At 30.0% G+C, this 57,671-nt stretch carries 40 protein-coding genes and 4 tRNA genes (1 of these 44 running past the window's edge); 35 read left to right on the forward strand and 9 right to left on the reverse strand.

What is annotated here, in order from left to right; translation table 11 throughout:
* The first annotated feature begins 46 nt into the window (after positions 1–46).
* The 10 genes from B3N22_RS06495 (at position 47) to addA (ending at position 13,801) form a co-directional block, all read left to right on the forward strand.
* A tRNA-Ser gene (locus B3N22_RS06495) sits at positions 47–137 on the forward strand.
* A 103-nt stretch (positions 138–240) separates the two neighbouring features.
* Entirely contained in the window at positions 241–1,179 is a 939-nt protein-coding gene (locus B3N22_RS06500; protein ID WP_286905613.1) for an alpha/beta fold hydrolase, read from the forward strand.
* A 37-nt stretch (positions 1,180–1,216) separates the two neighbouring features.
* Positions 1,217–1,307: transfer RNA gene (locus B3N22_RS06505), tRNA-Ser, on the forward strand.
* A 25-nt stretch (positions 1,308–1,332) separates the two neighbouring features.
* Positions 1,333–1,423, forward strand: a tRNA-Ser gene (locus tag B3N22_RS06510).
* Positions 1,424–1,666: 243 nt separating this feature from the next.
* Positions 1,667–2,185, forward strand: a complete 519-nt coding sequence (locus B3N22_RS06515; protein WP_286905614.1) for a GNAT family N-acetyltransferase — start codon at positions 1,667–1,669, stop codon at positions 2,183–2,185.
* Positions 2,186–2,383: 198 nt separating this feature from the next.
* On the forward strand, positions 2,384–3,799 hold the full coding sequence (treP, locus tag B3N22_RS06520; RefSeq protein ID WP_286905616.1) for a PTS system trehalose-specific EIIBC component: 1,416 nt from the start codon (positions 2,384–2,386) through the stop codon (positions 3,797–3,799).
* Between the two features lie 75 nt (positions 3,800–3,874).
* Entirely contained in the window at positions 3,875–5,527 is a 1,653-nt protein-coding gene (gene treC / locus B3N22_RS06525; RefSeq protein WP_286905617.1) for an alpha,alpha-phosphotrehalase, read from the forward strand.
* A gap of 64 nt (positions 5,528–5,591) precedes the next feature.
* Positions 5,592–6,305: a trehalose operon repressor gene (treR, locus tag B3N22_RS06530; protein ID WP_286905619.1), complete on the forward strand. Its 714-nt coding sequence runs from the start codon at positions 5,592–5,594 to the stop codon at positions 6,303–6,305.
* Positions 6,306–6,599: 294 nt separating this feature from the next.
* Entirely contained in the window at positions 6,600–10,064 is a 3,465-nt protein-coding gene (addB, locus tag B3N22_RS06535; protein WP_286905620.1) for a helicase-exonuclease AddAB subunit AddB, read from the forward strand.
* Positions 10,064–13,801, forward strand: coding sequence for a helicase-exonuclease AddAB subunit AddA (gene addA, locus B3N22_RS06540; RefSeq protein WP_286905622.1), 3,738 nt, complete (start codon positions 10,064–10,066; stop codon positions 13,799–13,801). The genes addB and addA overlap by 1 nt, the downstream gene beginning before the upstream one ends.
* 29 nt (positions 13,802–13,830) lie before the next feature.
* Here the strand turns inward: addA and B3N22_RS06545 are convergent, their stop codons facing one another.
* The 3 genes from B3N22_RS06545 to B3N22_RS06555 form a co-directional block, all read right to left on the reverse strand.
* Complete coding sequence (locus tag B3N22_RS06545; protein ID WP_286905623.1) at positions 13,831–15,180, reverse strand: CCA tRNA nucleotidyltransferase; 1,350 nt, start codon at positions 15,178–15,180, stop codon at positions 13,831–13,833.
* A gap of 81 nt (positions 15,181–15,261) precedes the next feature.
* Positions 15,262–16,476: an NAD(P)/FAD-dependent oxidoreductase gene (locus tag B3N22_RS06550; protein WP_073021801.1), complete on the reverse strand. Its 1,215-nt coding sequence runs from the start codon at positions 16,474–16,476 to the stop codon at positions 15,262–15,264.
* A 349-nt stretch (positions 16,477–16,825) separates the two neighbouring features.
* Positions 16,826–18,004, reverse strand: coding sequence for a L,D-transpeptidase (locus B3N22_RS06555; RefSeq protein ID WP_286905625.1), 1,179 nt, complete (start codon positions 18,002–18,004; stop codon positions 16,826–16,828).
* Positions 18,005–18,148: 144 nt separating this feature from the next.
* On the opposite strand from B3N22_RS06555, the gene B3N22_RS06560 reads away from it, so the two are divergent.
* The 11 genes from B3N22_RS06560 (at position 18,149) to B3N22_RS06610 (ending at position 33,891) form a co-directional block, all read left to right on the forward strand.
* Positions 18,149–18,922: a DUF1189 domain-containing protein gene (locus B3N22_RS06560; RefSeq protein ID WP_286905626.1), complete on the forward strand. Its 774-nt coding sequence runs from the start codon at positions 18,149–18,151 to the stop codon at positions 18,920–18,922.
* Positions 18,923–18,975: 53 nt separating this feature from the next.
* The gene (locus tag B3N22_RS06565) at positions 18,976–19,782 is read left to right on the forward strand and encodes a DUF1189 domain-containing protein (RefSeq protein ID WP_286905628.1); all 807 of its coding nucleotides are present in this window, start codon (positions 18,976–18,978) and stop codon (positions 19,780–19,782) included.
* Between the two features lie 15 nt (positions 19,783–19,797).
* A complete protein-coding gene (gene pepT / locus B3N22_RS06570) occupies positions 19,798–21,018 on the forward strand; it encodes a peptidase T (protein WP_286905630.1) in 1,221 nt (406 codons plus the stop codon).
* A 364-nt stretch (positions 21,019–21,382) separates the two neighbouring features.
* Complete coding sequence (locus B3N22_RS06575) at positions 21,383–22,402, forward strand: LacI family DNA-binding transcriptional regulator (RefSeq protein ID WP_238906349.1); 1,020 nt, start codon at positions 21,383–21,385, stop codon at positions 22,400–22,402.
* 71 nt (positions 22,403–22,473) lie between these two features.
* A complete protein-coding gene (locus tag B3N22_RS06580) occupies positions 22,474–23,790 on the forward strand; it encodes an ABC transporter substrate-binding protein (protein ID WP_238906347.1) in 1,317 nt (438 codons plus the stop codon).
* Positions 23,791–23,854: 64 nt separating this feature from the next.
* Positions 23,855–24,766: a carbohydrate ABC transporter permease gene (locus B3N22_RS06585; protein ID WP_414632225.1), complete on the forward strand. Its 912-nt coding sequence runs from the start codon at positions 23,855–23,857 to the stop codon at positions 24,764–24,766.
* Positions 24,766–25,590, forward strand: a complete 825-nt coding sequence (locus tag B3N22_RS06590; RefSeq protein WP_238906338.1) for a carbohydrate ABC transporter permease — start codon at positions 24,766–24,768, stop codon at positions 25,588–25,590. Before B3N22_RS06585 ends, B3N22_RS06590 begins: the two co-directional genes overlap by 1 nt.
* Before the next feature lie 12 nt (positions 25,591–25,602).
* On the forward strand, positions 25,603–27,081 hold the full coding sequence (gene malQ / locus B3N22_RS06595; protein ID WP_238906336.1) for a 4-alpha-glucanotransferase: 1,479 nt from the start codon (positions 25,603–25,605) through the stop codon (positions 27,079–27,081).
* Positions 27,082–27,085: 4 nt separating this feature from the next.
* Positions 27,086–29,449, forward strand: a complete 2,364-nt coding sequence (locus tag B3N22_RS06600) for a glycogen/starch/alpha-glucan phosphorylase (RefSeq protein ID WP_238906334.1) — start codon at positions 27,086–27,088, stop codon at positions 29,447–29,449.
* Between the two features lie 98 nt (positions 29,450–29,547).
* A complete protein-coding gene (locus B3N22_RS06605) occupies positions 29,548–30,753 on the forward strand; it encodes an exonuclease SbcCD subunit D (protein ID WP_238906332.1) in 1,206 nt (401 codons plus the stop codon).
* Positions 30,754–33,891 (forward strand): AAA family ATPase, encoded by a 3,138-nt coding sequence (locus B3N22_RS06610; protein ID WP_238906330.1) that lies wholly within the window; start codon positions 30,754–30,756, stop codon positions 33,889–33,891. It begins immediately after the preceding gene.
* 28 nt (positions 33,892–33,919) lie between these two features.
* On the opposite strand, the gene B3N22_RS06615 is transcribed toward B3N22_RS06610, so the two are convergent.
* Positions 33,920–34,855 carry a PucR family transcriptional regulator gene (locus B3N22_RS06615; protein ID WP_238906328.1) on the reverse strand — a complete coding sequence of 312 codons (936 nt, stop codon included), beginning with the start codon at positions 34,853–34,855 and terminating at the stop codon, positions 33,920–33,922.
* A gap of 323 nt (positions 34,856–35,178) precedes the next feature.
* Here B3N22_RS06615 and B3N22_RS06620 point away from each other — a divergent pair, with 323 nt between their 5' ends.
* Positions 35,179–36,285 carry an ABC transporter ATP-binding protein gene (locus B3N22_RS06620; protein ID WP_238906326.1) on the forward strand — a complete coding sequence of 369 codons (1,107 nt, stop codon included), beginning with the start codon at positions 35,179–35,181 and terminating at the stop codon, positions 36,283–36,285.
* Positions 36,286–36,384: 99 nt separating this feature from the next.
* Here B3N22_RS06620 and B3N22_RS06625 read toward each other — a convergent pair whose 3' ends face one another.
* The gene (locus B3N22_RS06625) at positions 36,385–37,260 is read right to left on the reverse strand and encodes a DegV family protein (protein ID WP_286905645.1); all 876 of its coding nucleotides are present in this window, start codon (positions 37,258–37,260) and stop codon (positions 36,385–36,387) included.
* Between the two features lie 217 nt (positions 37,261–37,477).
* On the opposite strand from B3N22_RS06625, the gene B3N22_RS06630 reads away from it, so the two are divergent.
* The 8 genes from B3N22_RS06630 to B3N22_RS06665 all read left to right on the forward strand — a co-directional run bounded on the left by B3N22_RS06630 (position 37,478) and on the right by B3N22_RS06665 (position 47,694).
* On the forward strand, positions 37,478–38,341 hold the full coding sequence (locus B3N22_RS06630; protein ID WP_286905647.1) for a sensor histidine kinase: 864 nt from the start codon (positions 37,478–37,480) through the stop codon (positions 38,339–38,341).
* 63 nt (positions 38,342–38,404) lie between these two features.
* A tRNA-Arg gene (locus B3N22_RS06635) sits at positions 38,405–38,481 on the forward strand.
* A 120-nt stretch (positions 38,482–38,601) separates the two neighbouring features.
* Positions 38,602–40,380 carry an aminopeptidase P family protein gene (locus B3N22_RS06640; protein WP_286905649.1) on the forward strand — a complete coding sequence of 593 codons (1,779 nt, stop codon included), beginning with the start codon at positions 38,602–38,604 and terminating at the stop codon, positions 40,378–40,380.
* A gap of 223 nt (positions 40,381–40,603) precedes the next feature.
* Positions 40,604–42,871, forward strand: a complete 2,268-nt coding sequence (locus B3N22_RS06645) for a glycosyltransferase (RefSeq protein WP_286905651.1) — start codon at positions 40,604–40,606, stop codon at positions 42,869–42,871.
* Entirely contained in the window at positions 42,843–43,943 is a 1,101-nt protein-coding gene (locus B3N22_RS06650; protein WP_286905653.1) for a hypothetical protein, read from the forward strand. The genes B3N22_RS06645 and B3N22_RS06650 overlap by 29 nt, the downstream gene beginning before the upstream one ends.
* A 27-nt stretch (positions 43,944–43,970) precedes the next feature.
* Positions 43,971–45,389 (forward strand): MBOAT family O-acyltransferase, encoded by a 1,419-nt coding sequence (locus tag B3N22_RS06655; protein ID WP_286905655.1) that lies wholly within the window; start codon positions 43,971–43,973, stop codon positions 45,387–45,389.
* A gap of 11 nt (positions 45,390–45,400) precedes the next feature.
* Complete coding sequence (locus tag B3N22_RS06660) at positions 45,401–46,606, forward strand: alginate O-acetyltransferase AlgX-related protein (RefSeq protein ID WP_286905657.1); 1,206 nt, start codon at positions 45,401–45,403, stop codon at positions 46,604–46,606.
* Between the two features lie 29 nt (positions 46,607–46,635).
* On the forward strand, positions 46,636–47,694 hold the full coding sequence (locus B3N22_RS06665; protein ID WP_286905659.1) for a family 8 glycosyl hydrolase: 1,059 nt from the start codon (positions 46,636–46,638) through the stop codon (positions 47,692–47,694).
* On the opposite strand, the gene B3N22_RS06670 is transcribed toward B3N22_RS06665, so the two are convergent.
* Positions 47,691–48,410 (reverse strand): GntR family transcriptional regulator, encoded by a 720-nt coding sequence (locus B3N22_RS06670; RefSeq protein WP_286905661.1) that lies wholly within the window; start codon positions 48,408–48,410, stop codon positions 47,691–47,693. The genes B3N22_RS06665 and B3N22_RS06670 overlap by 4 nt on opposite strands.
* A 201-nt stretch (positions 48,411–48,611) precedes the next feature.
* On the opposite strand from B3N22_RS06670, the gene B3N22_RS06675 reads away from it, so the two are divergent.
* Both B3N22_RS06675 and B3N22_RS06680 read left to right on the forward strand, forming a co-directional pair.
* Entirely contained in the window at positions 48,612–49,772 is a 1,161-nt protein-coding gene (locus B3N22_RS06675) for a Card1-like endonuclease domain-containing protein (RefSeq protein ID WP_286905663.1), read from the forward strand.
* Positions 49,773–49,802: 30 nt separating this feature from the next.
* Positions 49,803–50,168, forward strand: a complete 366-nt coding sequence (locus tag B3N22_RS06680) for a zinc ribbon domain-containing protein (RefSeq protein ID WP_286905665.1) — start codon at positions 49,803–49,805, stop codon at positions 50,166–50,168.
* A gap of 30 nt (positions 50,169–50,198) precedes the next feature.
* Here B3N22_RS06680 and B3N22_RS06685 read toward each other — a convergent pair whose 3' ends face one another.
* Positions 50,199–51,086 carry a phosphatidylserine decarboxylase gene (locus B3N22_RS06685; RefSeq protein ID WP_286905667.1) on the reverse strand — a complete coding sequence of 296 codons (888 nt, stop codon included), beginning with the start codon at positions 51,084–51,086 and terminating at the stop codon, positions 50,199–50,201.
* A gap of 304 nt (positions 51,087–51,390) precedes the next feature.
* On the opposite strand from B3N22_RS06685, the gene B3N22_RS06690 reads away from it, so the two are divergent.
* Together B3N22_RS06690 and B3N22_RS06695 are read left to right on the forward strand one after the other, a co-directional pair.
* Entirely contained in the window at positions 51,391–51,957 is a 567-nt protein-coding gene (locus B3N22_RS06690; RefSeq protein WP_286905669.1) for a TetR/AcrR family transcriptional regulator, read from the forward strand.
* Between the two features lie 236 nt (positions 51,958–52,193).
* On the forward strand, positions 52,194–55,094 hold the full coding sequence (locus B3N22_RS06695) for a YhgE/Pip domain-containing protein (RefSeq protein ID WP_286905671.1): 2,901 nt from the start codon (positions 52,194–52,196) through the stop codon (positions 55,092–55,094).
* Positions 55,095–55,180: 86 nt separating this feature from the next.
* Here the strand turns inward: B3N22_RS06695 and B3N22_RS06700 are convergent, their stop codons facing one another.
* Positions 55,181–56,851, reverse strand: a complete 1,671-nt coding sequence (locus B3N22_RS06700; protein ID WP_286905673.1) for a recombinase family protein — start codon at positions 56,849–56,851, stop codon at positions 55,181–55,183.
* Between the two features lie 76 nt (positions 56,852–56,927).
* Positions 56,928–57,089 (reverse strand): transposon-encoded TnpW family protein, encoded by a 162-nt coding sequence (locus tag B3N22_RS06705; RefSeq protein ID WP_286905675.1) that lies wholly within the window; start codon positions 57,087–57,089, stop codon positions 56,928–56,930.
* 172 nt (positions 57,090–57,261) lie between these two features.
* On the opposite strand from B3N22_RS06705, the gene B3N22_RS06710 reads away from it, so the two are divergent.
* Positions 57,262–57,671 (forward strand): IS3 family transposase gene (locus B3N22_RS06710; RefSeq protein WP_286905677.1). Its coding sequence is split into 2 segments (ribosomal slippage): positions 57,262–57,508 and positions 57,508–57,671, totalling 1,143 coding nucleotides; it runs 732 nt beyond the window's last position; the frame shifts between segments, so codons are not numbered across the junction.

The following is a 57,671-nucleotide window of genomic DNA, read 5'->3' on the forward strand; positions in this document are numbered from 1 at the left end:
GAATCCCACTTTCTCCGCCATTATAATTTAAAGATATTTTCAGCTTGGAGAAATACTCAAGTGGCTGAAGAGGCGCCCCTGCTAAGGGCGTAGGTTGGGCAACCGGCGCCCGGGTTCAAATCCCGGTTTCTCCGCCAAAAACACACTGATATTTATATCAGTGTGTTTTTTTGTTATAATATCTATAAGTACATTCCTGCTAATTTAAAAATATTTATATGATATATTAGGAGTAAAGATATGAGAGAACATATTATAAAGCATAAATCAAGAGACTCTAAAGAATTGTCATTATATAAATGGGAGCCAGAAAATAAAGAGAATATAAAAGGAATAGTTCAAATAGTTCATGGATCCTGTGAACATTCAGGGAGATATAGAGATTTTAGTAGTTTTTTAGTTCAAAATGGATATGTAGTTTATTCTAATGATCATAGAGGACATGGATTGACAGCAGAAAGTGAAGAGGAGTTAGGTTTTATTGCAGATAAAAATGGATGGGAAGTTTTAGTTGAAGATGTTCTAGAAATAAATAAACTAATAACGAATGATTATCCCAAGTTACCTATATTTATGATTGGTCATAGTATGGGTTCTTTTATAGCTAGGCATTACGCTATTTTATATGGAAACACTATAAAGGGAGTTGTGTTAAGTGGTACTGCTCATAATAATAGATTACTTTTAAAGTTTGCAATAACAATCTCTGATATATATATAAAAATACATGGCAACAGATATAGAAGTAAGTTCATAAATTATTTAACTTATGGAGCCTTTAATAGAAAAGTAAGCAGCCATAGAACAAAATATGATTGGATTTGTATAGATGAAAAAGTAGTAGATGAATATGAAAAAGATGTTTATTGTGGATATATATTCACCAGTAATGCGTTTAAAGAAATGTTTAGAGGGCTTTATTATATAACAAATTTTAAAAATATAAAAAAGACACCAAAAGATCTTCCTATATTATTACTATCAGGTAAAAAAGATGTAGTAGGAAATGAGGGTAAGATGGTTATTAAATGTTATGAAAAATATAAAGAAGCAGGAATAGAAGATTTAGATATAAAGTTGTATGAAAAAATGAGGCATGAGATATTAAATGAAGTAGGAAAAAATGAGGTATATGAAGATATACTAAGCTGGATCAGAAAACATTTAACTATTGACTAATACTATGTTGGTTGATATAATAAGTTTTGTGAAAAATGGAGAGATGGTCGAGTTGGTTTAAGGCACCGGTCTTGAAAACCGGCGTACGTGTGAGCGTACCGTGGGTTCGAATCCCACTTTCTCCGCCATATAATTTAAAAATATTTTCAGCTTGGAGAAATACTCAAGTGGCTGAAGAGGCGCCCCTGCTAAGGGCGTAGGTCGGGCAACCGGCGCCCGGGTTCAAATCCCGGTTTCTCCGCCAAAGAACAATTTTAGATTGTTCTTTTTTTATTTATAAAAGAAAATGTTATTTAATTTATCTTGTACTTAAGAACTTTCTTATAAAGAAAAATAAAAAAGTAAGAGAATAATAATATAATGACAGATAATTTAAATAGATTTAAAAACATTAATTAATATAGTCACAGAAGTACATTGAGATAAATATATAAGAAGAATATAATATTAATGTTCAGTTAAAATTTGCTAGTAAGAAGGTGGGATATTGCTAAAGGGTGACAAAGTTTATTTAAGGTTAGTAGAGAAAAAAGATGTAAGTAGAATTTATAATATATGTTCTGAGCCAGAGGTTAGAGAGTATGATGGTGGACAGTCTACATTACCACCTTTACAGTATATGCTTAAGCATTTTGATGATATGTTTAATATTGAAAGAAAAAGACTTTCTATAATAAATGAAAAAGATGTTTTGGTAGGATATATAACTTATAAGGAAATAAAAGATACTTTAGATGTATATTCTATAGGAATAACTATAGGAAGCAAATTCTGGGGACGAGGATATGGAAAAGACTCTATAAGGACATTATTGGATTATTTATTTGTGAATAATAATGCTCATAGAGTAGAATTAGAGGTTGTGGATTATAACCTAAGAGCAATAAGATGTTATCTTTCTTGTGGGTTTATAGAAGAGGGACGCAAAAGAAAAAGATATTTCTTTCAAGGAAAATATAGCGATACAGTTATGATGAGTATTTTGAGAGATGAATATTTAAAATAATATATAGAGAAAACCTAAGATTATAATTAATGTTATATATCTTAGGTTTTTCTATTTTTTAAAATAAATAATGAAAACGTATTGACTAACATATACGTACAAGCTATAATTAAAACATAGAGAACTTGTACGTATAAGTTTAAGTTACAAAAAAGTTTTCTGTTTCTGGAATTATAAATATTTTAGGGGGTTTTTTTAATGGGTAAATTTCAAAATGATGCTCAAGAGTTATTAACGCTTGTTGGTGGAAAAGAGAACATATCAGCAGTAACTCATTGCGCTACAAGAATGCGTTTTGTTCTAGTAGATCCTAAAAAGTCAGATGTAAAATCTATTGAAGCTTTAAAGAGTGTGAAAGGCACATTCACTCAAGCAGGACAGTTTCAAGTTATTATAGGTAATGAAGTTTCAATTTTTTACAACGACTTTGCAGCAATAGCGGGAATAGATGGTGTAAGCAAAGATCAAGTAAAATCAGTTGCTAAGGGCAATATGAATGTTTTCCAAAGATTATTAGCTGATTTAGCAGAAATATTTGCACCACTTATACCAGCTCTTGTAGTTGGAGGTTTGATATTAGGTTTCCGTAATGTAATAGGTGATATAAAACTTCTAGAGGGAGGTACTAAAAGTTTAGTTGAAGTATCTCAGTTCTGGGCAGGAACTCATGCATTCTTATGGCTTATTGGAGAAGCTATATTTCACTTCTTACCAGTAGGTATCACTTGGTCAATATCTAAAAAGATGGGCACAACTCAAATATTAGGAATTGTATTAGGTATTACTTTAGTTTCGCCTCAGCTTTTAAATGCTTATGGAGTGGCCGGAGCTACAGAAATTCCTTTCTGGGATTTTGGTTTTGCAAAAGTTCAGATGATAGGATATCAAGCACAAGTAATTCCAGCTATGCTTGCAGGATTTGTTTTAGTGTTCTTGGAAAAGAATATACGTAAAGTAGTTCCTGAATATATATCTATGATAGTAGTTCCATTTTTAGCATTAGTACCAACAGTTTTAATAGCTCACACTGTATTAGGTCCAATTGGCTGGAAGATAGGTTCAGCTATATCAACTGTAGTTTATGCAGGGTTAACTTCAGGATTAAACTGGTTATTTGCAGCTTTATTTGGTTTTGCATATGCACCACTTGTCATAACAGGATTACATCATATGACGAATGCTATAGACATGCAGTTAGTTGCTGAGTTTGGAGGAACTAACTTATGGCCTATGATAGCATTATCTAATATCGCTCAAGGTTCAGCTGTATTAGCTATAATATTCTTAAACAGACATGATGAAGATGAAAAACAGGTATCTATTCCAGCTGCTATTTCATGTTATTTAGGTGTAACTGAACCCGCTATGTTTGGTATTAATTTAAAATATGTATATCCTTTCTTCGCAGCAATGATAGGTTCAGCTACAGCGGCAGTAGTTTCAGTAGGAGCTGGTGTTATGGCTAACTCAATAGGGGTTGGAGGACTTCCAGGTATACTGTCAATTCAGCCTAAATATATGGGGATATTTGCAATAAGCATGCTTATTGCCATAGTAGTACCATTTATACTGACTGTAATATTTAATAAAAACAAAATACTAGCTAAGAAATAATTTGCATTTACAGGAAGGAACCTAATTAGTTCCTTCCTTTAGTACTATAAATTGAAGCATAAGGAGTAAATAAATATGAAGGACTTTAAAAAGAGTGTGTTTTATCAAATATATCCTAAATCTTTTAAGGATTCAAATGGAGATGGGTTTGGGGATATAAAAGGAGTTACTACTAGTTTAGGATATTTAAAAGATTTGGGCGTTGATTATATATGGCTGACACCTTTTTATATATCTCCTCAGAAGGACAATGGATATGATGTTGAGGATTATAAAAGTATAGATAAAAGATTTGGAACTATGGAAGACTTTGAAGAATTAGTAGAAGAATCTAAAAAACTTGATATAGATATAATGTTAGATATGGTTTTTAATCATACCTCAACAGAACATCAATGGTTTAAAAATGCATTAAATGGAGATAAAAAGTATAAAGATTACTATATATTTAAAGCTCCTGTGGATGGAAAAGAACCTACTAACTGGATATCAAAATTTGGAGGAAATACCTGGGAGTATGTAGAGAAGTTTGATGAGTATTATTTACATCTATTTGATAAGACTCAAGCTGATTTAAACTGGGAGAATGAAGCTGTTAGAGAGGAAATATATGATGTAGTTAACTATTGGGTAGAAAAAGGCGTAAAAGGCTTCAGATTAGATGTTATAAATTTAATATCTAAACCAGAAGAATTTATAAATGATTACGAAGGTGATGGTCGTAGATTCTATACAGATGGTCCTAAGATACATGAATATCTAAAGAAACTTAATAGTAATAGTTTTGGGAAAAACAAAGATTTAATCACAGTAGGTGAGATGTCTTCGACAAGTATAGAAAACTGCGTTAGATATTCAAATCCACAAGAACAGGAATTAGATATGGTATTTAACTTTCATCATTTAAAAGTAGATTATAAAAATGGTGAAAAGTGGACTTTAATGGATTTTGATTTTATGAAGTTAAAGAATCTATTAAATGAATGGCAAATAGGAATGGAAAAAGGGTGGAATGCTTTATTTTGGTGTAATCATGATCAACCTAGAATAGTGTCACGTTTTGGAGATGATAAAAACTATCCTAAGGAATCAGCAAAAATGTTAGCTACAACCCTTCATTTGTTAAGAGGCACTCCTTATATTTATCAAGGAGAAGAAATAGGCATGACTAATGCATATTTTGATAATATAGAGGAATATAGAGATATAGAATCAATTAATTATTATAATATTTTAAAGTCAGAAGGAAAAAGTGAAAAAGAGATAATAAAAATACTACAAGCTAAATCTAGGGATAATTCACGTACACCAATGCAATGGAGTAGTGAAAAAAACTCTGGATTTACAGAAGGGACTCCATGGATACCACTAAGTAAAAGTACAGACATAACTGTTGAAAGTTCTTTAAGAGATGAGGACTCAGTTTATTATCATTATAAGAAGCTAATATCTCTAAGAAAAGAGCATGATATTATAGCTTATGGAGACTATAGATATATATTAGAAGAAAACTTAAAGGTTTTTGGATATATAAGAAGTTATGAAAATAAGGAGCTTATAGTTTTAAATAATTTTTATGGAGAAACTATAGATGTAGATATAAAAGAATTTGTAGATAAGTATAAGACGTTAGATATATTAATATCTAATTATAAAGATTCTACTAAAGATTTAAAAAATATTAAACTTAGACCTTACGAATCCATTGCATATATTATTGAAAAATAAATATAAAAGAGTATATTGTTGAGAAGTAAATATAGTCATGTTAAAATATTTATGGTGATAATATATGAATAGTAAATATATAACTCTCTATAATAAAATTATAGAAAAAATAGAACAAGGAAGTTATCCTCCTAGTTCAAAACTTCCATCTGAAAATGAGTTGATGGAAAAATATAAATTCTCTAGAGATACAGTGAGAAAAGCACTAAATATGCTTGAACACAATGGATATATAAATAAAGTAAAAGGTAAAGGCTCCTTTGTCCTAGATATAAATAGGCATAAATTTCCAGTGTCTGGCTTAATAAGTTTTAAGGAAATGGCTGAAAGTATGGAAGGGGAGTCTAAAACCTTGGTTAAAAATTTAGAACTAACTAAAGGTGATAAATTTTTAAGAAATAAGTTAGTTTTAGAAGATGATGAAAAACTTTGGAAGGTTGTCAGAGTAAGAGAAATTGGTGGTAAGAAAATTATATTAGATAAAGACCACTTTAACAGTACATATATTCCAGAATTAACTGAAGAGATATGTAGAGATTCTATATATGACTACATAGAAAAAGAGCTGGGACTAAAGATAGGATTTGCAAAAAAAGAGATAACAGTTAGATCTAGCTCAGAAGAAGATATAGAATATTTAGACTTAGAAGGATATGATATGGTAGTTGTAGTAGATACCATGGTTTATTTACAAGATGGAACTCTATTTCAATACACAGAATCAAGACATAGGCCTGATAAATTTAAATTTGTAGACTTTGCTAGAAGAGCTTATTAATATTGTTCTAAAAGATTCCTAAAAAGGTAATAATCTTTGTTAGGAGTCTTTTTTTATTCTTTAGGAAATTATACACATTATTGCTGTAGAAGCTTTTTCAGCTTCATGAAATTCATTTATTAGATATGAACTAACCCTAAAGAATAAAAAATAAGAAAATTGAGCTCCTGCCATTTTTTCCTCACATGCGTTTGGAAAGGCAGATGAGCAAAAAAAGTCGACGGCTCATAATCGCCTTGACGACTTTTTTACTTTATAATAATATATAATGACAAATTTAAGGAGAAATTTTCTATGGGTATTAGGTTTATATATGGTAGATCTGGAGCTGGAAAGACTCATTTTTGTCTTCAAGCTATAAAAAAGAGAATAGATGAAAATAAAGAAGGAAAGTTTATACTAATAGTTCCTGAACAATTTACATTTAGAGCAGAAAATGCATTACTAAATCAAGTTGGAGAAAGAGCTTTACTTAAGACAGAGGTGTTAAGCTTTAAAAGGATGGCTCAAAGAGTTTTTTCAGAATGTGGTGGATTAACTATTAGGAAGATGCAGGATTCAGGAAAAGCTATGATAATATATAAGGTTCTTCAAGAAATAGAAAAAGAACTTAAGATATTTAATAAAGCATCTAAGCAAAATGGATTCATAGATATTATAGATAAGACAATAACTGAATTTAAAAAGTATAATATTACCCCGGAAATATTGGAGGAAATATCAAAGGACTTAAGTGATGAAAATTTAGAATTAAAATATAAGCTAATAGATTTAGAAAAGATATATTTACGCTTTAACGAAGTTTTACATGAAAATTATATAGATACCGATGATGAACTTACTATGTTATCTACTAAGTTAGAAGACTGTAAGTTATATGATAAAACAGAAATTTGGATAGATGAATTCACTACGTTTACTCCTCAGCAGTTAGACATAATAAAAACTATTTCTAAAAAAGCAAAGAGAGTAAATATAACCTTAGTAGGCGATGAATGGAATCCTAAAGAAGAGGTTGAATCTACAGATTTATTTAATGTAACTAAAAGTACAGAAAAGAGAATTCTTAAGATTATGGAGGAGAATAGAATTCCTTTTGATGGAGTTATAAATGTTAATGATGGAACTCCATATAAGTTAAGAGGTTCTAAGGAACTAGCCCATCTTGAAAAATACTTTTATTCATATCCCTTTAACGAGTTTAAAAATAAAATAGAAGGCTTAAGTATATATAAGGCTTCTAATAGTTATGAGGAGATTCAAACTATCGCTAAAAAGATTAAAGAATATGTTAGAGATAGAGGATATAGGTATAAAGATATATCCATAGTTTGTAGAAATATTGATGATTATGAAAAAATAAACTCAGTTGTATTTAACGAATACGAAATTCCTTATTACATTGATAAAAAAAGAGATATATTAAATAATCCTTTTGTGGTTTTAGTTACATCTCTGTTTGAAGTTTATAATAAGAATTGGAATTATGAAAGCTTATTTAAGTATCTAAAGACAGGGCTTACAGGGCTTGAAACTAAGTATATAGATATAATAGAAAATTATGTCCTTGCTTATGGTGTAAATAAAAAACATTGGCTATCAGAAGAGGACTGGGATTATTATCCCTTAGGATTCGCCAATGAGAATGAGCAAGATGAGAATATGAAAATACTTATAAATGAGATTAAAGATGAGGTAAAAAGGCCTCTTATAAGTTTTTATAATAAAACTAAGGGAGAAAAGAAAGTAAGAGAAATATGTGAAGCTATTTATGACTTTTTAACTGAGATAAATGCAGTAAACAGGGTATCAAGTTGGATAGACAAGTTTAATGAAGAAGGTATTCAAGATAAAGAAAAAGAATATTCTCAAATTCTTTCCATAGTAATGGAAGTTTTAGATCAAGCTGTAGATGTAATGGGAAATGAGAAAATGGATATAAAGAAATTCTCGAAAGTATTAACTGGAGGTTTTGAGAAATATGAGTTAGGACTTATACCATTATCCTTAGATGAGGTAACAGTAGGAGACATAACAAGAGTTAGAAGTAAAGAGGTAAGAATTTTATTCTTAATAGGAGTTAATGATGGGGTTATTCCAGCGACTACGAAAGATGAAGGAATACTGTCTGACAGAGATAGAGAGTTATTAAAAAATAAAGGGGTAACATTAGCATCTGATTCAAAAGCAAAAGCATTTGAAGAGCAGCTATTAGTTTATACAGCTCTAACAATATCAAGTGAAAGATTAATAATAACCTATCCTATGGCAGATTTTGAAGGAAAGTCCTTAAGGCCTTCAATAATAATACCTAGAATAAAAAAATTATTTCCTAAGTTAATTGAGGATAGTGATATAAATAAAAAGACTCATGATTTTGATAAGATAGTTGCGCCTATTCCAACCTTTAATGAACTTATAGGAGCAGTAAGAAGAGACTATGATGAAGAGGTTGTAGAGGAATATTGGGGAGAGGTTTATAGCTGGTACAAGAAAGAGGATAAGTGGAAGCAAAAAGCTAAAAATCTTGAAAGAGCTTTAAATTATACAAATCAAGATGAAGATTTACCTAAAGATAAAGCTAGAAAGATATACTCCTCCCAAAATGGAAAACTTCTATTTTCAGTTTCTAGGCTTGAAAAATATGCTCAGTGCCCATTTTCTTATTATGTTCAATATGGATTAAAAGCAAAAGATAGAAAGATATATGAGTTTTCAGCGCCAGATTTGGGTTCCTTTATGCACGAGATATTAGATGGATTTACTACTTACGTAAGAGATAAAAAGCTAAACTGGAGTGAACTTGATAAGGATAAGTGTAGCAATATAATTTCTATGCTTGTAGATAAAAAACTAGATGAAAATCAAGGGTTTATATTAAATAGCTCAAAAAGATATAAGTATTTTACAGATAGATTTAAAAGAATATTATCTAAATCTGTATCAGCAGTATCTGAACATATGAAAAGAAGCACTTTTGAAATCTATAAAAATGAGTTTGAGTTCTCAAGTTTTAAGGATGCAGAACCTATAAAAATCAAACTTGATGATGGTGAAGAAGTATCTCTAGTAGGAAGAGTTGATAGAGTTGATGTAGCGGATATAGATGGAGAAAGCTATATTAGGGTTATTGATTATAAGTCAGGTAGTAAGAAGTTTGACTTAACAAAACTTTATCATGGACTTCAGATTCAACTTTTAGTATATTTAGATGCTTTAATAAAGAATTCTAAATACTTCTTAAATAAAAGTACTCTTCCAGGAGCTATATTGTATTTTAGGATAGATGATCCACTTATAGCAGCTGAAAAGAGAATAACTGAAGAAGAAATACAAAAGAAGGTTCTATCCTCATTTAAAATGGATGGATTAGTACTTAAAGATCCTAAGATAATAAAAGCTATGGATAATGATCCAGGACTTTATTCTGTCGTTATACCAGCAGGAATAAAAAAGGATGGAGATGTTTCTTCCACAAGCTCAGTTGCTACTGAAGAGCAGTTTGAAACCTTAAGGAAGTACGTTAACTATAAGATAAAAGAAATATGTTCAGATATGCTTAAAGGTAACATAAAGATAAATCCTGCTAAGGAAAGTAATTTTGCTTACTGTGATTTTTGTGATTACTCATCAGTATGTCAGTTTGATACTAGCTTAAAAGATAATAAATATAAGCTAATTAAGTTAAAGAAAAAAGAAGAAGTATGGCAAGAAATGCAGGAAGATATAAAAAGTAATGAAGAAGGAGGGGAAGAGTAATGGCGACTAAATGGACAGAAGAGCAGCTTCAGGCTATTAAAACTAGAGATTGCAACCTTTTAGTAGCAGCAGCTGCTGGTTCAGGTAAAACAGCTGTTTTGGTTGAGAGAATAATAAAAATAATAACTGATAAAGAAAATCCAGTTGATATTGATAAATTATTAGTTGTTACTTTTACCTCAGCAGCAGCTGGAGAAATGAGAGAAAGAATAGCTGATGCCATATCTAAAGAGTTAGAGCAAGAACCTAACTCTAAAAACCTTCAAAGGCAACTAACATTATTAAGTAAAGCAAATATAACTACCATGCACTCTTTCTGTTTAGATACAATAAAAAATAACTTTCATCATATAGATTTGGACCCAGCCTTTAGAATAAGTGATGATACTGAAGGAACCTTAATGAAGCTTGAAACTTTAACAGAGCTTTTTGAAGAAAAATATGATCAGGAGAATAAAGAATTTATACTTCTTTTAGATGCTTATGGAAGTGGTAAAGATGATAAAAAACTACAAGAGTTAGTTTTAAATCTCTATGAGTTTTCAATGAGTGGTCCTTGGCCAGAAAACTGGCTTAAAGAGAAATCAGAAGATTTTAATATAGATAATGAAGAGGAATTAGAAAACACTCCTTGGATAAAGGTATTAAAGGAATCAGTACTTCTTGAACTAAACAGTCTTATAAAAAATCTCTATATAGCGTTAGACCTAGCTGAAAACAGCGGAGGACTAGAACCTTATGGGGAAAATCTTAATGATGATATTAATATTCTTAATAATATAAGAGTGAGTTTAGAGGAAGGTTCCTTAAAAGATATACACCTAAGAATAAGCTTAGTAAAATTTTCAACCCTTAAAAGAGTTCTAGCTAAAAATGTTGAAGATCCAGATACTCAAGAAAGAGTAAAAAAGATTAGAGATGAAGTGAAAAAATCTATATCAAAAATGGGAGATGGGGCCTTTAATGTAGCTCCAGAAGAAATATTAGAAGGGTTAAAACTTCTATATCCTCTTATGAAGTCTCTTTCTAACTTAGTAATAGACTTTAAGAATAGATATGAAGCAAAAAAAAGAGAAAGAGGAGTTTTAGACTTTAATGACCTAGAACACTTATGTTTAAGGATTCTTATAGATGAGGAAGAGGGGGTAATAAAACCTTCTTCAGTTGCAAGTTCTTTAAGAGAGAAGTTTAATGAAGTGCTTGTAGATGAATATCAGGACTCTAACAATGTACAAGAGACTATAATAAATCTTGTTTCAAGAAAAGAATTAGAAAATCCTAATGTGTTTATGGTTGGAGATGTAAAACAGAGTATATATAGGTTTAGGCAAGCAAAACCAGAGCTGTTCTTAGAGAAATACAATAGCTATGGAACTGAAGAAACAGATAAAAATAGAAAAATACTGCTCTATAAAAATTTTAGAAGTAGAGAGGAAGTTATAAACGGAGTTAACTTTATATTCACTCAGCTTATGTCAACTACTGTGGGAGAGCTTGAATATGATGAGAAAGAAGCTTTAAATTTAGGAGCTAGCTATGGATATCCTGAAGAAGAAGGGGTACAGGTAGCTGGAGATATTGAACTTCATATAATAGATAAAAGTGGAGAAGAAGAAAAAGAAGAATATGAAGTTACAGAAGAAATAGAGATAGATTCTGAGGAAGAAGAGGATTTAACTGCTGTTCAAATAGAGGCAAGAATAGTTGGAAATAGGATTAATAATCTTATGAATCCCAAGGATGGAAGTATATATAAGGTTTTAGATAAAGGTACTGGAGAATATAGAAAAATAAGATTTAAAGATATAGTAATTCTTTTAAGAGCAACTAAAAACTGGGCGGATACTTTCTTAGAAGAACTTGGAGCTATGGGGATTCCAATCTATGCTGATACTGGAAGTGGATATTTTGAAACCATAGAAATAAGAACTATACTTTCTGTACTTCAAGTTATAGACAATCCACTTCAAGATGTTCCTATAATATCAACTTTAAGAAGCCCTATATTTTCTTTTACAGCGGAAGAACTTGCGGATTTAAGAATTATAGGAGAAGAGGACTACTACTTTGAAACTATAGAAAAAATAGTTTTAGGGGAAAAAGAAGTAAAGCAAAGCCTAAAGGAAAAATGCATCTATTTTATAGAGAGTACAAAACGTTGGAGAGAAAAGGCTATATATACTCCTATAGATGAGTTCATATGGTATCTATACATGGATACATCTTATTATGGATATGTAGGAGCTATGAGTAATGGAATACAAAGGCAAGCTAATTTAAGAATATTATTCCAAAGAGCTAGGCAATTTGAAAGAACTAGCTTTAAAGGATTATTTAATTTTATAAACTTCATTCATAGACTTAGAAGCTCCTCTGGTGATATGGGAAGTGCTAAAATTCTTGGTGAAAATGAAGATGTAGTAAGAATAATGAGCATTCATAAAAGTAAAGGACTTGAGTTTCCAGTAGTATTTTTAAGTGGTTGTGGAAAACAATTTAATCTTATGGATTTAAATAAAGAAGTTCTTTTCCATGAAGATCTGGGGCTTGGGCCTCAGGTTATAGACGTAGAAAGAAGAGTATCTTATCCATCTATAGCTAAAAATGCTATAAAGAAAAAATTCTTAGTAGAAGCCTTATCAGAGGAAATGAGAATACTTTATGTAGCCTTAACTAGAGCTAAGGAAAAGCTTATAATAACAGGAGCTATAACTAATTTTGATAGAAGCGTAGATAAATGGAGACGGTCAGCAGCCTTAGGGGATAATAAAATAGCTCCATCAGAGGTACTGAAGAAAAGAAGCTTTTTAGACTGGATAGCCTTAGCTTTATGCCGACATAAAGATGGAGGTATATTGAGAGGCGAAAATAACTTTGTGGAAAACTTAAGCCTTGATAATTCTCACTGGAATATAAACTTGTGGAGAAAATCTCAAATGCCTGTGGAAGAAAGTTTTATTGCTGTGGATAAAAATGAAGAAAAAGAATTGTTTATAAATAAAGAATATAAATCCATAAATAGAGAGATAGAAAGAAGACTAGGCTTCAAGTATAAGTATAGAGAGTCGTCTTTACTTCCTTCCAATATATCAGTATCTGATTTAAAGAAAAGAGCTTATGAGGATTTACAAGAAGAAGCTACTTATGATGTATTTAAGGTTGAGAAAGTAGTAAAACCAGTATTCCTACAAGAAGAGAGAGGATTATCCCCAGCAGAGAGAGGAACCATAGTTCATTTCTTTATGCAGAAGTTAGAGTTAGGAAAAAGTAATTCATACAGTGATATAAAAGAGCAAATAGAAGACTTAATAGCAAGAGACTTACTGAGAGAAGATGAAAGTAAAGTAATAAACATAAAGAAAATATTAAACTTTATGAATAGTAATTTAGGGCAGAGAATGAAGAGGGCTTTTGAAGAAGGTAGAGAAGTAAATAGGGAATTAGCATTCTATACAGAAATAAGTGCCTTAAATTTTGATAAAACTCTTCCTAAAGAATATGAAACTGAGAAGGTAAGACTTCAAGGAGTAATAGATGCCTACTTTGAAGAAGAGGACGGAATAGTTCTTCTAGACTATAAAACAGATTATGTAGGAGAAAAAGGTGTAGAGGAAATAATAGATAGGTATAGATTACAACTAGACTACTATGAAGAGGCTTTAGAAAAAATAACAGGTAAAAAAGTTAAAGAAAGATATCTATATTTATTTAATGTAGACAAAGAAGTTAAGATATAAAAAGGAGACCCTTAGGATTTTAAATATTCCTAAGGGTTTGTTTTATCATTTATATAATCCCTAGCTAAAACTAATAAATCAGCTTCAGTGTTTAAGTTAGGCTCATCTATAACTTTATTCATAAGATAATCAATTATTTCTCCAACTATTTTTCCAGGTTTTATATTTAAAGATTTCATTAATATGTTTCCATTTATATTTAAAGAAGATTTATCTAAAGGCTCATCTGCTTCTAAAATTTCTTTTGTTTTTTCTTTAGTAGACTCCAAAGCTTCTAAAGCTATAAATGGAGGTGCAGAAGATAAGATGTCTGCTTTTTGTAATTCATATAAATCAAATATAAGATCTTTTCCTACTCTATTAATTAACCTTTTAATAGCTGCTGATTTGGGATTAAAAAGTATACTCATATGTTCTCTAACAAGGCTAGAAACCTTGTCTATAGTATCATTATCAAAGGATAGGCCTTTTAGTATATTTTTAGATAAATCTTTTCCTACCTTTTGATGTTCATAAAAATGTCCTATACCATCTTCTCCTATAAAAAAGCATTGTGGTTTAGCTATATCATGAAAAAGGGCAGCTAATCTTAAGGTTAAATTATTAGGAACTTTTTCTACAACAGAAAGAGTGTGCTCAAATATATCTTTATCATGATAAGGCGTTTTTTGGTCAAAACCAACAGCCTTTTGAAGCTCAGGAAGTATATATTTAAGTATACCTGTAGAGTTTAAAATTCTAAATCCCTTAGCAGGATTAGGTGAAGTTAGGATTTTACAAAGTTCATCTCGTATTCTTTCAGAGCTTATATTTAAAATAAGAGAACTATTTTTTTCTATAGCTTTTAGTGTTTTTAATTCTATATTAAAGTTAAGCTGACAGGAAAAACGTATAGCTCTAAGCATTCTTAAAGCATCTTCATTAAAGCGCTTATCAGCATCACCTACAGCTTTAATAAGTCTTGAAGATAAGTCCGCTGTGCCATTAAAAAAGTCTTGTAGACCATCTTTATTGTTATAAGCTAAAGCATTTATCGTGAAGTCTCTTCTAGAAAGATCATCTTTAAGTGAAGAAACAAACTGCACATCTTCTGGTCTTCGATTATCTTTATAATCACCATCAATTCTATAGGTTGTAACTTCATATGGAGTATCATTAATTAAAACAGTCACTGTTCCATGTTTCAAGCCAGTAGGTACTGTTTTAGAAAATAATGACATGACCTGCTCAGGTAGAGCATCTGTTGTTATATCATAGTCTTTAGGTTTTGAACCTAAAAGAATATCCCTAACACATCCTCCAACTAAAAAAGCTTCGTAATTATTTTTAGTTAATGTATCTATAACGTATTGAACATCTTTAGGATAAAGAATAACCATATAAATCACCTCAATTAATTTTACTACAAAAACATTAAATAAAAAAAGGAGCTATTGCACTAATTTCTTAGTGCAATAGCTCTAGATAGTATTTCTACTAAATTCAAATAAGTCCAAGTGGGAGGCATTCTGATTAAGATAGAGATCTAATAGCATCTTTGCTCCAAAGGTTGAATATAAAATTCCATTAGAACCGTAGCCTAAGCAAAAATAGTGATTTGGAAAGTCTTGATTTTCTCCTATTATAGGAAGACTATCATTTGTATCATCAAATACACCATTAAATTGGAATTCAATCTTAAAATCTTTAGGAGAACAGAGCAAATCTCTTAATCTCTTTTCTAGTATTAGATATTTTTTAGAATTTAATTCATCATTATATTCTAAATTATCTATGTCCTCTCCGCCTATTAATATCCTACCATCTACAGTTGGTCTAAGGTATGTATAAGGATCACTCATATCTCTAACTATAGAGTTTTTATACCAAACTTCTTCATTTTCATTTAGAAATTTTGTTGTACTAATAGTAAAACTTCTAGTTAATTTTTGATTAGGTATATGATAATCTTCTATAGCCTCGTAACCAGTAGCAATAATAACTTTTTTTGCATTTATTTTGGCTTTAGGGGTATTTACTAAAACACCTGTATAAAGAGCTTTTATATTATCTACAGGAGTATGTTCAAAAACTCTAGCCCCATTATCAAAAGCATTTCTTATTAAAGCATTTATTAATTTGTAAGGATCAACGATTCCAGAACCTTCGTGAGAAAGTATTCCTGAATAAATGGGGAATGGAAAATAATCTCTAGAATTATTGAAGTCTATATACTGAACATCAAATCCAGCAGATTTTCTAAGATTATATTCATTTCTTAATGCCTGTGAATGTGCAGGTTTATTAGTATAAAGTAAAGATGGAACAGCTTTAAAGTCACAATCAATATTTAATTCATTTATTATATCCTTTAAATCATTAAAAGCTTGAAGGGTTTCAGAAAAAGCCTCAAATGCTTTTTCTTTTCCGAGCTTACTACTTAAACCTGAAATATTTGAATCAATTTCATATTGAAGGATAGAGGTAGAACAAGAACTACTGCTATAACCAAGAATATTTGATTCAAGTAAAACAGTTTTTATACCTGCCTTAGCAAAGTAATAACAACATAAAGCTCCAGATATTCCTCCACCAACAATAACAACATCACAATCAATATTTTCATTTAAACTAGGATAATGATAACTTATTGGATTTACACTGGTCCAAATTGGATTATCACCTATGGTTTTCATATAATCAACTCCTATCATTAAAACTTATCTATATATTTGTTACCATAAGATAGAGGGTTTATGCTAAAGTAGCTAAGTAAATGATATAAAAATTTGTAGAAGAGTACTTAAGTGTTTTAAACAAGTATTAGTTAAGCATTTACCTAAGATAATTTATATTATGAATGTACAATTGTACAGATGTACAGGTGTACGATTATACACTTGTACGAATGTACGATTGTACAAAAAACTTAAGTGTACAGTTGTACAAGTGTACAGAAATTTCTAAAGATATTAAAAAAAGATATTTTAAAAGGAAAATATAAAAATAAACTAAAAAAGCGGCTCAATATATTGAGCCACCTTCTTAGTTTATTATTACCTTAGTTCCCTTTTTAGCATTTTCATATAGCCATTTAGCATTAGCGACATCAAGCCTTATACAGCCATGGGAAGATGGTTTGCCTAAAGTTGTATCTAATATAGTTTTTTTATCTTCAGCAAATGGTAGTGAGTGGAATAAGTAATCTCCTTTAAACTGCACCCAATACTTACCACCTTGTTCATATTTTTCTGAGAAAAACCATTCACCCTTTTCTAAAACTTCAAATATACCAGAAGGAGTATCTTTTCCAGATATACCAGTAGAGGAAGAAAAGGTTTTGTCTAACTTCCAAGAATTTTTAGATCCCTTATAAACATAAGTTTTTTGAGTATTTTTATTAACATATATAAGCATTGATGTTGAACTACTTAGATTTAAGGTATTGATATTACTTGAACTTATTACAGGTAAAGATGCTGATGCAGCGACAGTAGAAGAATTTTTACCCGTTGAAGCAAGATAACTCTTTTTATCGCTTTCATAAGATGCTAGTAGATCCTCTATTTCTTTATCCTGAGATATGTATTCACCTAAGTTGTTATTGATTAAGTCAATGGCCTTAGTATAATATTTATCTTCAGCTAATTTTTTACTTTTATCTATTATTGATACTTTATAATTATTAAAAGCTTCTTTTTTATATTCTAATGCTGATTTATAGTTGGAATCAAAAAGAGATACTTTAGAGAAACTATCAATAGCTTCCTTGTATTGCTCATTATTTAAGCTAGTGATTCCATTTTTTAAATTATCTTCGGACTCTTTAATAGTTGGTAAAGAGGTTTTAAATGATTGTATATCTTCATTAAAAAAACCGTAACTTTCTACCTCTTTAACTAAAAATAAAGCTTCATTTTCACCGAGTTCCTTATTGTCATAGGATGATACTACATCATCAAAAAACTGCCTTAAAAATTTCTGTAAATCTCTATTTATTAATAGAGTTTTAACTGGATTATATTTTTGCTGATTAATGATTATATTATTAGCAGAACTATATTGACCATTATTAAATTGAGATCTAAAGGCACTAATTAAGTAGTTATATGAAATAACTGAAGCTACTATAAGGGAGGTAGCCAAGGTAACTAAGGTTAGATATATAAATATAAAACCTTTATTATCCTTTATTAAAGTCTTAAGTGATGATTTTTTACGCATAAGCAGAACCTCCTAATAAAGAATTCTTTAAAAAGTATTACCAAAAATTCTATTAATAATCATTTTATAGGAAATATAGTTATTAATTTTAATATTGGGCAAAATGGTAATAATATAAAAAAAGAATTAAGATTAGGTGAAAACATGAAAAAAATAAATTTTGTTAAATCGTTTTTTATAAGTATTTTTAAGCCAGGAGAATATTATAATTTAATAAATGAAAGTCTTGTAAGAGCTTTTATATACATGATATCTATAACTGTTATCACTGGACTTATTAGTTTTATGACGCCAGCTAGAGATTATTTAGATTTTATTAATCTTATAGAAGGTGAGGTGGGAAATGGTTTTCCTGAGTTTACCTTATACAATGGGATTTTAGATGTAAAAGAAAAGGAACCAATAATAATAAAAAAGGCTAAAAAACCTACTATAATCATAGATACTTCAGGAGAAACAACAGAAAGTAAACTTGATGAATATGATAAATGTATTTTAATTTTGAAAGATAAGCTTTTTTATAAAAAAAGTAATATTAATATAGATCAAGCAACCTATGATTTTTTTAAGTGGATTAACTTAGATAAAGAAAAAACACAAGAACTTTTACCTAAGTTAAAAATGGGAGCTTATTTAATTGAATTTGTAACCCCAGTTTTGATGATAGTTTTAAATTTATTTTCAGCATTTATAATATCTTTAGCTGGGGTAATTATTAATGCTTTATTAAGATGGCCGCTAAAATATAGAAATATTTATAAAATGAGTTTATACTCTATTACAACAGGGATAATTTTAGGAGCTATTTTAAGGTTTTTAAATATATCTTTATTATTTACAAATTATATTTATTTGATCATTGGATTTATATATGTTTTTATAGCATTTAAAGGAGTGGTAATTAATATAGAAGATTGATTCAAAGTATAGTATAATAGAAATGATATGGAAATTTAAGGGGGAAACTTTTTATGAAGAAAATGAATGTAGCAGAGAAGTTTATAAAAAGTATTATAGATATAAAAAGTTATTTGGTCTTTTTGAAAGAAAGAACAAGTAAGGCTATAATATATATTTTGTTATTGTCTATAATACTTGGTGGCATTAAAGGATTTAATGTATCTAGAAATATTCAAAAAGCTATAAATGAAACTAAAAATTATCTAACTGAAAATGAAGACACTTTTAAATTAGAAAATGGAGAATTAACCGTTGGGGAAAATCCTATACTTATAAAAGAGGAAGGTGTATTAGTATTAGTTGACACTAGCTATACATATGATTCTTTTGGACAAAAAAATCTATCTGATCTTAATCTAGAAAACTATATAAATTCAGTTTTGATTTTTAAAGATAGAGTTATAATCAACAATAATGGGCAACAAACTGTTCAGAATTTTTCAGATATAACAACTAATATATATCCTAGAGATGTAATCAATATATTAAATGCTGCTAGTATAGTATGGATTTTTGTATTGCTTATTTATACAATAGGTGGTTTTATAGGAAACCTACTATGGGCATTAATTATAACCTTAGTTGGAACTGTAGTTAGCTATATTGTTAAGGTGAAAATTAAATTTAAAGGACTATATAGAATATCCTTATATTCTATTACATTGCCAGTAATAATAGATACTATATTTGTATCTGCAAATGTAAGAGTACCTATGTTTAGTCTTATATTTTTAGCTGTTTCTATGGTTTATATATACCTAGCGTTAAAGCTTATAAAGAAAGAAGTTACAGAAGAGGAATTGTTTATAATAGGTTAAAAAGGAGTATAAATTATGAAAAAGGTTCAAGATAGATTTTTAGAATATGTAAAAATTAATACAACAGCTGATGAAAGTACAGGCACAACTCCAAGTTTTGAAGGTGAGTTTGACTTAGCTAAAATTTTAGTTGAGGAATTAAAAACTTTAGGTCTTAAAAATGTAGAAATGTGTGAACATGGTTATGTGTATGCTACTTTAGAAAGCAATATAGATAAAAAAGTACCAGTTATAGGATTTATTGCGCATATGGATACATCTCCAGATATGACAGGTAAAAATGTAAATCCTCAAATAGTTGATTATAAGGGTGGAGATATAATATTAAACAAAGAAAAAAATGTAGTATTATCTCCAAAAAACTTCCCAGAGCTAAAACTTTATGAGGGAAAAACTTTAATAACTACAGATGGAACTACTCTTTTAGGTGCTGATGATAAGGCTGGAATAGCAGAAATCATAACAGCAATAGAATATTTAATAGAACATCCAGAAATTAAGCATGGAGAAATAAGAATAGCCTTCACTCCAGATGAAGAAATAGGAGAAGGAACTAAATTCTTTAATGTAGAGAAATTTGGAGCTAAATATGCCTACACTATGGATGGTGGAAGAATAGGTGAGCTTGAATATGAAAACTTTAATGCTGCAAGTGCTAAGGTAGTCGTTAAAGGAAGAAATGTTCATCCAGGATATGCATTTAATAAAATGATTAATTCTATGACTGTAGCTATGGAATATGCAGATCTTCTACCTAAACATCAAGTTCCAGAAAAAACAGAAGGTTATGATGGATTTTATCATTTAGTAGGAATAGAAGGTGGAGTAGAGGAAACTACTTTAACTTATATAATAAGAGACTTTTCTCTTGAGATATATAAATCAAGATTAAAGGTGTTAGAAGAAAAGCAGCATGCTATAAATAGTAAATACGGAATGGATTTAGTAAATATAGAGATAACAGAAAGTTATAGAAACATGAAGGAAAAAATAGAGCCGGTTATGTTTGTAGTAGATCATGCTAAAAAGGCTATGGAAAGAGCTAGAGTTAAAGCTGATATAAGACCTATAAGAGGTGGTACAGATGGAGCTAGACTATCATTTATGGGAATACCAACACCTAATATATTTGCTGGGGGAGAGAACTTCCATGGTAAGTATGAATATGTTCCTATAGAGTCCATGGAAAAGGCTGTAGAAGTAATAATAAATTTAGTTCAGATATATTGTGAATAAGAGTATAAGAGTGTTGTTTAAAAGCAATGCTCTTATTTTTTATAAAGTTTAAAAGTTGAAGGTTCTGGATTAGGTTTGGCTATAGTAAAGAGTATAATAGGCCTGCATCAAGGGGAGGTCTTTATCAAGTATAATGAAGAAAAAATGATTTTTGAAATTCATATAAGTATATTTTATGATTAAGAGCTATAAAAAATAGCTCTTTTTTCAAAAGAAAATAATTAAAAATTTCTCAAAATTATATTGATAAACCTTTACATAGATGCTATAATTTTATTATAGTTTCGGAAACGGTTCCGAATAGTTCTGGAATCGTTTCATGAAGGTTTTTGAATTTTTATAAAAATACGTTGGGGATGATTATATGGTTACTATAAAGGATATAGCAAAATTAGCTGGAGTAGGAGTTGGAACAGTTTCTAGAGTTTTAAATGATAATCCAGAGGTAAGAAGTGAAACAAGAGAAAAAGTATTGAAGGTTATTAAAGAGTGCAATTATATACCTAATAACAGCGCTAGAAATTTAAAGAGAAATAATACAAATAGTGTAGGTCTTTTGGTGAAAGGTATATTTAATCCCTTTTTCTCAGAAATAGTGAAAATTATCAGTGATAAGATTGATGAAAAGGGGTACAGTGTAATCCTCCATTATAATAATGATCCTTACATAAATGATTTAGAATTAGCTGTAGAACTAGCCAAAGAAAAGAAACTTGTAGGTATTATATGTTTAGGAGGAAATTTTAACGATTTTAATGAAGAAATACTAGATAACTTAAGAATACCTATGGTTTTAACTTCAGTATATATCGAAGATGTAAAATTTAAGGATAAGTTTTCTTCAATAGGTATCGAAAATAGTAAGGCTGCTTATAAGGCTGTAGATTATTTATGTAAATTAGGACATAAAAAAATAGGAATTATATCAACGGATAAAACTGATACAATTGTAGGACCATTAAGAATTAAAGGATATAGAAAGGCTATAAAAAATAATAGCTTAAATTTTGAAGATACATTAATATCTAAAAAAGGTCACTATGATTTCCAATCAGGCTATGATGCTATGAATGAATTATTAGATAATAATAAGGATATGACTGCAGTATTTGCTATATCGGATATTATGGCAATAGGAGCTATAAAAGCAGCTAGATCTAGAGGATATAGAGTTCCAGAAGATCTATCTGTAATGGGAATGGATGGAATAGATTATGGCAAATATTATGAACCAGCATTGACAACCATTTTACAGCCTGGATATGAAATGGGAGAAAAAAGCGTGGACCTATTATTTAATTTACTTAATAATAAGTCTGAACATAAACATATTAGTTTAGATACAACTCTTATTGAAAGGGAGTCTTGTAAGAACATAAAGTAATTAATGATTAAAAATCTGTCTACATTTTTGTAGATAGATTTTAATAAATAAAATTTCAGGGGGAAAGAAATATGAGAAGAAAAAAAATTTTTACTATTATCTCCACAGTTGTGCTTAGCTTAAGTGTTGCATTAACTGGTTGTTCAAAAGGAAATTCTAATTCTGCAAAACAAGTTCAAGTTGACATTTTTCAATTTAAGGTTGAAATACACGATGAGCTTCAAAATGCAGTAAACGATTATATGAAAGATCATCCAGACGTAAAAATTAATCTTAGTACAGTAGGCGGAGGCGATGACTATGGTGCAGCATTAAAAGCTAAATTTCAATCAGGTCAAGAGCCAGCTATATATAATGTGGGAGGCCCTCAGGACATAAAGGATTGGATAGGTAAACTTGAAGATTTAAGTGGAGAGGATTGGGTTAAAAATGCTGTTTCAGGAACACTTAATGGTGTAACTGTAGATGGAAAAGTATATGCAGCGCCTATGAGTGTTGAAGGATATGGACTTATATACAATAAGGAAATTTTTAAGGCTGCTGGAATCGATTCATCTAAGATAAATTCTTATAAAACTTTAGAGGAAGCAGTTAAAATTTTAGATGAAAAAATAAAATCAGGTGCTTTAAAATCTCAATTCCCTAATCTTGAAGCTGTATTTGAATTGCCAGCATCAGAAACCTGGGTAACTGGATTACACACATCAAATGCTGCATTATCACAAGAATTTACAAGTGATTTAGCTGCTTTTGAATCAAAAACTGTTGAATTTAAATATGGTGAAGGTTTTAAGAAATTAATAGACTTACAAGCTACTTACTCAAGTAATGGAACATCAAAAGGAAAATTAAACGCAGTAAAATACAGTAATCAAGTTGAAGAGGGCTTAGCTGTAGAAAGAGTTGCAATAGTTCAACAAGGTAACTGGATATATAATGCCGTTAATGGTGTAGATCCAAAAGTTGCTGAGAACTTAGACATATTGCCTATGTCAATAGAAGGCGGAAAAGAAGATACTATTCCAGTAGGAGTACCTATGTATTGGGCTGTAAACAGTGGAGCAGATGATAAGGTAAAAGAAGCAGCTAAAGACTTCTTAGAATGGTTATATACATCTGATAAAGGTAAAGACTATGTGGTAAATAAATTCTTCTTTATACCTGCATATAAAGGATTTGAAAATGTTAAACCACAAGATTCATTAGGAAAAGCAGTTGCTAAGTATTCAGAAGAAGGAAAAACAACACCTTGGGTATTTATGGGATATCCAACAGCTTGGGGAATGGATACTGTAGGAACAAATATTCAAAAGTATTTAGATGGACAATCAACTTGGGAAGATGCAATTAAGGATTCACAAGCAAAGTGGCAAGAAAGTAGAAAATAAGATATGAAAACGGGGGAAACTTCTCCCCCGTAAAAATATACTTGGGGGGAGAAATATAATGATAATGTATAAGAATAGTAAAAATGTACAAACTAAAAAGTCACTCTCAAAAGGGCTAAAGGATAAACTATGGTTTTGGCTGTTTATCGGACCAGCAATATTAGCATTTTCTATCGTTGTATTAATACCTATGATTTTTGGTATATACATATCTTTCACGTCTTGGAATGGTATAGGAGATCCAAGTTGGGTTGGACTAGCAAATTATATAGATTTGTTTAAGAATAATCCGGATTTCTTTCAATCCTTTTGGTTTACAGCTAAGTTTGCTATAGTATCAATAATTTCTATAAATGTAATTGGGTTTACTTTGGCTATGTTAGTTACAAGGGGGCTTAAAGTATCTAATGTATTAAGAAGTATATTCTTTTTACCTAATTTAATAGGAGGTCTTATACTAGGCTTTGTATGGCAATTCATATTTACTAAAGGCTTTGATGCCATAGGAAACTTAACCGGTATAAACTTTTTTGAGGGGTGGTTATCTAATCAATCTACAGGCTTTTTAGGATTAGCTATTCTTATGTCATGGCAAATGTCAGGATATATGATGGTTATTTATATATCAGCTCTTCAAAATATTCCAGATGATGTAATAGAAGCTTCATTAATAGATGGCGCAAGTGCATTCCAAAGATTAAAGAACATAATATTACCATTAGTAATGCCAGGATTTACAGTAGGTGTATTTCTAACCCTATCAAATTCGTTTAAACTATATGATCAAAACCTATCTCTTACAGGAGGAGGACCTTTCAAATCAACAGAAATGTTAGCTATGAATATATACAATACAGCTTTTAAGTTTAATGAGTTTGGATTAGCTCAAGCAAAAGCAATAATATTTTTAATAACAGTTGCAGCAATATCTTTAACTCAAATGTATTTTAGTAAGAAGAAGGAGGTAGAGATGTAATGAAAAGTAAAAGAAGAACCAATTTTATTGTGGGATTAATAAGTATAGTATTAGGAATAATCTTTATATCTCCATTTTATATTGTGATAGTTAATTCTTTTAAAACTCAGAAGGGTATATTCAGTAATGTTATGGGTTTACCTGAAGAAAATTTTACTTTAGAGAATTATTCTGGTGCCTTTACAAAATTAGATTTTTTTAATTCTTTTAAAAATTCTTTGATTATTACAGTGGCTTCAGTTGTGGTAATAATTATATTTACATCAATGGCTGCTTGGATATTAGTTAGAACTAAGAGTAAAATAAGTACAATTATATTTCTTACCTTTTCAGCTGCAATGCTTATACCATTCCAGTCAGTAATGTTACCTCTTGTAAATATAGGAGGAAAACTTCATCTATTAAATAGGCCAGGATTAGTATTTATGTATCTAGGATTTGGAGCGCCACTTTCAATTGTCCTATATCATGGATTTATTAAAAGCATACCAAAAGAAATTGAAGAATCTGCACTTATAGATGGATGTAATAAATTTCAAAGCTTTTGGCTTATAGTATTTCCACTATTAAAACCAATAACAGTAACAGTAGCTATATTGAATTCTATGTGGATATGGAATGATTTCCTATTACCTCAATTAGTAATTAATAGGCCAGAGTGGCAGACTATTCCTCTTAAGATGTTCTACTTCTTTGGACAATTCTCTAAGAGATGGGATTTAGCTTTAGCAGGATTAATTATCGCAATGATACCAATAGTAATATTCTACTTTATAATGCAAAAACATATTATAAAAGGAGTAATGCATGGATCAATAAAATAAGGAGTGAGTCAGGTGAAAAGAAGCAGCGGGATAATAATGCATATTACATCTCTTCCTAATAAATATGGAATAGGAACTTTCGGAAAAGAAGCTTTTGATTTTGTAGATTTTCTTAAGAGAGCTGGTCAAAAGTATTGGCAGCTACTTCCTTTAGGGCCTACGAGTTTTGGAGATTCTCCCTATCAATCATTTTCAGCTTTTGCAGGTAATCCATACTTTATAGACTTAGATATACTAGTTAAAGATGGAATACTAGAGAAAGGAGATTTTAAAGATATTGATTTGGGTGAAAATGAAGATGAGGTAAATTACTATAAAATATTTAAGAATAAAATGGAGGTCTTAAAAAAGGCCTACAGTAACAATAAGAATAGAGATAGGAAATTTATAGAGGAATTCAAGTCAGAAAATAAAGTATGGTTAGAAGATTATAGTTTATTTATGGCTCTTAAAAATAAGTTTGACTTAAAGTCTTGGCAAAAGTGGCCAGAGGATATTAAGTTAAGAGAAAAAGAGGCTATGAACAAATACTCTAAAGAATTAGAAGATGAAGTTAACTACTGGGTATTTCTTCAATATCATTTTTATAAGCAGTGGAATGCATTGAAAGGATATGCCAATGGTTTAGGGATAAATATTATTGGAGATATACCTATATATGTATCAGAAGATAGTGCAGATGCATGGGCTTTTAGTGAAATATTTATGCTTGATGATAAGAAGATACCTATAAGGGTAGCTGGATGTCCTCCAGATTCTTTTTCTAGGACAGGACAATTGTGGGGAAATCCACTATATGATTGGGATTACCTAGATGAAACTAATTATAGCTGGTGGGTAAATAGGATAAGAGAAAACTTAAAGTTATACGATGTTATAAGAATAGATCATTTTAGAGGTTTTGAGTCCTACTGGTCAATTCCTTATGAAGAGGATACTGCTATAAATGGCAAGTGGGTAAAGGGACCAGGAAATAAGTTATTTAAGGCAATTAAGGATGCATTAGGAAATATAAACATAATAGCAGAGGATTTGGGGTATTTAACCCAAGAAGTAATAGACTTTAGAGAAGAAACAGGATTTCCTGGAATGAAAGTTTTACAATTTGCTTTTGATACCAGAGAAGAAAGTGATTATCTTCCTCATAACTACAATAAAAACTGCGTTGTTTATACAGGTACTCATGATAATGATACCTTTATGGGATGGTTTGAAAACAGCGGGAATAAGGAAGATGTTTCTCATGCAGTTAAATACTTAAAGTTAAATAAAGATGAAGGCTATAACTGGGGATTTATTAGAGGAGCTTGGAGTTCAGTAGGGGCTCTAGCCATAGCACCTATTCAAGACTTTTTAGGTTTAGGAAGTGAAGCTAGAATAAATACACCATCTACCTTAGGAGCGAATTGGAAATGGAGAGCAAAAGCAGAACAGCTTACAGGAGAACTGGCAGATAAAATAAATGAAATTACAAGCTTATATGGGAGGTAAGAAAATGATATTTCATAAGGAACATTTTAAAGATGCAGTACTTAGAAATTTAAAAATGAGCTATGGAAAAACTATAGAAGACGCTAAGGAATATCAGATATTTAATTCAGTTTCTAAGGCTTTGATGGAAGAAATAATAGATGACTGGGATAAAACTACTAAGTTATATGATGAAGGAAGAAAAGCTTATTATTTATCAGCAGAGTATTTAATGGGAAGAGCATTAGGAAATAATCTGATAAGTTTAGGAATCAGAAAAGAAGTTAAAGAAGTATTAAGGGAATTTAATATAGATTTAAACAGAATAGAGGAAATTGAAGAGGATGCAGGCTTAGGAAATGGAGGCCTTGGAAGACTTGCAGCCTGCTTTATAGATTCAGCAGCCACCATGAATATACCTTTAGTCGGCTATGGAATAAGATATTCTCATGGGCTATTTAAACAAAAATTTATGGATGGTTTTCAAGAAGAAGAAGCAGATAATTGGCTTAAGTATGGGGATCCTTGGTCTGTAAGAAAAGAAGATGAGCAGGTAATAGTTGAATTTAAAGATATGAAAGTAAGAGCTATACCTTACGATACTCCTATAATAGCTTATGGATCTAAAAATATAAATACATTGAGATTATGGGCAGCTGAACCTATAAATGATTTTGATTTTAACCTTTTTAACGATCAAAAATATGTAGAGGCATTGGAAGAAAAGAATACTGCAGAAGATATTTCAAGAGTACTTTATCCTAATGATTCTACAGATTCCGGAAAAATGCTAAGAATAAAACAACAGTATTTTATGTGTTCATCATCTTTAAAGGATATAATAAGAAAATATAAAGTAAGGTATGGATATAATTTTTCTAAATTTCATATAGTAAATTCCATACAGCTAAATGATACTCATCCTGTTTTAGCAATACCAGAATTAATAAGAATTTTAGTGGATGAAGAGGGAATTAATTTTAGAGAAGCATTAAAAATTGCTCAGAAAACTTTTGCCTACACAAACCACACCATACTTGCAGAAGCTTTAGAAAAGTGGAATAACGAGTATTTAGAGGATTTAATACCAAGGGTATTAGAAATAATTAAGCTTATAGATAAAGAGTTTAGAAAAGAGCTTAAAAAGAAGTTATATGATAAAGAAGAGATTGAAGAATTAGCTATAATAAGTAAAGAAGTTACTAGGATGGCCAATTTAGCTATATATTGTGGTTATTCTATAAATGGAGTTGCAGAGCTTCATACAGAAATATTAAAGAATCAAGAACTGAAAGATTGGTATAAATTATATCCAGAGAAGTTCAATAATAAAACTAATGGTATAACACCAAGAAGATGGATAAGATATGCCAATGAAGAGCTATCTTCATTGATAACTGAATTATTAGGAAGTGAAGAATGGGTTTTAGATTTAAGTAAACTTAAGGAATTAGAAAAATTTAGAGATGATGAGAAGGTTTTAAATAGATTCATTGAAATTAAGAAAAATAAAAAGAAGGATTTAGCAGAATATATTAAAAAAGTTGAGGGAATAGATATTAATCCAGATTCTTTATTCGATATTCAAATTAAAAGACTGCATGAATACAAGAGACAATTGCTTAATGCATTCTATATATTAGATCATTATTTTACACTTAAAGAAAACTTAGATGTAGATTTTGTACCAAGAACATTTATATTTGGAGCAAAAGCTTTCCCAGGATATATAAGAGCTAAAGGAATAGTTAAATTCATAAATGAGATAGCTAAATTAGTTAATAACGACAAAGATGTAAATAATAAAATGAAGGTTATTTTTGTTACTAATTACAGAGTTTCATATGCTGAAAAGCTATTTCCAGCAGCAGATTTATCACAACAGATTTCTACAGCAGGAAAAGAAGCTTCAGGAACAGGAAACATGAAGTTCATGGTAAACGGAAGTCCAACTTTAGGAACCTATGATGGAGCCAATGTAGAAATAGTAAGAGAAGCGGGTGAAGAAAATAACTTTATATTTGGATTAAGAGTAGAGGATATAGAAGAGCTAAGAGAGGATTATAGTCCAGAAGAATATTATGAAACGGTTCCGGGGCTTAAGAGAGTTGTTGATACGTTAATTGATGGAACATTTAGTGATGGTAGAAAGGGATATTTTAAAGATATATACGATTCTTTACTAGAAGAAGATTATTATTTATTGTTTGCAGATTTTGAGAACTATAGAGAAGCGCAAATGAAAGTAGATAAATCATATAAAAATAAATTAGAATGGGCTAAAAAATGCTGGCTAAATATTTGTAATTCAGGAGTATTTAGCTCAGACAGAACTATTCTTCAATACGCAGATGAAATATGGAAAGTTAATAAAAAGACTAATAAATAATATAAGAGCAAATAGAATTCTAGTCAGTAGATTAGGATTCTATTTTTATGATTTTTTATGATAAAATAGAAACATGAATATCTAGAGGAGGAATTTTTATGAAATTTATTCATACTGCTGATTGGCATATAGGTAAAATAGTAAATGAGTTTAGCATGTTAGAAGATCAGGCTTTTATACTAAGTGAATTTGTAAATTTAGTAGAAGAAGAAAGGCCTGATGCTGTAATAATAGCAGGAGATTTATATGATAGATCAGTTCCTCCAGCTGATGGGGTAGATCTTCTAGATAAAGTATTAAGCAAAATAGTTTTAGATTTAAAAATACCTGTTTTAGCTGTAGCAGGAAATCATGATAGTCCGGAGAGATTATCTTTTGGAAGTTCTCTTTTGAAAAATAGCGGGCTTCATATAGAGGGAGTTTTAAATAAAAATATAACTAAGGTTTCGTTAAAAGATAAAGATGAAATAACAGTAAATTTTTACTTGGTGCCTTATACAGAACCAGCTTATGTGAGAGAACTTTATGGAGATGAAAATATAAAAACTCATGAAGAAGCATATAAGAAGGTTATAGAAGATATTTATAAGAACTTTGATAGAAGTGAAAGAAACGTATTAATAACTCACGGTTATGTGAGTTACATAAAAGATAATAAAACTAGCGTAAATGAAGATGGGCAGGAAGAGAGAGCTGGTTTAATTACTTCAGCATCTGAAAGACCGCTTTCTATAGGAGGAACTGATTTAATATCAGCAGAGATTTTCAGTGAATTTGATTATGTTGCTTTAGGGCATCTACATAGACCTCAAAAAGTTGGATCAGATAAAATAAGATATTCAGGTTCTCTTTTAAAGTATTCTACCTCTGAAGCAAAGCAAAAGAAATCTATTACCATAGTAAATATAGATAAATCTGGTGAGTTAAATATTGAACTAAAAGAGTTAAGAACCCTTAGGGATTTAAGAATAATAAAAGGGCCTTTAAATGAACTGATATGTAAGGACGTATATAAAGAAACCAATACAGATGATTATGTATTTGCAATATTAGCGGATGAGGGAGAGCTTTTAGATCCAATATCCAAGTTAAGAGCGGTATACCCTAATATAATGGGTTTAAGCAGAGAGTCTTTTATAAATTCTGAATATAATAAAACATCTGCGGAAGAAGGATATAAGAATAAATCTAAAGAAGAGCTCTTTAGTGAGTTTTATAAGATTCTTACGGGAAAGGAACTTGATGAGAGCAGGATGGAAGTTTTAAGAAGGGTAATAGAAGAAGTTCAAAGGGAGATAATATAAATGAGACCACTTAAATTAGTTATGAGTGCATTTGGACCTTATGCAAAGGAAGAGGTACTAGATTTCACTAATCTTAAGGAGAAGAATTTATTTCTAATAACTGGACCCACTGGAGCAGGAAAAACTACTATATTTGATGCTTTAAGTGTAGCGTTATATGGAGAAGCTTCTGGCAGCAGCAGGGATAAAGATAGTTTAAGAAGTGATTTTGCAGAGGATGTGATATCTACTTATGTGGAGCTTTCATTTTCATTAAATGGGAAAGAGTATAAAATAAAAAGATATCCTCAGCAGCTTAAAAAGAAAGCTAGAGGAGAAGGATATATCCAAAAAAGTGCAGAAGCTGAACTAATGCTTCCAGGAGGAAAGCTATTAACTGGAGTTAAATCTGTAGATGAAAAAGTATCTGAAATTTTAGGTATAACAAGCCAGCAATTTAAACAAATAGTAATGCTTCCACAGGGAGAATTTAGAAGGCTTTTAGAAGCTGAAAGCTTAGAAAGAGAAAAAATATTTAGAAAGATTTTTGGTACTGAGGCATTTTTGTATGTTCAAAAAAACTTGGAAGAAAAAGAGAGAGAATTATATAAAAATATATCTAAGATATCTGAAGAGAGAGACGTCTACATAAAAAATATAGATGCTGGGGAAGAGGAACTCTTATTTTCTTTAAAGGAAGCCAAGGATAAGAAAATAGATGAAATAATAGATTTAACAAAAGTAAAATTATATAAGGATGAAGATATAAGGAAGAATTTAAAGACAAAATTAGACTGTATAAGAGAACAGCAGGAAGACTTACAAAAGCAATTAACAAAGGCTGTAGATATAAATAGAAGATTAAAATATAAAGAAGAACTTAAGGAAGCTTTAAATAAGGAGCTATTAAAAGAAGAATATATTAAGAAAAAAATTGAAGAAGTACAACTAACTAAAAAGGCGTTAGAGATAATTCCTACAGAAGAAAATTTAAGAATTAAAGAAGAGAATAGAATAAAGAAAGAGAGAGAATTTCTTCAGGAGAAGAAAAATTTTGAAATAAATTCTAAAAAGCTAGAAGAGGCTAAAGTAGTTCTAGATAAAGAAATTAATGCTGAATACATGAGAAAAAAGTTTACAGAAGATATATCGATACTCAAAGGATTCCAGCCTAAGGTAATTGAATATGAAAATAAAAAAGTAAATCTAGAAAAACTCTTAGTTAAAGGTAAAAATTTAGAAGAAGAAAGAAATAAAAATCGAGAGAAGATTTTTAAAATAAAAAATGAGCTAGAATATTTAGAAGTATTCTTAAATGATATTCAAAAAAAAGAACTATTAAAGGTTAAAAGAGAACAGGATTTAAACAAGGTAACCGATAACATAAATAGTCTTTTAGAGCTTTATGATAAATGTAATAAACACTTTATTAAATATAAAGAGCATGAAAAGGAAGTACTAGAATTTAATATCTTGAATAACAAGTTTAAGATACTTAATACAGAATATATTGAGACTTATGAGAGATTCATAAAAGGGCAGGCTGGATTATTAGCAGAAGAACTTGAAGATAATAATCCCTGTCCAGTATGCGGTTCCCTTGAACATCCTAAAAAAGCTGTGAAATTGAAAGAAACACCTACAGCTGAAGAGGTAGAGCAAAAAAAGCTGGAAGCTTATAATGCTGAAAAAGCCTGTACTGAAAAAGCAAATAATATTGCTTCAATAAAAGCATCTATAGAGGAACTAAAAAATATATATGAAGATACCTATAATAAGATTTCACATATTTTAAGTAATTCTTTAGGAAATTTGAAAGTTCAAGAAAAACTGATTTTGATAAAAGAAAAAGGTGGAGAATTAAGAAATATACAAAAGAATATAGAAAAAGAAATTGAAGAAATAGAGAAGGTAATAGAAAAGAAAGAAGAATCTAAGGCAAGAAAAGAAAAGTTAAATTTAGAACTTAAAAATAATGAGATGCAGAAAGAATTGCTAGAAAAAGAGTTTACAGAACTATATGGAAGAACAAAATCAGAGCAGGAACTGCTTTTAAGCGTAGAAAAAGAAATACCAGATAATAAAAGAAGTCTAAATTTATTAAATAGTGAAATAAAAAAATGTGAAAGTGATTTAAGGGCTATGGAAGAAGCCTATAAGATTGCTGAAGAAAGATTTAGGGAAATAAGCTCTATAAAAGCTTTAAGTGAAGGAAACTTAAAGGTAAAAGAGGAAAATCTAAAAGAAAGCATTAAAGAAGTTAAAGATTATGAAGAGAAGTTTAAAGAACTAATTACTTCCTATGGTTTTAAAGATTATTATGAATATGCTTCTTTAAAAAGAACTAAAGAATATATAGAAGCTATGGAAAATTCCATAAATGAATATAAAGATAAGGTAAAATCCTTAAAGGACAGAATAGAAGAAGTTGAAAAAGAAACTTTAAATATGGATAAGGTAAATGAAGAAAAAATTCTAGAAGAAATAAAATCTTGGAAGGAAAAAGAAGAGGAAGTAAATAAAGAAGATAATAAATTATTTGCAAGAATAGATAATAACCAAAAACAATTAAAAAAGATAAATAAGCTAACTTTAAGTATAGCTAAGGGGGAGGAAGAGTATAAGGTTGTTGCTGAGTTATCAAAGCTTGCAAAGGGTGATAACAGTGAAAAATTAAGCTTTGAAAGATATGTGTTAGCAGCCTATTTTAATGAAATAATACAAGCTGCTAACATAAGGCTTATGAAAATGACTGGAAGAAGATTTCTTCTAAAAAGAAAAGAGGAAAGAGTAAAGGGAAATAAACAGTCTGGATTAGAGTTAGAGGTTTTTGATAATTATACAGGTAAGGCAAGACATGTAAAGACATTATCAGGAGGAGAAAGCTTTAAGGCCTCATTGGCACTTGCTTTAGGATTAGCAGATGTAATTCAAAGTTATACTGGAGGAATAAGAGTAGATACTATGTTTATAGATGAAGGTTTTGGAAGTTTAGATCAAGAATCTTTAGATAATGCTATAAACTGCTTAATTGATCTCCAAAAAGGAGGAAGATTAGTTGGTATAATATCTCATGTATCAGAACTAAAAGAGAGGATAGATGCGAGATTAGAAGTAACTCCAGCTAAAGAAGGAAGTCATATAAGATTTAACATATAGTAAAAGGTAGCTATACCCAAAAGTATAGCTACCTTAAGCTTTTCCATATAAAATATAAGCTGGAGAAGGTAAGGGCGTCTTTAAAATTTCTTAAATCTAAATTAATATCATTTTTTATTTTATCTAATCTATAAATTAAGGTATTTCTATGAACATATAAGGCTTTAGAAGTATTGCTTATATTTAAGTCCATATCTAAAAATGTATCAATAGTTTGAATAGTAGCACCATCTAAAGAATCAAAAAAATCTTTATACTTATCAAGAAGTTTATACTTAATTTCGGGACTTATATTATCCATAATATTTTCAAAGATTATACTATTATAAGTTAAGATATTTTTTCTAAGATTAAGTTTCTCACAAAGTCTCATAAGATCTATAAGGTTATTTACTATTTTAGGTATATCAGAATTTAAGGTAAGCTCTTCGTAACAAATTATAGATTTTTTTATAGTTAATTCAGAAAGAGTCTCTAGTATGCTTTCACAATGAGAGTGAACATCAACAAAATCACCTAAAATCATAGGGTAGTTATTCCACTTACAATAATGATAGTCTTTGCTACCATAGGAAGCTTTTAGTATATCTATAACCTTATCTAGTGAAAGGGAAGTTTTTATTATCATAATTGAAGGAGAGTTCATCTTTTTTATGATGTCTTTGTAAGTATAAAGTGGATGGGGGTTATTCTCTAGTATGCTGACTAATATATTATCAACAGTGAGAGATAGTTGATTAAGTTTATCTTCCAGTAAATATCTTATTAAAGGAATACTATTATAATATTCCTTATCTATTTCAATGTATAAGAGCTCTTCATTATATTCTATAGAAAAATATTCAGAGGATTTAGGAACTATATTTTTAGACTTAATTAAGGTCTCACCTTTAGAGTCAGTAACTTCAATAATGAAAGGGAATTTGTCCATCAGATCTTTTAATAAACTTTTTAAATGGTTCACCAAATAGTCCTCCTTTAAGTGTTTATATTATTATTGTAATTATTTTCAAGAATCTTTCAAGTGGAGACATCTATTAAGAAATAAGTATATTAAAAAATATTTGTAGGATTGTACAGAATATCTAAGAAGATTTTTGTATAAAGTCACAAGGTTTACATAAGAAAAACTTAAGATAAACTTGAAAGCATTGTAGAAAGCTGATTTAGGCTTTAACAAAGAATATTTCTTTAAAAATTAAGTTTTTTGATGATATGAATTTATAGTGATATAGTCTAATCAAGATATTAAATGAAATAAAAAACATATTTTAGGAGGAGTAAAACATGTCAAGTTTATCACTAAAACACATTTATAAGAGATACTCAAAAGATGTAACAGCAGTAAAGGATTTTAACTTAGAAATAGAAGATAAAGAATTTATAGTATTTGTAGGTCCTTCTGGATGCGGAAAATCTACTACTTTAAGAATGATTGCAGGCCTTGAAGAAATATCAGATGGAGAATTATACATAGATAATAAACTAGTTAATGATTTAGCTCCAAAGGATAGAGATATAGCTATGGTATTCCAAAACTATGCATTATATCCACACATGACAGTTTATGATAACATAGGTTTTGGTTTGAAATTAAGAAAAATGCCAAAAGATGAAATAGATAAAAAAGTTAGAGATGCTGCAAAAATATTAGATATAGAACACTTATTAGACAGAAAGCCTAAGGCACTTTCAGGTGGACAAAGACAGAGAGTTGCTATGGGAAGAGCTATAGTTAGAGATGCTAAAGTATTCTTACTAGATGAGCCACTATCAAACTTAGATGCTAAGTTAAGAAATCAAATGAGAATAGAGATAGCAAAATTACATCAAAGTCTTCAAACAACATTTATATATGTAACACATGATCAAACTGAAGCTATGACTTTAGGAACTAAAATAGTAGTTATGATGGATGGAATAATCCAGCAAGTAGATACTCCAACCGAAATATATAATCATCCTGCTAATATGTTCGTAGCTGGATTCATAGGAAGTCCTCAAATGAACTTCTTATATGGAGATGTAAAAGAAGAAGGCGGAAATATAGTAGTAGAAGTATTTGGACAAAAAGTAGCTTTAGATAAAGAAAAGGCTGATAAAATTAAAGCGGCTAATTATGTAGGAAAGCAAGCTATATTAGGAATAAGACCAGAAGATATAAAAATTACTAATGGACAAGAAAATGATAAGACTTATGTTATAGATGGAAGAATAGAAGTTGTAGAAAACTTAGGTTCAGAAGTATTACTTCATGTAAAAGCAAATGATAGAGCATTTACAATAAAAACAGCTAAACATCAAGGCGAAGTTGTAGGAGATACTATAAAGTTTGCAATTGATTTAAATAAAGCTCATATATTTAATGAAGAGACTCAAGACACTATATTCTAATTAATGAGTTAAACTAATAATCTGTGTATAAATCGAGAAGAATCCCCCTTTAAAGATTCATTAGAAAAATACACAGATTATTTTTTATTCTTTAGAAAGTTATGGATTTCTATTTTCTCCTATAAAGAATACTGTCATAGCATCTGCACCAGTATGGCTGCCTATTGCACAACCTATATAATTTATAATAACGTCTTTTACTTTAATAGATTCTTTTAATGATGTAGCAAGTCCTTCAGCATCCTCTAAACAATCTGCATGAGTAATAATGATTGTTTGGTTTTCTGAATTAACTATCTTTCTCTCCAGACTATCTAGAAGATATTTTATTGCCTTTTTTCTTCCTTTTGCTTTAGCAATGTTTATTAGTTTTCCTTCTTCATTTACATGAAGAACAGGTTTTATGTTAAGCAATCCGCCAACTATAGCAGAAGTAGAAGAAATTCTACCACCTCTTCTTAAATGATTTAAGTCTTCAACAAAAAAGTAACTATTGAGCTTTAAGTAATTTTCTTCAAGCCATGTAACTAATTCTTCTTTTGTAGCTCCTTCTTGCCTTTTTTTAGCTGCAAGGTAAACTAAAAGACCGTGACCACCAGAGGCAGCTTTACTATCAAAAACTGTTATATCAGCATCAGGATATTTTTCTAATACTTCATTTCTAGCTACTAAAGAACTACTATAGGTGCCACTTAGAGCGGATGAAAATGAAATATAAACTATTGCCTTATTAGCCTCTACATGTTTTTCAAACTCTTGAACAAATCTATAAGAGTTTACTTGACCAGTAGTAGGTTGTTCTCCTTCTCTAATACCTTTATAGAAGTCTTTATAGGAAAGAGATTGACCACAATCTTCGATATATTCTGAACCTTTAAATAAGCATACTAGACCAATATAATTTACGTCTAAATCTTTAACTAAATCTTTAGGTAAATCACAACCAGAATCAGTTAAGATAACATAATCTTTCATAAATTTTATCTCCTTAAGAAATTATTATTATATTGATTTTAATATAATGGGTGAAAATATTCAATTAATAACTATAATAAAATAAGTTATTAATTTTATTTGTTAAAAATTTACAAATAAAAGCATGAATGGTATAATATAGTAGACATGCGGGGGAAATTAAATTAAAATTATAATATATATGGTATATAAGATTTGTGAAGATGAGGTTTTGAAAATGGAGGAGAAATTAAAATATAGCGATTTTAATGCATTTGAAAGTATTTTAAATGATTATGAGGCTAAAATTAGTGACTTAAGACAAAAAGATTATTTAAAAGAAGAATTTATACTTAATATTTCTCATGATTTGAGAACTCATCTAAATGTGGTATTAAGTATAATGCAATTATTAAAAAATAAAGAATATTATACAAATAATAATGAAAATAAGTGGAATGAGTATTCTAACTCAATTAAAAAAAGTTGTTATAAGATGTTAAAACTTATAAACAATTTAATTGACGTAACAAAATTAGAAAATAATTACTTCATATGCAATAAAGAAAACCTAGATATAGTCAGTTTTCTTGAAAACATAGTAACTTCAGTGGACAAGTATGCAAAAGATAAAAATATATCATTAATATTTGATACTAATGAGGAAGAGTGTATTATAGGGGTAGATCCAGAGGTAATAGATAGAATAGTTATGAATTTATTATCAAATGCAATAAAGTTTTCGCCTAAATCCTCTGAGATACTTATAACATTAGATATAGATAAAAATAGTGTTTGTATATCAGTAAGAGATCAGGGGCCAGGAATTCCGGAACAAGAAAAACAATTAGTATTTAATAGGTTCCATAAGGTTAATAAGCTATTAACTTCTGAATATGAAGGTAGTGGGATAGGTCTTAACTTAGTTAATAATCTAGTTAAAACACATAAAGGATCTATAGATATAATAAATCATAAAGATGGCTGTGAGTTTGTAGTAAAATTTCCAAGAGAATATTGTCAAGAATGTCAAACCAGAAAGAAAATATCATCAAACAATAAGGTGGAAGTTTTAGAAATAGAGTTTTCTGATATTTACTAACAGGTAACTATTGACTTTTCAAAAATGATTATGTTAATATAAGTCTTGACGTGTTTTATATCTGCGGTGGTAGCTCAGCTGGATAGAGCATTTGGCTACGGACCAAAGGGCCGGGAGTTCGAATCTTCTCCGCCGCACCAATAAAAGCCTTGCTATAGCAAGGCTTTTATTTTTTATATTTTTAAGGTAAAATTCTTGAATCAATTAATGTATAATATCATTAAAGCAGTAGGAGATTTAGGAAAGAGAAGGTAAGAAATATGGATGTTAAAAAAAGAATAGAAAAATTAAGAAGTTTAATGAAAGAAAATAAAATAGATGCATATATAATTCCTAGTTTTGATGCACATCAAAGTGAATATGTAGCAGAGCATTGGAAAGGTAGACAGTGGATATCGGGTTTTACAGGTTCTGCTGGTACTGTTGTTATTACTTTAGATGATGCTGGATTATGGACAGATGGGAGATATTATATTCAAGCAGAAAAGCAACTTGAAGGTTCAGGTATAAGATTGTTTAAGATGGCAGATCTAGGGGTTCCTTCATACACAGAATGGCTAAAAAACACTCTTAAAGAAGGTAGTACAGTTGGATTTGATGGAAGTGTTTTTTCAGTAGATTTATTTAAAGGAATGGAGAAAGCATTTAAGTCTAAAAACATAATTATAAAAATAGAAAAAGATTTAATTGATGAAATATGGGAAGACAGACCAGAAATACCTAAGGAATTAGTTTTTTTACATGGAATAAAGTATGCTGGGAAATCAAGAGTAGAAAAATTAAATAAAGTAAGAGCTAACATGAGTACTAAGGGGGCAAATTATTATTTATTAACCTCTTTAGATGATATAGCATGGCTACTTAATATTAGAGGTAATGATGTTCCCAATAATCCTGTTGTAATTTCCAATGTATTAGTGGGTGAGGATAAGTGCTATTTGTTTGTTGATGGGTCAAAAGTTACTAATGATATAAGATTAGAGTTAGAGAATGATGGAATAGAAATTAAAGGATATAATGAGATACATCAAATTTTAAATCAGTTATCTATTGATGATTCAGTTATTTTTGATGCAAATAAAACAAGTATTAGTATGTATAATTCTATTAACACTGATACAACTAAACTTGAGGAACCTAATATAACTACAGCTTTAAAAGCTATTAAAAATGAAGTTGAAATAGAAAATCTAAGAAACTGCCAAGTAAGTGATGGATTAGCTATGGTTAAGTTTATAAAATGGCTTAAAGAATCTGTTACTAAGGAAAAGATCACTGAAATATCAGCACAAGAAATGTTGGAGTCTTTTAGAAGACAACAAGATTTATTTGTTGAACCTAGTTTTGATACAATAGCAGGATATAAAGATCATGCTGCTATGATGCATTATAAGGCAAATAAAGAAACTCAATATACTCTTAAAGATGAGGGGTTTTTCTTAGTAGATTCAGGTGGACAATATTTTAACGGAACAACAGATACTACAAGAACTATTGTATTAGGAAAGCTTAGTGAAGAAGAAAAAAGAGATTTCACCTTAGTATTAAAAGGACATATTGCCTTAAGTTCAGTTAAGTTTTTGGAGGGAGCAACAGGATCTAGTTTAGATGTACTTGCAAGACAACCTATTTGGGAATATGGATTAGATTATAAATGTGGAACTGGTCATGGAGTAGGCTTTTTCTTAAATGTCCATGAAGGACCACAAGGTTTTAGAAAAGAACCTAACAGTGTGAAGTTAGAAAAAGGAATGGTTATTACTAATGAGCCTGGCATATACAAAGAAGGAAAACACGGTGTTAGAACTGAAAATATAATGCTCGTAGTAGAAGAAGAAAAAACAGAATTTGGGCAATTTATGAACTTTGAAGCTATTACCTATTGCCCTATAGACTTAGATGGAATAGATAAAGATATGCTTACATATAAGGAAAAGCAATGGTTAAATGACTATCATAGAATGGTATATAAAAGATTATCTCCTTATTTAGATGATGAGCATAAAGCTTGGTTAAAAAAAGAAGCTAGAGAAATATAAAAATATATATCAAGGTCAGATTTCAATAATAAGAAATCTGACTTTTTTTGCTTATATATAATTATTTAATAAAAAATAAATATAAAACAATACTATAAATACAAGTTATATTTATAGATAGTAAATATTTTGAGAAATATTGTCGGAATTTGGTTTTAATTGTATTAAATATAATATATAATAATTATTAGTTGATTTTAAATATTAGAAAGGTATGGTGAGTATGAATTATAAAAGAGTAAGAAATTATTCATTAATAATAGCGACAGTAATAATGAATATAATTTATTTGATATGGAGAATTTTTTTTACTATACCGACTAAGGCTGGAATAATATCTTTAGTTTCAGCTATTATTCTATTAATAGTTGAAATAGTGGGAATGTTAGAAGCAGCAGTACACTATTACAATATGTACGATATAAAACATCCAGAAAAACCACAGATAGATGATGAAAGTCTTTTTCCTGATGTAGATGTTTTTATAACAACATATAATGAACCAGAAGAATTACTTTTTAAAACTATAAATGGATGCAAGAATATGGACTATCCAGATAAAAAGAAGATACATATATATTTATGTGATGATGGAAATCGTGAATCAATGAAAAAATTAGCTTATGAAATGGGAATAGGATATTTAACTCGAACTGAAAGAAAAGGAGCAAAGGCTGGGAATCTTAACAACGCTCTTGAGAAGTCAAACTCACCATTAATAGCAAACTTTGATGCAGATATGATTCCTATGCATGATTTTTTAATGGCTACAGTTCCATATTTCCTAGGCAATGAAAAAGTTGGATTTGTGCAGACGCCTCAAAGCTTTTATAATACGGACTTATTTCAGTATTATCTTTTTTCAGAAGGAAGAATTCCTAATGAACAAGATTATTTCTATAGAGATGTACAGATTTCTAAAAATAAAAACAACTCCATAATATATGGAGGAACAAATACAGTAATAGCTAGAAAAGCTCTTGAAGATGCTGGAGGGTATTATACAAAGGCAATAACAGAAGATTTTGCTACAGGGTTGATAATACAAAGTAAGGGATATCAGTGTTTTGCAGTAGGAGAAGTTCACGCATCTGGTTTAGCGCCATCTGATTTAATGAGTCTTGTTAAACAACGTCAAAGATGGGCAAGAGGATGTATCCAGACAGGAAGAAGACTAAATATATTATTTAGAAAAGGACTTAATTTTAGTCAAAAGATTAGTTATATATCCTCCATTTCTTATTGGTATTCAGGGCTTAAAAGAGTTGCTTATATAATGGCTCCAATATTATTTGCTGTATTTGGGGTAATAGTTGTTGATTGTAATCTGACAGAAGTTCTGATATTTTGGCTTCCTATGTATTATTTAAGTAATAAAGAGCTAAGGAGTTTATCTAGAAATATTAGAACAACCAAATGGACTAACATATATGAAACTATTTTATTTCCATCTCTTGTAGTACCAGTTATATTAGAAACCTTTGGAATATCACAAAACAGCTTTTTAGTTACAAGTAAAGACAACGCTAAAGTAGATGATAGAGTATATAGATTAAAAAAAGCTATACCACATATAGCATTTGCAGTACTTTCTATAATAGGAATCTTTAATTGTATAAGAATGATTTTTGAGGCAGGATCAGCCACATATAGTGTAGTTTTATTTTGGCTTGTAGTTAATTTTTATAATATTTTAATGGCAATATTTTTTATGGTAGGAAGAAAGTCCTTTAGAAAAACAGAGAGAGTTTTAGCAGAGGTTCCTTGTAAAATAACCTATAACAATAAAGAGTTAAACTGCAAAACTATAGATGTATCAGAAGGTGGATTAGCAGTTAGATTCGAATTTCCAGAATACATACCCTATGACGAAATAATAAAAATTAAGTTATTTACAGATAGATATTTATCTGAATTTAGTGGAAAAGTTGTACACATAGCAAAAGGGGAAAAAGAGTGGAAATATGCATTTGAAATAACTGATATAGATAAAGATAATTTTAAACAACTATTATACATAACCTATGATAGAGTTCCAACTCTCCCTAATAATTTAGATGAAAACACCAGTATATTTGATGATATAAGAGTAAACATTCTTACAAGAAATAAAAAGTTGTTTCTGTTTAAGAGAAAACTACCAAGAGTGGATTTAGATAAAACAATAGCTTCAAAAGAGTGTGGAGATGTAAAACTTAAATCCTTTAATTATGAGTATATGGCTTTGGAAGGTATTAGTGAATCAATATTAAAAGATAAAATTACTTTAAGAATAAAAGAAGATATAGAGATTATAGGTGATTTAGAGAAGGTTCAAGACAAAAACATCTACCTTTATAAAATTAAAAATTACAAAGAAATAGCTGACGATAAAGAGCTAAGAAATATATTAAATGACTGGATAAGAGAATACAATGAAAGTTTATCAGAAAGCTCTGTAGTTAGAAGAGAGGAATCCTTTGATGAATTTAATGAAATGCAATTTTTATAAGATATTTATGACTTTTTCTCTTGTATTTTTAGTAATAGGTAATAATAGAGTAGCTTTAGCTGAGGAAATAAACAATTATCAGAAAATATCTCCTGAAAATATATATTTAGAAGGAGATAAAGCTAAATTAAATTATGACTTTGATAAAGCTAATAATAGCTTGGGGATAAAAGTTAATTCTATAGGTCTAGAGGAAGGATATTATACATCAAATTTATATAGCAAAGGAAAGTATGATTGGAATAGCTTTGGTATGATATCATTTAATGTTCAAAATAATTCTCAAGAAGAATTGAAGTTTAACTTTTCTGTTGTAAAAACTGATGGAACCTTCCTCTCAGTTAATGAAGATAAATCTGTTTTAATAAAAAATGAAAACAATCAGGATTTTGAGAAACTGTCACCTGCTTACGGGACTATAAATATACCCTCTGGATTTAAGGGAGTAGTTTATGTACCTTTTACGAGTTTAAATAGTAAATCAGGTGATAATAATCAACACTTATTTTCCAATATAAGTTCGTGGGGAATAAGCATAACGACAGAGGAAAATAAAGAAAAAGATATACACCTAAGTAACTTTGCACTTATACCTAAAGATGATCCATTTATTAAATATGGGGATTTGAATTTTAAAATAGAAGGCGATGATAGAGTACAAATACCTGTGCAAGGGGAAGCTATATCCATATATAAAACCTCACTAAATGAAGATAATGTGATTTATCGTTTAGCTGAGGATTATGAGGGAGTTTCTATAGATAAGTCAGGAAAATTAACCTTAAACACTTCAGTAAATGTAGAAAATATAAAAATAGAGGCAAAATATGAAGATCTAGTAGTTAAAAAAGAAATTCAATTATATAAATCATGGACTTTAGATGCAAAAGAGCTAGATGGAACTAGCAAGAGTATTCCAGGAGATGCGGAAGTTAAAAATCTTATGGGTGGAATTTATACCTTAATTATGTCCCAAAGATTTATAGATTTCATTAGAGGAATATGCATAGTCTTAGTTCTAATATTCTCTGGATTATATATTTTTTGGAGTAGAAAAAAGAATATTAGATAAAGTGTTGTTTGATTGAGAGGTAATAGAATGCTGTTTTCAAGTGTTATATTTATATTATATTTTTTACCAGTAGCTTTAATATTATATTATGGAGCTTTTTTTTCTAAAAGCTTACAGAATTATATATTACTATTTTTAAGCCTAGGGTTTTATGCTTGGGGAGAGCCTTATTATGTAATTTTGATGATAGCCTCAATAATTTTTAACTATGTAGTGGGGCATCTGATAGTAGGCTTTAAAAACAAACCATATAGTAAATATTTTTTAATATTAGGTTGTGTAGGTAATTTAGGATCATTATTTATTTTTAAATACTTAAATTTTTTTATAAAAAACATAAATCAACTACAAGGATATCAAATTCCTATGCCCAAGATAGCTTTACCTATAGGAATTTCATTTTTCACTTTTAAAGCAGTATCGTATCTAGTAGATTTGTATAGGGAAAAGACTAAAGCAGAAAGGAATCCTCTATATGTAGGATTATATATAGCATTATTTCCACAACTTTTAGCTGGGCCTATTTCACGCTATGGAGATATAGTAGATCAAATTAAAAATAGAAAGTTTACTTGGCAGAGGTTTTCAGTAGGAACTTGTAGATTTGTAATTGGTATGGGAAAAAAGATTTTAATATCTAATAGTATGGCAGTGATTGTAGATAGAATTTTTCAAATGAACTTAAACTCTGACATTGCAGTAACTTTAGCTTGGCTTGGTTCTATAGCATACACCTTTCAAATATATTTTGACTTCTCAGGGTACTCTGATATGGCCATAGGAATAGGGCTAATGTTTGGATTTAAGTTTGAAGAGAATTTCAATTATCCATACATATCAAAATCCATTACTGAATTTTGGAGAAGGTGGCATATATCTTTAAGCCTTTGGTTTAAGGATTATCTATATTTTCCTCTAGGTGGATCTAGAGTTAAAAATAAAGATAAACTTATAAGAAACCTATTAGTAGTATGGGTTTCAACAGGAATATGGCATGGAGCAGAATGGACTTTTGTAGTATGGGGATTTTTAAATTTTGTATTCATAGCCTTTGAAAGGTTAATATCCTTTAATCAGATTGATATAGCTGCAAAATATAAGAGAATATACGCATTATTTATTATAAATTTAGGGTGGGTAATATTTAGATCGTCTGATCTTTTAGAAGCAGGAAAATACATATCTTCAATGTTTGGATTTACACAAGGGGGATTCTGGAGTCCATACACATACATGTTTATAAAAGAAAATTTGGTATTTCTAATAGCGGCAATAATTTTCTCTACGCCAATAGCAAGAAAAGTTAATAAATTTATTGTAGATAAATCTTTGGGACATAATATTTTAGAGGGATTATATCCACTTGCAATAGTAGGTATCTTCTTAATATGTATGGCTTACATTGTAAAGGGTAGCTACAATCCTTTCATTTACTTTAAATTTTAAGAGGGGGTATTATGGAGAGATTTTTTTTCAAGAAGCTTATAACTTCTATTTTGATTGTTTTAATAATCTTTGGATTGTCGATAACAAATCTAATAAATAATTATAAGCCTATAATTGACACAGTAGAAGCCCAAAAGAATATTTCCATAAGTAATAGTATAAAAAACATAGATGCATCAATTAAAGATAATACCTATGGAAAGTATGCTTTTATTGATTTTTATGGATATCTACAAAAACTAATGGGCAAAAATGAAGAATCAAACTTTGGGGTTGTTAAAGATGATAATGGGACGCTTCATTACACCTTTTTTGGAGATAAAGCTAATCCCGTATATGAATTAGTTAAAAGAACTGAGGCACTTAAAAATGGATTAAAAGATGAAAGTGTAAAGTTTGCATACATAATGCCACCAGACAAATACTATAAAGGTTATACAAGTTTACCTTATGGAATTCCATATAATTATGCAAATGAAACTGCAGATTCATTCCTTGATTTATTAAAGCAAAATAATATAGAAACCATAGATTTAAGAGAAAATTTAGCTGAAAGTGGCATTGAACCAAAGGACTTATTTTTTAAAACTGACCATCATTGGAAAATAGAAACTGCTTTTTGGGAGTTTGGACAGTTAGCTAATACTTTAAAAAATAATTATGGAGCTAACATAGAGGACATTGATTTTTACACTAATAAAGATAATTATAATTTTATAACTTATAAAGATTCTTACGTAGGTTCAATGGGGAGAAAAACAGGAATACCTTATTCAGGAGTAGATGATTTTACACTCATATATCCTAAGTTTAATACTGATTATACATATTACTCAAAAACTGGAGAACAAGAAACCAATTTAAATGGAAGATTTGAGGAATCACTTATGACCATATCTCCATTTAGAACAAATAAGGGAGTATATGCTTTAGAAGGAGATAAGTATTCTTCATATCTATTTGGTAATCAAGGGATAGTTCATGTAGTAAACAAAAAAGTACCTAATGGTCCCAAGTTACTATTTGTGAAGGATTCTTATACAGTCGCCTTAGCAGCATTTTTATCAACGGTGTGTTCAGATATTTATATGGTAGATCCAAGATATTATACTGGGAACATACCAGAGTACATAGATAGTGTTAAGACTGATTATGTGTTTGTATCATTCTATCCTCAGGACTTGACGGAAGATTTCTTTAAGTTTTATGAAAAATAAATTATAAAAAAGTAGGTGTTAAAGCTTTTATGAAAAATACATATAAGTTTATAGGACTATTTATTGTAATTATTTTAACATCGTTACTTATATTTAAATTTATAAATAATAATATTAGTGAAGATAAGGATATGTATAGTAAAGATTATTATGAAAAATGGAAGAAAAGCTTTGTAGTAGCTGTAGATTCAAATAGAAGCAAAGTAATAGATCCACAAAGAAATAACATAACAGTAAGTGAAGGTATGGGTTATGGTATGTTATTTGCTGTGGCACTAAATGATTCGGTGGAGTTTGATAAACTTTGGAACTTTACTAAGAATTATTTAGATGAATATGGACTTATGAATTGGCAGATAGATGAAAGTGGAAAAGTAATAGGAGAAGGTTCAGCATCAGATGCAGATGAAGACATAGCTTATGCCCTACATCTTGCAGCTAAAAAGTGGGATAACAAGGATTATTCTAAAGCAGCAAGTGATATGATAAATTCCATAAAAAAATATGATATATCTTCTGAATATATATTGCTGCCTGGAGATAAATGGAGAGATAATATAAAACTTAATCCCTCATATATAGCACCATTATATTATTTAGATTTTCAAAATATAGAAGGTCAAGATAAAAATTATTGGAAGAAAGTTAGTGAAGCTAACATAAGTTTACTTGAAAAGCATGCTGATAAAGATACAGGATTTCTACCAGATTGGATTAATGAAGATGGTAGTGTTGAAGATAAAGACAATATACTTGGATATGATTCAGTAAGAGTTCCAATAAGGTTATTAAGCTTTTATAAGAGAAGCGAGGATTCAAGAGCGAAAAATATATTATTAAAACAAGAAGGATTTTTAAATAAAATAGGTGTAAATAACCTAGTAGCGGGATACAGCACCAGAGGAGAAGGGCTGCAAAGCTATATAAATACTACTTATTTAGCTTCATACACTTCCTCTGCACTTATAAAACCTAAATCTTCATTAAGTAGGGAGCTTATAAATAAACTTAAAGAAGAAGATGACAATAGCTATTATGGAAGCTCTTTAAAGCTTTGGATATTTCTTATTGAAGAAGGAAGACTCTAAACATTCATTTCCATTGAATAAGAATAGTCAAGTGGGTTAATAAAAGCATTTGTACATGAGATAGGAATATTTTTATCTATATAATAGATTCTTGTGAATCTTACTATAAGAGAACCTTTTTTCATTGAAAGAATATCTTTTGGAGCAGTAATAATATTAACTATCTCTTTTTTCTTAACTATATCTATATCATTATATTTTTCTAAAGTTTCACGTAAATCTAAGTCAATTTCATCTATATTTTTAGGAAGAATAATATCATTCTTTATTAGGTTTTGTAAAAGACCAATAGCTCTATCATTGGAAGATATTTCAGTTTCAACTACAATTGCCTTATACCCTTCATTTACATTTAATAGAGTTGCATAACGACTGGGAAGTTCATTTGAATATAGAGAATTACTTAGGGTGTAATTTTTTATATTACCACTCAAGAAACTATCTGAATCAGTTAAAATGTTTTTAAAACTTCTTTGAAGCTTGTTGTTTATAACGACAGTTCTTTGTCCTTTCTTTTTAGAAATATAACCATCCTTAACTAATTGATCTAATGCTCTTACAATTGTAGTTCTGTTTACATTAAACTCATTGGATAGATCTATCTCAGAAGGAATAAAGTCTCCTACCTTATACTCTTCATTCTCAATTTTTTCTTTTAAAATTTCTTTTATTTGATAATAGATTGGTAATGTGTGTTTATTACGATTTATTTTCATTTGTTTAAGCTCCTTTTAATTTATACTTATAAATTATTCTTAAAAGTTATATTTTGTACCTTCATTGCATGATAGCCTGAGTACTTGAGTCCTCAGGTAGTCAAGTGCTCAGGTACTCAAGTACTTATGTAGTCAGGCTGTTAAAATATTTATTTTTAAAATTGGATAAACTAATAAAAAAACTAGAAAGGTAAAAATAATATGAATTATGATTTTTTTATTAGTTCTTTAGATGACCATAATCAAGAAAGTATTTTATTATCTGAAAAAATAAAACCTAAAGAAGTCATATATGTTTGTGAAGATGAAGAAAAAAGTATAAATAGATTAGAGGCTTTAAAAGAGTTTTATAAAGAAAAGTTTCCTAAGATTATTTTTAATAGCATAATAATTAAAAATATTAATTTAAAAGAGATCATAGGGGAACTAGAGAAATATTTAAAAAAGAAATGTATCGTAAATTTAAGCGCTTCAGACAAAGTATTGAATATTATATTAATGCATATATGTGAGGTTTATAATCTTGAAGGTATTTGCCTTGATATAGAAAAGGGCAGGGTGCTAGAAGTTATAAATGGACAGATATTTATGAATAAGCACAGTGATATGGATTTAGATATAGATGAGATAATAGAGAGCTTTGGAGGAAGTATATTAGTAGAATCTACTGATATTGATAATAGTGAAGTTATTAGAAAAATAAGTCACACCATAGCTAATAACTTAGATAAATGGGAAAGTTTAAAATATAGACTTTATGATAAAAGAATTTTTATGGTAGACGAGATAGATTCTAGAATTATGAGAATTAATTTAGAGTTTCTGACTAATGAAGAAAAAAATATATGCACTTCTACTCTTAAGTTCTTAAAAGAATATGAGCAGCTTAGTTATAATGAAAAATCAGAAAGTATAACTATAGAGTTTAAAAATGATTATATAAGAAGTTTTATATTTAAGAGTGGAAGCTGGTTAGAAGCATATGTGAAAGATGTAATATCTGAAATTAAACAGATAGATGAAGTAAAAAGTGGTGTGGTTTTTTTATGGAATGATGAAAGGGCAAGAATTAAAAATGAAATTGATGTTATGGCAATTAAAGATTCAACGCTTATATGTATATCCTGTAAAGATAGTGCTAAATACGATGATGTAGCACTAAATGAGCTTAGTGTATATAGTGAAAAAGTTGGAGGAGATAATATAAAAAAGATTCTTGTTGCAACAAAGGAGCCACTAAAGACCTCCATGTTTTCAAGAGCTAAAGAGATGGATATTAATATAGTAATATTTGATGGAAATAGAGAGAAGTTTAAAAAGTCTTTGGAAGCGGTTGTAAAAGGAGAGCTAGTACACTTATAATAGAGTTAATATATAGAAGGTGGGATTAGCATGTTTTTTATAGGAATCTTTGGAATAGATAGAAGGCATAAAGAGATAAAAGAAATTAAAGATGTTTCATGCAAAGAGTGTAAGGATGGAACTTTGAAACTATACAAAGAGTATTCTTTATTTCACTTTTTCTTTTTACCTTTAATTAAGTGGGGAGAAGAGTATTTTATATTCTGTAGTAAATGTGGAACTACATATGAACTCAATAAAGAGAAGGGTAAAAATGTAGAAAAAGGCATAGAAGAAATCAGCTATTGGGATTTAAAAGTTCTAAAAAGAGGAGTAATAAAAACTTATTGTAATAACTGTCATAAAGAACTTAATGAAGATTATGAGTTTTGTCCATATTGTGGAGAAAAGATTTAAGCAGTACTCAGTGGGAGTACTGCTTAATTTCTATATTTTTTTACCTATTGTTTCGCCCATTAAAACCTTAGTTTCATATCCTAAAGCGGTTTGAGCTACGATATCTCCGTCTATTTTTAAGGTATCCTTTTTAAAGAATAAAATTGTGGTAGAACCTCCAAATTTAAAGTAACCTTTTTCAGAGCCTTTTTTAACGGGTTCTCCAGTCTTATAGGTTTGAATTATTGTTCCAACACAGGTAGCGCCTACTTCTACATGTATGATGTCATCGAAGTTTTCAGATTTAAATATACTCCATTCTCTTTTGTTTTGGCAGAAAAGTTTAGGTATTCTTTCTAAGGCTATAGGATTTACTGAATAATAGCCTCCATTAATAAATCTACTTTCTCCGCATACCCCATTATCTACAAAATGAAATCTGTGATAATCCGTAGGACATAATCTTAATATTAAACATACCCCACCATCATATTCTTTAGCTACTTCATCATCTTGAAGAAGTTCTTTTAGGGAATATGTTAATCCCTTAATTTGAACTAGTTTATGCATATCTATGTTTTCAAAAGCACTTAATCTTCCATCGCCAGGAGATACTAATATGTTAGGATTTTTATCTATAGGTCTAGCTTCCTCAGTTAATTCCCTGATAAAAAAGTCATTAAAACTATTAAAATCAGATGCTTTTTTTCTGCTTTTAGTCATATCTATATCAAAATCATTTATAAACGAATTTATCTTTTTTATACTTCCTCTTGTATCACAGTAAGAGCCATATATTTTAGAAAATAGCTTTTTCTTTATCAAAAGCTCAGTTATATTTTTTCCTACGGGAGAAGAATAAGACCATTCGATGTATTTTCTACCAGCCACTTTTTCTTCTTCATATTCTTTAGTTTCTCTATTATAGATTTTTATCATAATTTGCCCTCACTTTTTAAATATTATAGACTTAATTTTAACATAATATATATAAAATATTAATACTCAATAATAATCATGTATAATAAAAGTTAGGGTCTAAATCTTTGATTTACATCCCTAAACTTATTCTGTGAGAAATTAATAGTTATTCATAATTTAAAGTGATATAATTAATATGCTTATATGTTTAAATATACTGACTAGTTATCAAGTTGAACTATCTAGGGTTGTACCAATTTTAAATTACTATTTTGTAGTGTAGTAGCTAGATATAAGACAAAACATATGGAGAGGATGCGGAATGAATAAAACAAAAAAGTCGATCTTTGATGCGGCTATTAAAATTTTTTCTAAAAGCGGATATAATGGTGCTACTATGGATGAAATAGCTTTAGAAGCAGGGGTAGCAAAGGGAACCTTATATTATCATTTTAAAAGTAAAGAGGAAATCTTTAGATTTATTATAAATGAAGGTTTAGGAATATTAGCAGATAAGGTTAACTATGTTGATAAAAATGAAAATCCTATAGATAATCTTAAAACTATTTGCAGAGCTCAATTAGCAGCATTATATGAGAATAAAGATTTTTTTAAGGTTTTATTAAGTCAACTATGGGGGCAGGAAATAAGACAATTAGAACTTAGGCAACAATTAAGAAAATATGTAGACAGAATAGAACTTTATATAAAAGATGCAATTAAGAAGGGATATATAAGAGAAGGAAATGCCAATTTTATGGCCTATGCCTTTTTTGGAAGTCTATTATCTGTTGCTGTATATGAAGTTATAAATATAGATCATATTAATTTAGATGAGATTGTAGATAATCTTGTATTATACAATCTTAAAGGATTAGAAAAAAGATAAAAAACATGAGTATTAAATTTTACACATAAAGCTTGCTGAAAGTCATCAGTAGCTTTATGTGTTTTTTGTTTTTATAAGCAAAGATAATCAAAGAAAACTAAAGAAATATAGATTAAATATAGAAAATATACGATTACTTAAACTAAAAATAAAAGAAATTATGCTTTACAAGAAAAAAGTTTAGATGCAAAATATAACTGACTAGTCAGTACAAAAAAGCAGTAAGAGGTGAAGTTATGAATTTCTTAAAAATAGTTAAAGAGGATCTATCATCAATATATAAAAATAGATTCTTGAGATTTGCAGTAGCAGGAATAGTAATCGTACCATTACTCTATAGCTTACTTTACTTAGCTGCCTTTTGGGACCCTTATTCAAGAATGGATAAGCTTCCTGTTGCGATTGTTAATCTTGACAAAGGTGCAACAATGGACGGAGATGAAGTAAACTACGGACAAAATGTTTGTGATGAGCTAAAAGATAATAAGGATATGGGGTGGAGATTTGTAGGTTATGAGGATGCAGTTGATGGTGTAAATGGAGACAAATATTACTCAATGTTTGTAATTCCTGAAAATTTCTCAGAGAATGTCACCAGTGCAAAAGCTGATACTCCTGTAAAAGCTGATATTATCTACACTTCTAATAACAAGAAAAACTTCTTAGCATCACAAATAGGAGGAAAGGTAGAAGATAAAATTAAAGAACAAATTACTCAAACCATATCAAAAGAATATGCTAAAGTTACTTTTGAACAGTTTGATACAGTAAAAGACGGCATGAATAAAGCAGCAGATGGAAGTAAGCAAATAGCAGATGGAATGAGTACATTAAAAGATAACATACCAACCTTAGAGGATGGTGTTAGTAAACTTTATGATGGATCTAAACAGTTAAATGACGGAATAGGGGTACTTAACTCTAAAGTTTCAACAATAAATCCAGCAGAACTTGTAAAGGTATCTAGATATTTAAATGATGATACTGTAGCTAAGTTAAGAGAAGCTATAAGTGTAGCTAATAAGTTTCAAAACATGGATTTATCTGATTTAGATAAAATTAATCCTGAAACAGTTAGCCTTATAGAAAAAAGTTATACTGACATACAATCTTTAGGTAGCTCAAAGGGATTAAATTTAATAATGTCAGAGCCTTCTATACAAAACTTAGCTGAGCAACTTAATCCAAGCAATCCTCAAGGTATAATATCTTTACAACAAAAAATGCAAGGGTTAAATGTTCTAGTTGACGATGCGAATGTTCTAAAAGCGCAGATAACAGCTTTAGAAAGCCAAGTTCCAAAGGAACTATTAAATCAAGATTTACAAACTCAAATAGTGAATTTAAAGCAGGCTATAGCATCAGTAAATACTTTAAGTGAAGCTAGTAAACTTATAAGCAAAGAGGATACTCAAATGCTTCTAGGAATACTTAATAACCCATCTTCAATAGTTAATACACTTGGAGATGTAAATACAAAGCTTCAAGGTATAAATAAGCTTTATGAGAGTTTATCTCCAACTGATCCAGAAGCACAAGCAAAACAACAACAATTCCAACAAGGCTTTGGTGCTGTAGTTTTAAAAATGAAAACCGCAGCACAAAGTGGAAAAAATGTTGAATTAACCCCACAAGAAACTGGTTTAGTACTAACTTATATTAATAATATGAATCAGTTAACTGAAGCATTAAAAGGTTATAAGCCTACTTTTGATAAACTAAACACAGATGTGGCTAAATATTCAAAAGTTATAAATGGAAGGCTAGCTTTAATGCAAGCAAACCCACAAAGTGTTGAGGCATTAAAGAGTTTACTTACAAACTATGATAGTACTATGGCTTTAATAAACAGTGAGAAACCATTATTAAATTCCATAGATAAACTAATAACACCAGAGAATATGAAGAATTTACAAGGGGTTATGGCAACAGTTAATAAACTAAAAGTTGATTTAAATAATAATGAGCAAACTATAAATGAACTTACTACTTTAGCAAGTGGATTATCAAAAACTATGAGTAATAAAGATGTTCAAGCTTTAATACCACAATTGCAGTCAATTCAAAATGATTTAAACTCTGCAAAACCATTATTAAATGGCTTGAATACAGACAAAATGACTAGTCTACTCAATGATAGTCCTAAATATGTAGCTATGATAAAGACAGTTCAAAATGATGTAAAAAATAATCAAGATTTATTAAATAAGGCTAACAATGCTTTAACTTCTGGAAATGTTAATAAAGCAAAAGAACTAATAAATAGTGTTCCAACCTTAACAGGTGGAGTTAAGCAGTTATATGAAGGTTCTTCACAGTTAACAAATGGACTTGGACAACTTCAAGGAAATATACCAGAGTTAAAAGATGGCGTGGTTAAGCTTTCAGATGGTTCTAATGAACTTTCAACAAGTTTAAAAGATGGCGCTGATAAGCTAGATGATAACTTAGTTAATACTCCAGAAGAAATGGGAACATTTATTTCAGAGCCAGTAGTTATGGACAATAAGATTATAGATGAAGTTAAAAATTATGGAACAGGATTTGCACCTTACTTTATCCCATTATCATTATGGGTTGGAGCTCTTATGATGTTCTTTGTAATATCACCTAAGTCTAAGGAAGAGAGAGAAGGCAAAGATGTAAGTTCAACATCTGTAGTTTTAGGAAAGTTTGTAATTTATGGTGTTGTAGGAGTAATCCAAGCTGTTTTAGCAAGTTTAGTTGTTTTAGGTTTAGGATTAAATCCTTCAAATTTACCTATGTATTTCTTCTTTAATATACTTATGTCACTAACTTTTGTAGCTATGATGCAATTCTTTATAAGTACATTAGGAGATGCAGGAAGGCTGATAGCTATAGTTTTACTAATACTACAATTAACAGCTTGTGCAGGAACATTCCCACTTGAGGTGGTTCCAAATTTATTTAAAGTATTAAATCCATATATGCCATTTACTTATGCAGTAAAAGCATTAAGGGAAGCCATATCAGGAACTGATACTTCAGTAATTGTACAATGTTCAACTATTTTTGGAGCAATATTAGTGGTATTTGTAGGTTTATCAGTAATATTGAGAAGAAAAGGTAATATCATACAAAGTAGATTAGAAGAAATAAAAAGCCAAGCAATGTAATAAAAAAAGAGCACTCAATTAGAGGGTGCGTCTTAGGGATTTTTAATCCCGGAAAAATATCGGCATAGTTTGGTATGTATTACCGGCTATGCCGATTTTTCTTGTTCTGTGGTGGATTTAGAAACCGGTGGGTCAAATTCGCCAATGCAGTTATAAACGATTTTGATACGCTGTACTCGTCTGCCATCAATGCGCTCAGCCTTGTAAACATAGATTTTTTCAACAAACTCCCGGATAATCTCCGCTGTGAGTTCCTGTATATCTGTGTACTTTCTTACCAAGGCGAGGAAGTGGTCTACACCCAGTGCGCTTTCCTTCTCTGTAGTCATTGTGTATTTCAGGTCTGCCACTCGACTTTCAAGGGTATGTTGCTCGGCTTCGTAATTGGTGGTCATCTTGGCAAAACGCTCATCGGAAATCTTGCCTTCGATATTGTCCTCATATAGCCTTTGGATAATATCATCCAGCTTCTTGATACGAGCCTGTGACTGCTCTAATTCTCGTTTTCCGTCACGCATACTTTTGTCAAGCTCTGTCCTTGTTTTCTTGGTAACCATCTCCACAAATTCATTCTCATGCTCTCTGGCATAAGCGGTTACCCGGCGAATACCGTCAAGGAGCAATTCCTCAACTACCACATTGCGTATCTGGTGAGAACTGCAGCCGCCTTTAATCTTACGATAGGTAGCACATACAAAATGTTCTTTGTCATGTTCCCAACCTCGCCCACGTACTTGGTATAGCTTGTTGCCACAATCAGCACAGAAGAGCATACCTGAGAGGATTGGCATTTCCCCCATTGGTGTAAGCCTGCGCCTGCCATCTCGAATTTTCTGCACTACTTCAAAAACTGGCTCCTCGATGATCGCTTCGTGGGTATTCTCGAAAATCATCCATTCTGACGGGTCATTCTTCATCTGCTTTTTCTGCTTATAAGACTTGCGATAGGTTTTGAAGTTTACCGTATGCCCTAAGTATTCCTGCCTTGAAAGCATATGAACTATTGTGCTGCCTCGCCAGATATAATTATCGTCATGACCTCTGTTGTCCGGGATATTGATTCCGTTTGCCTTTGCGTGAGCTGTTGGATTCATTATCTTCCTATTGCTGAATTCTTTAGCTATCTGCGTAGGGCCATAACCTTGCATACAAAGGCGAAATGCCTCTTTGACTACCTTGGCAGCATCTTCATCAACTACCCAATGCATCTTATCTTCCGGGTCTTTAGTGTAGCCGTATGGTGGATTGGTGCAGAGCGGCTTGCCGGATTGTCCTTTCGACTTAAAGACGGAGCGGATTTTCTTGCTCGTATCCTTAGCATACCATTCGTTGATGATATTAAGGAACGGTGTAAAATCGCTATCTTGCTGATTGGCACTGTCCACATTGTTGTTTATGGCTATGAAACGGATATCAGAGCCAGGGAATAGTACCTCGGTATAGTAACCTACTTTAAGATAGTCTCTTCCAAGACGGCTCATGTCCTTTACAATGACGGTGCCGATGTTGCCTTCTTCCACTTGGGATAAAAGGCGCTGCCAATCCGGGCGGTCAAAGTTCGTGCCGCTATAGCCATCGTCCACAAAGAATTCTGTGTTAGAAAAACCGTTGTCATCTGCGTACTTCTGTAAAATGGTTTTCTGGTTTTTAATGCTGTTTGAATCACCCTGAGACTCGTCATCTCGTGAAAGACGGCAATACAGAGCGGTTATTTTATTGTTGTTCTTCACAGCAGTATAAGACTGTCTGTTATTCATGTTTACCTCCTTTCCGACAGTCTTCAAGCGGTACTCTATATTCCCGTACTACTGTGAAGAAGTCAAGTTATTTTGGCTAAGAAGCCTTTTTTATTTCAAGGCTTGCAGTGTCATTAAGTATCATGCGTTTCAGCTTGTCATAAGCAGTTTCCTTGGCAGTGCTACTGACTGCCGATTCTATAATATAGAGCGTGTCGCCGATTACTTTTTCGGTGACGCTTACGGTTTTTTCATCCATGGGGCTTCCTCCTTTCGAGATGGCGTAACGATCGTTACTCCAATTATAGTTTTTTAGACCGATAGGGGTGGTCTGATCTCTACAGCTTTTTGCTTGGATTGGTGTTAGTATAATATTGTAGACACGGAAAGCCGAACACTTTAGAATAGAGAAAGAGAAGGAAGTGTTTAAAATGGCAAGAGGTCAAAAACAATACACAGAAGAATTCAAGAACACAATAGTAGAGCTTTATAATGCTGGGAAGAGCTTAGCAGAGTTAAGTAGTGAGTATGCCCTATCAAAATCAACGATAACTGGATGGATAAAGAAAAACCAGCCTGTAGCTGTGGATAAAGATACAACAATAACAGCTGCAGATTATCAAGCTGTATTAAAGAAAATGGCAAGGCTTGAAGAGGAAAATGAAATATTAAAAAAAGCCATGGGCATATTCGCAAGGAAGTAACTACTGTATTTGAATTCATAACTAACAACCAAAAATATCATGATATTAAGCTTATGTGCAAGGTTTTAAAGGTGTCTAGGAGCTCTTATTATAAATACTTACATAAAAAGCCTAGCAATAGAGAGATGGAAAATACA

This window comes from Clostridium sp. UBA1652 (genome assembly GCF_002320975.1).
GTDB classification, from domain to species: Bacteria; Bacillota; Clostridia; order Clostridiales; family Clostridiaceae; genus Clostridium_T; species Clostridium_T intestinale.

Bases quoted from the DNA above. Each gene is read 5' to 3' on its own strand.
- B3N22_RS06500 (WP_286905613.1), top strand. From the start codon at position 241: ATGAGAGAACATATTATAAAGCATAAATCAAGAGACTCTAAAGAATTG.
- treP (WP_286905616.1), top strand. From the start codon at position 2,384: ATGGGTAAATTTCAAAATGATGCTCAAGAGTTATTAACGCTTGTTGGT.
- treC (WP_286905617.1), top strand. From the start codon at position 3,875: ATGAAGGACTTTAAAAAGAGTGTGTTTTATCAAATATATCCTAAATCT.
- treR (WP_286905619.1), top strand. From the start codon at position 5,592: ATGAATAGTAAATATATAACTCTCTATAATAAAATTATAGAAAAAATA.
- addB (WP_286905620.1), top strand. From the start codon at position 6,600: ATGGGTATTAGGTTTATATATGGTAGATCTGGAGCTGGAAAGACTCAT.
- addA (WP_286905622.1), top strand. From the start codon at position 10,064: ATGGCGACTAAATGGACAGAAGAGCAGCTTCAGGCTATTAAAACTAGA.
- B3N22_RS06545 (WP_286905623.1), bottom strand. From the start codon at position 15,180: ATGGTTATTCTTTATCCTAAAGATGTTCAATACGTTATAGATACATTA.
- B3N22_RS06550 (WP_073021801.1), bottom strand. From the start codon at position 16,476: ATGAAAACCATAGGTGATAATCCAATTTGGACCAGTGTAAATCCAATA.
- B3N22_RS06555 (WP_286905625.1), bottom strand. From the start codon at position 18,004: ATGCGTAAAAAATCATCACTTAAGACTTTAATAAAGGATAATAAAGGT.
- B3N22_RS06560 (WP_286905626.1), top strand. From the start codon at position 18,149: ATGAAAAAAATAAATTTTGTTAAATCGTTTTTTATAAGTATTTTTAAG.
- B3N22_RS06565 (WP_286905628.1), top strand. From the start codon at position 18,976: ATGAAGAAAATGAATGTAGCAGAGAAGTTTATAAAAAGTATTATAGAT.
- pepT (WP_286905630.1), top strand. From the start codon at position 19,798: ATGAAAAAGGTTCAAGATAGATTTTTAGAATATGTAAAAATTAATACA.
- B3N22_RS06575 (WP_238906349.1), top strand. From the start codon at position 21,383: ATGGTTACTATAAAGGATATAGCAAAATTAGCTGGAGTAGGAGTTGGA.
- B3N22_RS06580 (WP_238906347.1), top strand. From the start codon at position 22,474: ATGAGAAGAAAAAAAATTTTTACTATTATCTCCACAGTTGTGCTTAGC.
- B3N22_RS06585 (WP_414632225.1), top strand. From the start codon at position 23,855: ATGTATAAGAATAGTAAAAATGTACAAACTAAAAAGTCACTCTCAAAA.
- B3N22_RS06590 (WP_238906338.1), top strand. From the start codon at position 24,766: ATGAAAAGTAAAAGAAGAACCAATTTTATTGTGGGATTAATAAGTATA.
- B3N22_RS06600 (WP_238906334.1), top strand. From the start codon at position 27,086: ATGATATTTCATAAGGAACATTTTAAAGATGCAGTACTTAGAAATTTA.
- B3N22_RS06605 (WP_238906332.1), top strand. From the start codon at position 29,548: ATGAAATTTATTCATACTGCTGATTGGCATATAGGTAAAATAGTAAAT.
- B3N22_RS06610 (WP_238906330.1), top strand. From the start codon at position 30,754: ATGAGACCACTTAAATTAGTTATGAGTGCATTTGGACCTTATGCAAAG.
- B3N22_RS06620 (WP_238906326.1), top strand. From the start codon at position 35,179: ATGTCAAGTTTATCACTAAAACACATTTATAAGAGATACTCAAAAGAT.
- B3N22_RS06625 (WP_286905645.1), bottom strand. From the start codon at position 37,260: ATGAAAGATTATGTTATCTTAACTGATTCTGGTTGTGATTTACCTAAA.
- B3N22_RS06630 (WP_286905647.1), top strand. From the start codon at position 37,478: ATGGAGGAGAAATTAAAATATAGCGATTTTAATGCATTTGAAAGTATT.
- B3N22_RS06640 (WP_286905649.1), top strand. From the start codon at position 38,602: ATGGATGTTAAAAAAAGAATAGAAAAATTAAGAAGTTTAATGAAAGAA.
- B3N22_RS06645 (WP_286905651.1), top strand. From the start codon at position 40,604: ATGAATTATAAAAGAGTAAGAAATTATTCATTAATAATAGCGACAGTA.
- B3N22_RS06650 (WP_286905653.1), top strand. From the start codon at position 42,843: ATGAATTTAATGAAATGCAATTTTTATAAGATATTTATGACTTTTTCT.
- B3N22_RS06655 (WP_286905655.1), top strand. From the start codon at position 43,971: ATGCTGTTTTCAAGTGTTATATTTATATTATATTTTTTACCAGTAGCT.
- B3N22_RS06660 (WP_286905657.1), top strand. From the start codon at position 45,401: ATGGAGAGATTTTTTTTCAAGAAGCTTATAACTTCTATTTTGATTGTT.
- B3N22_RS06665 (WP_286905659.1), top strand. From the start codon at position 46,636: ATGAAAAATACATATAAGTTTATAGGACTATTTATTGTAATTATTTTA.
- B3N22_RS06670 (WP_286905661.1), bottom strand. From the start codon at position 48,410: ATGAAAATAAATCGTAATAAACACACATTACCAATCTATTATCAAATA.
- B3N22_RS06675 (WP_286905663.1), top strand. From the start codon at position 48,612: ATGAATTATGATTTTTTTATTAGTTCTTTAGATGACCATAATCAAGAA.
- B3N22_RS06680 (WP_286905665.1), top strand. From the start codon at position 49,803: ATGTTTTTTATAGGAATCTTTGGAATAGATAGAAGGCATAAAGAGATA.
- B3N22_RS06685 (WP_286905667.1), bottom strand. From the start codon at position 51,086: ATGATAAAAATCTATAATAGAGAAACTAAAGAATATGAAGAAGAAAAA.
- B3N22_RS06690 (WP_286905669.1), top strand. From the start codon at position 51,391: ATGAATAAAACAAAAAAGTCGATCTTTGATGCGGCTATTAAAATTTTT.
- B3N22_RS06695 (WP_286905671.1), top strand. From the start codon at position 52,194: ATGAATTTCTTAAAAATAGTTAAAGAGGATCTATCATCAATATATAAA.
- B3N22_RS06700 (WP_286905673.1), bottom strand. From the start codon at position 56,851: ATGAATAACAGACAGTCTTATACTGCTGTGAAGAACAACAATAAAATA.
- B3N22_RS06705 (WP_286905675.1), bottom strand. From the start codon at position 57,089: ATGGATGAAAAAACCGTAAGCGTCACCGAAAAAGTAATCGGCGACACG.